Here is a 57,671-nt window from a genome sequence, read left to right as displayed (position 1 = left end):
CGGTCCATGTCCTCCTATAACATCAGGAATAAGTCCCGTCGCATTCGACATTGCTGTCATTTCTACCATTGTTTTAGTGCCGTCTTTAAATGCGCACAGCATTCTTGGACTCATCTTCCGCCTGGTAGCTTCCTCAAGCACTGTATCCGGATTACACGCATAATCAAGCTTGTTGTTTTTCCCTTTCCCCATTACTTTTACCTGCATTCCCATAGCTCTGGCAAATGAATACAGCTCCATAACTGCTCCAGGCTCATCACCAGCCGAACCGGTATAAATAACATTATTTTTTTCTCCGAGTTTTTTCAGATAGGAGCCTATTACCACATCGGTTTCTACATCCATCATTACTACATGCTTGCCGTTATTCATAGAATCTATCGCTATTTTTACACCTACTTCGGGCACCCCCGTTACGTCAATAGCACATTCCACAAGATTGGCCTGCGATATCAGCTCTGAGTTTTCAGTGGCGACAAATTTTCCCATCTCCATATATTTATTGGCATCCGCCAAGGTTTTAGCAACAGCGATCTGCTCATCGGCAATGCCGGCATAATGAAACGCATTTATGACATTATCCAGTTTTATATCGGACACTATTGCCGGTGATATGCCCTTCATAATTGCCATCTGTGTTACCATGCCGCGTCCCATCTGGCCTGCCCCGACTATACCCGTACGAATTATTTTGCCTTCTTCTTCTCTTTTTAAAAGCTTTTGATCCATATTCAACATAATTGTTCACACTCCAAGTTTATATTAATTTTTAAAACTGCGATATTAAAAAATACTTATGCTTATCCCTTTTTGTATATCTTCTTCAGTCAAAGCATCCTCGCCGTAAAGCATTATATGCCCCGGCAGAAACGGTTCATCACCTCCCGAAAAATTCAAGGTTGCATGTCCCAGCTGGTTGAATGTATTGCGTGCTTCTTCACCGACGGCTGTTATTTCGAAAGCCTTTTCGCCAATTATAAGAGTATCCCCCCTTTCAATGTCTCCGTTTAATTTTGATTTTTCATGTAAAACAGATATTTCTGCCAGTTCTTTTGGTGCATTATCATTAAAAATTATAAGGTAATTCAACTCTTTCAGAAAACCTAGTGCCTCATTTCCCCATCCGGTTATCTTACTGTTATATTTCATTTCATCATCTCCTCTCGTCGTTAATATTTATTTCTTTATTTTCGAATTATTCCTTCTTATTGTTTAATCTTTCGCACAGAGCATTTACAGCCTGGATATGTCCCAGCATTTTTTTTCTTTCTTTTTGCGCAAGCACTTCATATTCAGCTCTGAGCTCAAACACATTTCTATTCATAAGTTCCGGAATTTTTTTAAATCTGTTGAAAATAGTGATTCCGGCTAAAATCTCTCCGTCCACCACTTTTCCGCTGCTGTCGCAGACAATTATTACAATATTTCCCGAGAATCGCGCTTTCCTTCCGCCAATACCAATATTGCCCTTTTTATGGAGCCGTCTTACGGATTTCTTATATAACCGAACCTGAATATACGTACCGGCTGCTTGTATTATCATAAAAACCAGCAGGCAGACCATTAAAATAGTAATATCCATTTTAAAACTCCCTATATGCCAACAATTCCCGCGCTGATTCCGAATCTGTTATCAGTACATTTATGATCTTGCCTTTTATCGCGCCGATAAGACTGTCCAGTTTATTTTTTCCTGCAGCTATACCGACTCTGCAGCGTACTTTTTTTAAGTCGTCTATCGGCATGGCAGCTATCAAATGATTAAATGATTCAAATTGCTGAGTCGATCCATTTTTGTCATAGAATTGTGCCGCTGCATCTCCCACCATTCCCAATTCGATAAATGCATCAAATAATTCTTCTCTGATATATCCGGCTTTAACTAAAGTAGATGTTTCTTTTGACGGCACTCCAATTCCCATTACTACTATGGATATTTTTTTAAAGGCCTTAACAATGCTCTGCATGGAATATTCTTCTAAAAAACGTTTGAGCATATCCGGTTTTGAAAAAACCAGCGGAGCAAAAAATTGGAGACAATCCGCATGGAATATTTCGGCAAATTTCGTAGCAACATGATTGGAGTGAATATCATATCTGTTTTCGTCCATCCCTCCCATTATCGGCACAAAAGTACATTTTTTTTGTTCGACCGGATAATAGCCATGCAGTAAATTGCGCAGCGTGCGGCCCATTGTCACCCCGACAAAATCCTTATCTTCAATCACTCGTGAAAGGAATTTAAATGTTTCTCTGGTGATATTCTCATTTAAAGCATCTGTCAGATCCGCACTTCCGGATGCCGCGATTATTACTTCCTCAAGTCCAAATTTTTTTTCTACTTCTCTTTCCATACTGCCAAATGCCAGATTATCCGGATTCATAACTTCTATCTTGACAATCCCGTTTTCATGTCCTTTCTTTATCATTCTGGCTACGGACGGACGGGAAATCTGCAGCATATCGGAAATCTCCTGCTGGCTCAGCCCATCTTTATAATACGAACTGCAGCATTTAAAAATCAATCTTATATCATCAACAATTTTTTTCATGATATCTGTCTTAAATTTTTATTATCACATGACAGCCAGTTTCATTTATAAGAATGACTGCATATAAACAACAATACTTTCCTTTGCGATTTTTCTTTTTATTCTGATAAATATATTACACCAAAGTAATTATTTTTTCAATATTTCTTATACAGAACAAATGTAAAAGTAATATCACATGTATATATATTTTTACATTTGTTCTATATTGATAACCATTGTCAATATTTCCCTTTCATTATCTATGCAAAATTTTTTAGTCTTTTCCAAATCGTTTTTCATTTGTTTTTCCTCCTTTTCCAATCTATAATATAGATATATGGACAGTTTTGAGAATACCGTAAAAAAATTTTCACTCCGGCATGCCAATGAAATGTAGCGTCACCATAATAAATAATATGAATTCAGTAATTTGAATTTATATATTCAGTTTTTACTAATAAGTTCTGGAAAAAAAACATTTTTTACTATATACTGGTTTATAGCAATTACCGCTTAAGCAATTAAACCATTTAAAATAATTACAGGAGTTGACCATTTTGCCAGATGCAATAAAAATAAAAGGCGCCCGTGCCCATAATTTAAAAAACATCAGTGTATCCATTCCGCGGGACAAGCTTGTAGTAATAACAGGTCTGTCAGGTTCAGGTAAATCTTCTCTGGCCTTTGATACCATCTATGCTGAAGGCCAAAGGCGCTACGTTGAATCATTGTCCTCATATGCACGTCAATTTCTCGGTCAGATGGATAAACCTGACGTCGATTACATAGAAGGGCTCTCCCCTGCCATTTCAATAGACCAAAAAACAACCAGCCGTAATCCCCGCTCTACTGTCGGCACGGTCACAGAAATATATGATTACCTGCGCCTTCTATTCGCCCGAGCCGGAAAGCCCCACTGTCCTAATTGCAAAAAACCTATATCGCAGCAAACTGTAGATCAGATTCTTGACAGCATTATGAATTTACCCGAAAAGACAAAGCTTTTGATAATGGCGCAGGTAGTTCGCGGCAAAAAAGGCGAGCATCGAAAGCTGCTTGAAAACATACGTAAGCAAGGATATGTACGTGTTCGTATCGATAATGAAATTCTCGATATAAATGATGATATAAAGCTGGAAAAGAATAAAAAACACACTATAGAGGTCATTGTTGACAGATTGGCAGTGCGTGGAGGAATAGAAACCCGTCTGGCAGATTCTTTGGAAACCGCGCTTGATCTTGGCAATGATATTGTTTATGTACAGATAATAGATGGAGAACTCCTAATGTACAGTCAAAATTTTGCCTGTATAGACTGCGGTATAAGCCTGCCGGAAATAGCTCCGCGCCTTTTTTCCTTTAACAGCCCATACGGGGCTTGTCCTGAATGTGACGGTCTTGGCAGCAGACAGGAATTTGATCTTGATCTTGTCATGCCAAATAAGGCACTTTCTTTTAGCGAAGGATTATTCGCCCCTTTATCAAAGAATCCCGCCTCTTACGCAATGTGTCAGATTGCCTCTGTCCTCAAAACTTATGGCTATACACTTGATACGCCATGGTCTGCGGTAAAGGAAAAGGTTCAAAAACTCCTTCTTTATGGCAGTTCAGAAGAATCTTTTCAATTTTCTTATGAAAACATGTTTGGGGAAATAAAAGACTACAATACATCTTTTGAGGGTGTCATGCCGCTTCTGGCCCGCCGTTACAAAGAAACAAATTCCGACGTGATGCGCGAAGGATATGAAGCATATATGAGTACTACACCCTGCCCCGTATGCGGCGGCGCACGTTTAAAGCCCGAGGCTCTGGCAATAACGATAGGCGAAAAAAATATAAATGAAGTAACTGATATGACCATAGCACAGGCTGATAATTTTTTTCGCGATCTGCAGCTTGATAAACGCCAGAAGCTTATAGCTTCCCAGATTTTGAAGGAAATCCATGCCCGGCTTGGCTTTCTGCTCAATGTCGGTCTCGATTATCTCACACTTGGACGTGCGGCAGGGACCTTATCCGGCGGAGAAGCTCAGCGCATAAGACTCGCCACACAAATCGGTTCCGGACTGACAGGCGTTTTATATATACTGGATGAACCAAGCATCGGTCTTCATCAGCGGGATAATAACCGGCTTTTAGCCACACTCAAGCATCTGCGTGATCTCGGCAATACACTTATAGTTGTTGAGCATGATGAAGACACTATGTACGCGGCAGACAATATTATTGATATAGGTCCCGAAGCCGGTGCCAATGGCGGAAATGTAATTGCACAGGGTACTGCCGATGAAATAAAAAAAATACCGGCTTCAATCACCGGACAATATATGAGCCGTAAAAAATTTATTCCTGTGCCGCTTGAAAGAAGAAAAGGCAGCGGTAAATTTATTGAAATCGTCGGTGCTGCCGAAAACAATCTAAAAAACATTCGGGTAAAATTTCCGTTGGGAATGCTGACACTCGTCACGGGAGTTTCAGGATCGGGTAAGTCCACACTGGTAAATGAAATCTTGTATAAGGGACTTGCCGCCAGCTTCTATGTTAACAGAGGAAAACCCGGTAAACATAAATCAATCAAGGGTATTGAAAATATAGATAAAATAATCAATATAGATCAGTCACCGATAGGACGCACTCCCCGCTCCAATCCAGCCACCTACACAAGTGTCTTCGATACTATACGGGAAGTTTTCAGTCAAACCAATGAAGCCAAAATCCGCGGCTACAAGCCGGGAAGATTCAGCTTCAACGTCAAAGGCGGTCGGTGTGAATCATGCCATGGCGACGGTATAATAAAAATAGAGATGCATTTTCTGCCCGATATCTATGTTCCCTGCGAAGTATGCAAGGGAGCCCGCTATAATCGTGAGACACTTGAGGTCAGATATAAGGGAAAAAATATTTCTGATGTTTTGCAGCTGGTAGTTGACGATGCTGTGGAATTCTTCAAAAATATCCCTAAACTTCATCGCCAGCTGCTCATTTTACAGGACGTAGGACTTGGCTATATGCAGCTTGGACAGCCTGCCACAACTTTATCGGGCGGTGAAGCCCAGCGTGTGAAATTGGCTACAGAGCTGGCAAAAAGAAGCACAGGACGCACTCTTTATATTTTGGATGAACCAACAACAGGTCTGCATACTGCCGATATTCACAAATTAATGAATGTCCTGCAGCGATTAGTCGACAACGGTGATACCGTAGTCGTCATCGAGCATAATCTTGATGTTATAAAAACTGCGGATTATATAATTGATCTCGGCCCTGAAGGCGGAGACAGGGGCGGTACCGTTGTGGCCAAGGGAACTCCCGAGCAAATAGTGAAAGTCAGTGAATCCTATACCGGACAATTTCTTGCTCCCGTGCTGGCCGAAGGCATAAAATTGACGGCGCAGAATAAGTAATTGTCTTACTGATTTCTAATTTTTACAGCACAGACAGAACAGTTTGCGGTAAATACCGGAATAAGCTGGTGTAAAATCTTATTCCGGTTATTTTTTTACAGAAAAAAAGCATAAAATACCACCAAAGGATATTTTATGCTTAAAACATATGCGAATTAAATATACAATCTTTTAGGAAACTTTAAATGCTCCAATCGAATTTTGCAGATCATCAGCCATTTTTGCTAAATGCTGGCTTGATGAGGCAATTTCTTCCACTGATGCCGACTGTTCCTCCGTAGCCGCAGAAATAGTCTGAGTCTGCTCGGAAGTTTTCCGGCTTTCATCATTAATTCCCTGCACAGTATTCACCACATGATGGGCACTGCCTGTTATTTCCTGGACTGCTGCTGATATTTCATGTATCTGCCCCGTCATTTCCCTTACCATCAGCAAGATTGCTTCAAAGCTTTTTCCGGCAGCCGATACCACTTTAGCACCTGATTCGACTTCTTTTTTACCGTCATCCATAAACTTAACTGCGTTATCAGTCTTTAACTGCACTTCATTTATAAGCTCTGTTATCTGTTTTGCCGCATCCTGCGACTGTTCAGCCAGTTTTCTGACTTCCTCTGCAACTACCGCAAATCCTTTACCTGCCTCTCCGGCTCTGGCAGCCTCTATTGCCGCATTTAATGCCAAAAGATTTGTCTGTCCCGAGATAGCAGAAATCACATCCACTATTTTGCCTATACGTTTCGATTTTTCCTCTAATTCACTGATCACTCCGGAAGTATCATTTGTTTTCTGTTCAATGACGCTCATCTGAGCAACTGCCTGCTTTATTGCCTCTTCACCGCCATTTGCGGCTGTCGCAGTTTTTTCAGAAGATAATGAAACTACCTCTGTATTTGAGGACACCTGTTGTATTGCAGTTGAAATCTGTTCTGCCACAGCGGTTGCATTATTGGCAAGATCCAACTGCTTTTCTGCTCCGTGGGCGACTTCGGCTACTGATCCGGCGACCTGATTAGAAGCCTGTGCCGATTGCTCAGCACTTGCTGTCAGTTCTTCCGATGAGGCCGCCAGCTGCTGCGCCGTATTCATAAGATGGCTGATCAGTGTTTTTATATTTTTATTCATTTCAGCTACGGCTCTTGATACATTGCCAAATTCACTTCTATCATTCAGGTTGTCTGCTGAAACGTTTATGGAAAAATCTCCTTTGGCTATTATTTCCAAATGTTCCACAACGTCCTTCAATCTTTTTTGAATGCGCCGCGTAATAAGCCACCCCAGCCAAACTCCCAAAATAACCGCAGCCGCGACAATCGCAAAAAACAATTTGCTGGCGAAAGCAAATTGTTTTTTGCTGTCTTCATTCATTGCAGCCGCATCTTCATTCATCTTATTAGAAGAATCTGTAAGTTCCTTGCTGAATCTTTCCATCAACGGTTTTCCCTGCTGTATATACAGCGCATATGCTTCTGCATCCTTATTTTGTACAGCCAAATCTAAAACTTTATTCCGCACCGCATGATATTCCGCAAAATCTGCCCTTACCTTATCAATTCTTGATTTTTGTTCACTTGTCAAATTCAAATCGGCAACTTTATCCAAATTATCACTGAAAATTTTTGTTCTTTCATCTATGTCTTTCATAAGCAGATCACTCGTCTGTTTATTATTGTCAAGCATAAGATTAAATGTATCTGCCTGTATAGCTCTGGAGTGATTTCTATTATCAATAAGTAAATTTGTTGCCTTCATCTTTTCATTATACATCTGTTCAAGAGCATCATCAGCCTTGCCCAGAAAATAGTAGCCTGTACCGCCAACAACTACAACAGCTGCCAATAGAACTATTACCAACAATGCCAATTTTTGTACAACTTTCAAGTTATCCAACCAAGCCATTCAATGCACATCCTTCAAATTTAAATAGTCTTTGCTATTACCTGACAGACAGATAATCAGATAAACCTAATAAGAGAACTTGAAACAAATCATACTCGTACTACTGCATGAATGCAGATATGCATTTTTCAGCTTGCCACAGCGTTATTCAGCTGCATATGTACATCGCACCTAAAATCATCGACTTCACTATACAACAATTCTATTGCGAAATAAATTCTCATATTTTTCAGTTATCTGACTATCATCTTCTCTCATACACGGTCAATTATAATTCTATAGACTTACTTTGTCAATACTATAGAATTAATAGTTTTCCAGGATTATATGCTATATTATTATTAATTATTACCATAGAATTATTTTAGGGTGGCTCAAAATGAACGTAGCTAAACGAATTACCGAATTACGCAAATTAAAAGGGTACAGCACCAACAAGCTTGCCATTACATCTGATCTGTCACAGGGATTTGTCCGGCAGATCGAATTGGGAAAAAAGCAGCCGACCGTTGATTCGCTGCGAAAAATATGCAATGGGTTGGGTATCAGTCTGCACGATTTTTTTTCCGATGAAACAGTGGCAATTCCGCTTGACATTGAATCTCTCATTAATGTCGCAAAAACTTTAACACCGGAGCAAAGACGCGCTCTGCAGTCATTTCTGGAATTAATGAAAAAATGACATGTTGGACGTTATATAACATTGCAGCGGGAACAAATCACTTTACGGCATTTCTTTTTGTTTATTTAGTTTTCTGCTCATCTATTATTAATTTATTTATTGACAAATATACTAAAAGCGCGGAAAAATCCGCGCTTTTAGTATATTGTGTCTTTGCTGTAATAATTTTTAGAAATTCATTTTTTATAGCCTGTTGAAAAATCAACTTCATTCATTAATTTATCATTTTTTAAAAATTTTTCCAGATTATCACCGGCAATTTTTACTATGTTGTCCAAAGTAGCGGGTAAATGATACTGACCTGCCGTATGCGGTGTAATATGAATATTTTTGATCTGCCACATAATATGATCTCTTGGCAGCGGTTCCGGATCTGTCACATCAACGGCAGCCCCCGCCAGTTGTCCGCACATAACGGCATCACACATATCATCTGTTATTACAGAAGTGCCTCTGCCTATATTAATGAAAAAAGTTCCTTTTTTCATCAAAGAAAATTTTTCCTTGCCGAGCAGATGATATGTGGCATCCGTCCCGGGCAGGCTGTTTACCACAATATCCGCTTTTTGCAGACATTCATCCAGATCATTCATAGTAAACAACTCATCAACATATTCTGGTTTCACTGACGGCCGCCGTTTGATGCCAACAACAAAAGCACCTAACGCTTTCACTTTTTTAGCGAAACTTCTGCCTATATCACCGAGCCCCAAAACAAGCACTGATGACCCGGCGACGGAAGCTACTTCTCCCTCATCCTGCCACAAATGATTTTTTTGATTATCATGATAAACATATAATTTCTTTTGCATTGCCAGCAATACAGCCAGCATATACTCTGATATGGCCAAACCATATGCACCTGTGGCATTGGTCAGCATTACGCCCTTTCGCAGCACACCGCTGCGACAATAGTTTTGTGCTCCGGCACTGTTCAGCTGAATCCATTTGAGAGCTGCTGCATTGTTCATTCTGTCTACAGGCGGATTGCCTATAATAATATCGGCCTGTGCCAACTGTCCGTCAGTAGGCTGGCGGGCATAAATAAAACTGCATTTTTTCCCTTTGCCTTCCAGATAGTTTCTGTGTCTTTCCTTCAATGACATCATAACCAGAACATGCATGATTTTCAACTCCTATTTTTCGGCTTGCTGGGCTTTTACCTGCTGAAGCTTAGGTCCCATAATCTTTTTATATGCTTCGACGCCGGGTTGGTTAAAGGCATCTACATCAGCCAATTCACCTTCATAGGAAATTGACATTGCCAGCATATACAACAGTTCACCCAAATAATACGCATTTAATTTCGGCAGACTAAAAAGTGCATTGAATCTATTATTAGATATAAGTGCATCGGCATTGGACTGACGAGCTACTTCCAGTGCCTGTCCCATTGTAACACCGGAAATATCAGCAAGTTTCTGCACAGTCGGGAATACGTTTGGCACGGCTAGATCATTTGCCCATTTTTCTATACGAATAAACTGAACAATTTTATTAAGCTTGCCTTCCTGATGCTGCTGTGTTTGAGAGTGCATGTCTCTTGTACCAAGTGCCACTATCGGTGTTCGTCCATAGCATACCTCTTTGCCTTCCTTATTGAACTGCTTGCCCAAAGACTCAGCCAGCAGCTGTATATACCACATGGAAACCGATTCAAGATAATCACCGTAAGGCATCATCACTTCCTCATCCCGTCCATATTTTTCAGCAGCAATGAATTTTAATGCTGCATTCAACATCGCCGGATTCTGCCATATATCGTTATTTTGACAGGCCTTGTCCATATTTCTTGCGCCTTCGAGGAATGCTTCGATATCAAAACCGACAACAGCTGCCAGCACAAGCCCGACTTCGCAGAAAATAGTAAAACGGCCCCCCACTCCATCCGGAACTGCAAAACTTTCCCATTTATTTTCCATCGCCATTTTTTTCAACAAAGTCGGTTTTTCTTCATTGGGATCAGTAACAGCAACAACTTCAACTTTAACGTTTTTATTTTTCTTTAAAGCATCGTAAATAACCATGAAATTGGACATGGTATCCAATGTACCACCGGATTTCGATATACATATGAGCATAACCTTATACTTACGCGAATTTTTTTTATCATGATGCACCGACATATCGGCTGCGTATTTTATATAATCGATCAGATCCTTTGTACTGCGCGGATCAATATTGTTGCCGCTGAAAAATACCTTAGGATACCCCTTTCTTTCTTCACGTGTTTTCAAATTCCAAAAGCTGCCGCACTGTACGTCAAACAATACCTTATTGCCTAAAAAAGAACCGCCTATGCCGAGCGAAACTACAGCATCCACACGATTTCTCGCTGATTCACCGAATTTTTTAAGACGGGCCACTGATTCCGGTGAATTTAAATTTCCTTTTTCAATATACGGCAGCTGACTAAACAATACTTTTTCCGGTGTGCCGTCCTTCGATAAATGGCCGCGTATCACACCTGTCCTGCGCATGACATCCATAGCCTCATGTGCTTTCTTTAATTCCGGCAGCAATGCGGACACATCTTCTTTTGTCACGCATCCGTCCCCCAGAAGATTTTCATAGTCAAATTCAAAACCGGATTCCAATTTCAAACTCATTTTCGTAACCCCTCTCATAAATAAATTCTGATATACCCTCTGCCTAACCTAAAGCGCACGGACAAAATATTTTTTAACCGGCGGCGTTTTACTGATACACCATTTATTTTAAACGGAATATTTTCCGTCAAAAATCACTTGCGGCAACCATCACCACGATCTGCCTTCAACCCATCATTCTTCTGATATACCTTTTTCTGCCTTTAAAAGCGGTCCCATTGTCCTGAGCATATATGCCATAAATCGGTCACGCAATTCAGGCCTTTTCAAAGCATACTCCACCGTAGCTTCTAAAAATCCCTCTTTATCACCGATATCGTAGCGTCTGCCTGAAAAATTCAGGGCAAATACTTTTTGTTTGCTGCTCAATTCGCATATCGCATCCGTAAGTTGTATTTCATTACCGCTGCCGGGTGTAGTATGTTCCAAAATATCAAAGATCTGCGGAACCAGTATATATCGTCCCAAGACGGCCAAATCAGAAGGAGCCTTTTCCAATATCGGCTTTTCAACGAGATTCTTCGCCAGCCATACATTATCCTTGACACGTATTGGATCAACTATCCCATAATTGCACACCTGTGAATGCGGAACCTTTTGCACTCCCAGAATGCTTCCGCCCAGATCATCATAAGCTTTTATAAGCTGGGCAAGACATGGCACTTCAGCATCTACAAGATCATCGCCGAGCAGAACAGCGAAGGGTTCATCACCGACAAACTGCTTGGCGCACAAGACTGCATGCCCCAAACCGCGGGCTTCCTTCTGTCGTATGAAATGCAGTGATATGCTCGATATTTCCTCGATGGTCTTGAGCATTTCATATTTACCCTTGGCTTTTAATTGCAATTCCAGTTCCAGTGAACGATCAAAATGATCCTCAATAGAACGCTTGTTCCGTCCTGTTATGACTAAAATTTCTTCTATCCCGGATGCGATAGCTTCTTCGATGATAAACTGAATAGCCGGTTTATCCACTATCGGCAGCATTTCCTTCGGCTGGGCCTTCGTTGCCGGCAGGAATCGTGTACCTAATCCTGCCGCTGGAATAATAGCTTTTCTGATCTTTTTCTGCATTGATTATTACCACCAATATAATATTTTGTACCGTATATTATCCTCTTATAACCAAAAGAAGTTCCTTTGTTTTTTCTGAAAGCAGTTTCTTATCGCCGCGTGACTCCACATTCAGCCTGATGACAGGTTCGGTATTGGAAATCCTTAAGTTAAACCGCCAATTATCGTAGGCAACACTAAAACCGTCGGTCCTGTCGATTTTTCCCTTACTGCCATAGATTTTTTCAATTTTCTCCATAACTGCTCCGGCATCTTTTACCGTACTGTTTATTTCGCCGCTTATCGGGTATTTTTCCATCCGCTCGGCCAGCATTTGAGAAAGAGGCTGCTCTGCCTTTGACATCAGTTCCGCCACCAAAAGCCATGTGATCATACCGCTGTCACAGAATGTAAATTCTCGAAAATAATTATGTGCTGACATCTCACCGCCGTATACGGCATTTTCCTTACGCATCATATCCTTGATAAAGGCATGCCCGCTTTTGCACATAACAGGGATACCGCCGGCTTCTTCCACTATCTCAATAGTATTCCATATAAGCCGCGGATCATAAATTATTTTTGCTCCTGCTTCTCTCTGCAGGAAGGCTTTGGCCAAAAACCCCACTATATAATAGCCTTCTATCATCGCACCTTTTTCATCGAAAATAAAACAGCGGTCAAAGTCTCCGTCCCAGGCAACCCCCAGGTCAGCTTTATTTTCACGCACCGCCTGAGCCGTAGTTTCGCGATTTTCCAGCAGTATCGGATTCGGTACTCCATTCGGAAAGCTGCCGTCCGGTTCATTATTTACTTTTATAAATTCAAACGGCAAATATTTTTCCATCACGTCAAGTATAGGCCCTGCCGCACCGTTTCCTGCATTTACCACTACCCTCAATGGTTTGAGTGCTTTTTTGTCAGCATAACCAATAATATGTTCAACGTAATCTGCCATTATATCCTTTTTTACAATGCTGCCCTTTTGATCCGATATACTTCCTAATTCACCAGCTATGACTCTGTCCTCTATTTTCTTCAGTCCGGTATCGGAGCTTATAGGCCGAGCCCCTTCACGCACAAGCTTCATTCCATTGTAATCCTTTGGATTATGGCTTGCCGTTATCATTATGCCTCCGTCCAGTTTTAAAAAATACGTAGTAAAATAAATCATTTCCGTACCGCACTGACCTATATCCACCACGTCGCAGCCCATTTCATTCAGTCCTCGCACCAGTGCGTCTTTTATCTTCGGACCTGACAATCTGATGTCATGACCTACCGCTACTTTTTTGCTTTTCAGCGTGTCAGCAAATACTCTCCCAACACGATAAGCTAATTCCTCATTCACTTCCTCTGGATATTTCCCGCGGATATCATAAGCCTTGAAGGCTGTGCGCTTTAATTCCATAATTAATCATCCTTTCTCAAATTCCTGAACACTCATTGCAGGACAAATATTCGATATATTATATTTCGTTGCAAACACAAAAATCCCCTCTAAAAATAAGAGGCCGAAATACTTTTCCTGTCTTTTTATTAAACGTTTACCAAAAACAAAAAAACCACCAAACAGACCTTTTTTCAATTATCCCTCCTGTCCATACAGTAAATCTCAATCAAGCATGTATGCCTTGCGCAGACTGCGGCGTGTATAATAATACATAACAGCAAGCGGCAGACATGAACCGATCCATGCCAGCGGATTGGCAAGACATGCCCCTATATAGCCCCATGTATTAACCAAAGCAACAGCAGCCACGACACGCATCAATAATTCCATGACCCCGGCAATCGTTGGAACAACACTTTGCCCCAGCCCCTGCAGTGTGAACCGGTAAATAAAAAGCAACGACAAAATTATATAACTGATCCCATTTACTATCAAGTATAAATGACCGTATTCTATAACCTGTGTCTCCTCGCTGCCGACAAATTGTTCCAGCATAGCCGGTCCAAAATTGATCAAAATGAAGCCTATAAAAAGAGCGAAACCACCGGACATAAGAATACATTTATTTACGCCCTTATCTATACGGTCAAATTTTTTCGCGCCATGATTCTGCGCGGTATATGCCGCCATAGCCATACCAAAAGACATCATCGGCATCACCGCTATCATATCTATCTTTTGCGCGGCAGCATAGGCAGCTATCGCAAGCTCTCCCAAATCATTCAGAGAAATCTGCAGAATAATCGCTCCCACCGCTATGATCGAAGCCTGAAATCCCATAGGCAGCCCGATCCGCAAATGCTGCCAAATAAAGTGACAGGATAAATGCCAGTCATCTCTGCCCACTCTGAGTAAAGGCATTTTTTTCACAATATATGAAAAACAAAGCACTGCTGACATTATTTGACATATCACTGTCGCGGCTGCCGCGCCTGCTATACCCCATCCCATCACCGGTATAAATATCAGCTCCAGCAATATATTGGCGATCGTGCTGAACACAAGGAAATATAAGGGTGTTCTGCTGTCGCCTAATGCTCTGATAAAATTCATCATCATGTTGAAAACTATAGTTACCGCTATTCCTCCGTATATGATACTGATAAATGAATAGGCCATATCCAGAACTTCCGGCGGTGTCTGCATAAAAATAAGCATTGGTCTTGCCGTTATAATGCCTAAAGCTGTTAAAATAACGGCCATACCGACACTTATCGCTAAACAGGCAGCCGCACTTTTGCGCACTCCCTCCATATCGCCCGCGCCAAATCTCTGCCCCGTATAAATAGCAAGTCCATTTGTAAAACCGAGAACAAATCCAACCATCAAAAACATTAGTCCGCCCACACAGCCAACCGCGGCCAATGCACTTACACCCAAAAACCTTCCCACAATGAGCGTATCCACCAAAAGATACAGCTGCTGAAAAATATTGCCGGCAACAAGAGGTATCGCAAAAGTAAATATCAATCCCGCCGGACCGCCTTTAGTCAAATCTTTTGTCATTTAAATTCACCGATTATTCCTGATCTCAGTATTTCAGATATTTTGTCACCCAAAACCGCAAATTCTCCTGCAGCGCCATTTCCGTGTCCGCCAGAGCATCAGCTGAAGGTGCCAGTTTATTATAATGGAACACCTGATTTTTATTCTCCATGTAATCAGCTGGATAAGGTGTTATATGTACATCCTCCTGCTCAAAATTAAGTACGGCGCGTTTCATATGAAAAGCTGAAGTCACCAAAATAGGTTCATAAAGTTCATGCTCACGCAATATCTCAGCAGAAAACTGCGCGTTTTGTTTAGTATTCAGACTCTTATCCTCAACCAGTATCTTATTTTCCGCAACTCCCAAATCCATCAAAAGACGTTTTGCTATAACAGCTTCCTTTCCACTGTCTTCATATACCTGCCCGCCTGACACAAGGATGGGCACGCCCAGCCTGTGCTGCAGTCTTACCGCAGTGAGAAGGCGATTGGCGGGAATACTGCGCAGCTCTCCCGCTCCGCTTACATCAGGCGTATCCAGAGTCGCACCGCCGCCCAGCATTATAATGGCATCACCGGTCGGATAAACAGGCGGATTATATTCGTTCTCCAAAGCACTTACCATTTTCTGCGCCACCCATCCAGTCGATGTCAGGTACAGTAAAAAAGCTATCACAAAAATTTTTATTGCTGTCCTTCTTTTATATGTCTTCCAGCATCCTCTTGCCAGTAATATCAGCAATATAACAAAAATTCCCGGCGGCAGTATAAAACTGGCACCGAACTTCAGCAAATAAATCATTGGATATATTCCCCCAAAAGGATATTTCACATCAATATAGAAATATTACTTAAGTACATATTAACATATAATAATCAAATTTAGCAAAAGAGGCGTTTCAACATGTTGATAAAAAAACAGGAAATTATTCGTGCAGAAAAAAAAGCCGGCGGCAAGGGACACATTCTGATAGAAAATTTAATAACTCCTGCCGAAATGAAGGACAAATGCCAGATGTTCGCAAAAGTCACTCTGGAACCGGGCTGCTCTCTCGGCTATCACCAGCATAAAGGAAACAACGAAACTTATCATATAATAGCCGGTTCCGGTCTGTATAATGATAATGGAACGCAGATAACAGTCGAAGAAGGCGACACAACATTCTGTCCCGAAGGTGAATACCATGGCATAGAAAATACCGCCGGCAAAGATCTTGTTTTCATTGCCCTGATCATAAACGAATAAAAAAAACCCTTAATCCTTTTCACATACTTACCTATATTGATTATAATAAGGACGTATTTTTTATCACCATCTGATAAAAAATACGTCCTTGCAATGTTCTAAGGATATTCGCTCCGTAATATTCCTGTCTTTTATAATTGCTGCAGATTTCAAACAAAATATTATAAATATATTCCATTTCCATATATTTTTCCTTATCGATCATATCAGTCTCAGTGCTTTTCTCAAAATAACTTCATGTCGGAGTGCAAACTATGCAAAATAAAGCATTAAAAAATTTGAAAAAACTTCTTCCTCCTTTTCCCGGTATTCAGGGAAAAGAGGAATATATAAATGCTGCTGTGCTTGCCCTGCTTATGTCCGTAAATGATGAATACCATTTTCTATTGCAGAAAAGAAGCCCTGCCATTTCACAGGGGGGAGAAATATGCTTTCCCGGGGGCAAATTTGATCCGCGAAAGGATACTTCCCTGCGGCACACTGCCCTGCGTGAAACACACGAAGAGCTCGGCATTCCTGCTGAAAAGATCTCTATTCTCGGTCAGCTTGATACGCTTGTCGTCCCATTGGGCAAAACTATTGATACATTTGTGGGAACAACTGATTTTGCTTTTACTGATCTAACCCCCAGCTTTTCAGAGGTTGATCATGCCTTCACGATTCCCATATCCTTTTTTCAAGAACATCCGCCAAAGGTTTACAGTGTATTAGTCAAAAATCATCCGTCCTATATCAATGACAAAAATGAAACGGTAAATCTGCTCCCGGTAAAAGAATTAGGACTTCCTGCACACTACCAAAAACCATGGGGCAGCTTCCGCCAGCGTGTCTTCGTTTACGAAACAAATGAAGGCATCATCTGGGGCCTGACCGCACGAATCCTTCACGATATCTGTGTCAAGCTCTTTCCAGATAGTGTCAATTGACGGAATTAATACCAGCTTTAAAAAAAAAGTTTGCTATCTGCACATCAAAAAGGTATGCTGTATCATTTGAATGCAGCATACCTTTTGATTTTTCACGCAATGTTTATCATCCCCACAGGTAACTGGTCATAGACAGCGCGCCCAATGTGCAGCCTTCATTAAATACTGTCAGCTTGTCCTCGTTTGCAGAAGCGCCTATGGTATAAAGCAGCGGGTAAAAATGATCCGGAGAAAAAAACGCAAGTCGTGCGCTTTCGCCCGCCTGTTTATAATCCAGAACAGCCTTATACTCCTTGGCAGCGATTTTTTGTTTAATAAAGCTGTCAAAAATTTTGGCCCAGCTATGCCCTCCCGGCATTTCCCAATCCACAAGTGCCAAATTATGCACCACATTACCGCTGGCAAATATCAGTACACCATCGTCACGCAAGGAAGCCAGCTCTTTGCCTATCTGCATATGCTGCTCAGGTGAAGCATTCTTATCAACACTCAGCTGATACACCGGAATATCAGCTTTAGGATACATTCTATGCAAAACAGACCATGTTCCATGATCTATGCCCCATGTGTTATCTTCAGCAACCGCGGCAGATATTATTCCGCCGGTATGCCGCGCAAGCTCCGGCGCACCCTTCACCGGGTACCTGACTTCGTACAGTTCTTTTGGAAAACCATACATGTCATAAATAGTCTTTGGCTCAGCCGCCGTAGATATTCTGGTTCCGTCAGTATACCAATGTGCTGATATGGATAAAATAGCTTTAGGCTCAGGTATAAGCTCCGGCAAGGAATGCCACCTTAAAGAAAACTCATTATCCTCAATAGCATTCATTGGTGATCCATGTCCGACAAACAGGACCGGCATTTTTCCCATTTTTTCACACCTTTCATTGTGTCAATTACTATTTCTATTCCAATATTTCTGCAGCAGATTATCCAGCGCATATATATGACTTCCCGATAATATAAGAGCAATCGCGACAGCCATATACATCACATCCAATTCGTACCCGCCTATAAATCCTGCTTCCAGCTTTACTGTAAGTATAGCACCAATCATCAATGCAGTAACAGCCAATCCTGCTAATCTTGTCAGCAGACCAAGAATCAGAAGAATTCCACCGCCGGTTTCAACAGCAGCCGCAAAATAGGGCAGGAAACCCGGCAGCCCTGCTGATGCAAAATATTGTATGATACTGTCAAAATTTGTTATTTTTTGAATGCCATGCACTAAGAAGGTGATCCCCAAAACAATTCTTAATAAAAATAAACTTGCTTCATAATATCTGTATGTCATTTTAAAAACTCCCTTTTAATATTATTTCAATTTGTATTCTGCAAAAATATAACACCGTCAAAATTAAACATCAAATCTTTTTTAGTTCATTTTTCTGCCCCAGCTGCCTTTCTAAAATCATTTACTGCCACTCACACTCTCGCAAAAGCTTCATATTCTGCTGCATTTACATCTCCCCTTTTGTATGTTAATTATTATTTAAATGTTTGTTATAAAATATTTCTTAATAACTTTATGTAAGTATAATACAATATGTACTTACTTTTGTCAAGTAGATATGCTATTATATATCTATAAAAGGAGATGAAACATTATGATTAAGTTTTCATTGTGCCCGCGTTATGAACTTGCCTTTGAATTGTTGGGCAAAAAATGGACGGGGCTCATTATAAGATGTCTGCTTGACGGACCCAAACGTTTTTCTGATTTGACCGATATAATCCCGCATATAAGCGCCAAGGTACTTGCCGATAGAATGAAGGAACTGGAACATCAGGGTATCATTATCCGCAGTGTCTATCCTGAAATCCCCGTAAAAATTGAATACAGTCTCACAGAAAAGGGAAGGGATCTGGAAAAAGCACTTGAGCAAGTACAGCAGTGGGCCGAAAAATGGATAATTATCAAACAGAAAAAATCTGAATAATCTCATGGATAAATATCTTGCTTTTAAAGCCAAAATCGCTTTCCCAAAACCTCTGTTATTGTGATTCATTATATAACAATAGCAGAGGTTTTTTCATTCAGTGCATATTTTTGTCAGGCTTGCATGTTCGCTTTATCTAGGTAAGAATGCTGTCTGCCGCCATCTTGACACTAACTGCAAAAACCTTTAAAATATTCACTATGTGATATAGTATGTTAGACCAATATGGCAAGGATTATTCTGTGTCGTAAGTGGTAGAATAAATTGCCGGAGAAACTGTTGAATTGTGGATAAATAAAATTTTAAGTCCAGACGTGTCTCTCAAATACGCCTGCATATAGAAATTATATACCTGTGGTGTGTCTGACTTTTTTATGCTTTTGCATCTGAATTATCGGCGGATATCAGTCCGCATAAAAAAGAGGCATTACTTTATAACCATAGGATTGCGGATATTATTTTCGACAATAATATAAACATGGTACAGTGTCTTTGCCTGAAGTGGTTAACAGATCACTGTCAAGTAATATTTTAATACTTGTAAATTGCAATTGAAAGATAATGTATTTCTTTAATATTACACAGAAATACAAACAAAAAAAGAAAGGGGGATGAAAATTATAATTGAGATAATTTTAGCAGCTGTTATTGCCATTATTCTTGGTTTTGCTGCTGGTTATGTCATGCGCAAGAAAAAAGCTGAGGAAACCATCGGTTCTGCAGAAGTTGAAGCTAAACGTATTATTGACTCCGCGCAAAAAGATATTGAAACCAGAAAAAAGGAATCGATTATCGAAGCCAAAGAGGAAACACATCGTTTACGGCAGGAACTGGAACGCGAAACACGGGAAAGACGCAGTGAACTTCAAAGACAGGAACGCCGTCTAATGCAGAAAGAGGAAAATCTCGACCGTAAGATAGAAGGCTTGGAAAAGAAAGAATCTGTTCTTTCCCGTAAGGAAAACGAAATCGATAAAACGCGTGAATCAGTCAATACGATGCATGAAAGGCAATTGGCTGAACTGGAACGCATATCCGGGCTCACCTTAGAGGAAGCCAAGACTATTCTGCTGGCAGATGCCGAAACAGCCATAAAACATGACAAAGCATTAATGATAAAAGAATATGAACAGCAGGCCAAGGATACTGGCGAAAAGAAAGCTCAAAATATAATTGCCCAGGCCATTCAGCGCTGCGCCGCAGATCAGGTAACAGAAACCACGGTTTCTGTTGTAGCTCTTCCCAACGACGAAATGAAGGGCCGTATCATCGGCCGTGAGGGAAGAAATATACGCGCACTGGAAACACTTACAGGTATAGATCTCATTATCGACGACACACCGGAAGCGGTTATTCTGTCTGGCTTTGACCCTGTCAGAAGAGAGATAGCCCGCATTGCACTTGAGAAATTGATAACCGATGGTCGTATTCATCCGGCTCGCATTGAAGAAATGGTAGAAAAATCCAAGAAGGAAGTTGAACAGCGTATCAAAGAGGCCGGTGAACAAGCTTCCTTTGACAGTGGTGTGCACGGCCTTCATCCTGAACTTGTGCGCTTGCTCGGAAGATTAAAATACCGGACGAGCTACGGTCAGAATGTTCTAAACCATTCTATTGAAGTTGCGCATCTGGCAGGAGTCATGGCAGCTGAGCTTGGAGTGGATGTTCCCTTTGCCAAAAGGGCAGCCATCCTGCATGATATAGGCAAGGCTGTCGATCATGAAGTTGAAGGATCTCATGTGACCATAGGTGCTGATCTGGCGCGCAAATACCGTGAATCGGCAAATATAGTAAATGCAATAGCCGCACATCATGGCGATGAAGAGCCCCGCACTGTAGAAGCTGTTCTTGTTGCGGCTGCCGATGCAATTTCAGCAGCACGTCCGGGAGCACGCCGCGAAAGTTTGGAATCATATCTTAAGAGACTTACACGTCTGGAAGAGATCGCCGAATCATTCGAAGGCGTTGATCGTTCATTTGCTATTCAGGCAGGCCGCGAAATAAGAATTATGGTCAAACCTGATAAAATAGATGATATCACTTCTGTGGGTCTTGCTCACGACATAGTCAAAAAAGTCGAAGGAGAACTTGAATACCCTGGTCAAATCAAGGTTACCGTGATTCGTGAAACACGCGTAGTAGATTATGCAAAATAATAATTAAACTGGCAGGCATGTTCCAAATTTTTTTGTTTGGCATGCCTGTTTTTTGATTCTTTTATTGCTTGTATTATACGGCCTTGCTATAATATATATGACTTATAGTCTAAAGGTGGTGGAACAGCATGCAGAGATTGAAACAGGAAAAACCAGTTAATATGGACGGCGTGAACTTATTGGTATCGCTTCTCCTGCGGTATCCTGAAATCGGTACGATAAGTTTTGATCCGGAAACAGATACACTCAAACTTACATTTACTTTGGATAAGGTCGTCCTGTCCGATGAGTTTGAGAAATTCAAAAAACTTCTGGTAAGCAGCATTTCTGCTTATCATTATCTTGAAAAGATAGAAGACGCTGAAATTGCAATAAGTACAGAGGTTCATGAAAACACCCTGTTTTTGCATATTCTGCGTGATATGGATACTGTTTCACAAGATGAAATTAAACTTATAAGCGAGCTTATGAATGAGCATTTCGGTGACGCAGTCATCAAGGACAGCGCCAGTATCAGCGCAGAGGGCGATAATGACAGCATACAGGAAGAACTCATTGACCATATGCTCGGTAATGTAAAACTCAATCATGTTAGTGAACATATCATTGGCTTATGGGAAGAGGGCCGTGTTCTGGTGTTCAATAAATAAATCTCTTATTTTAGGTGAAGCAGGTATTTTTCCGCATGAAAATCAGAAATTGCCGGCGCGGTTCACTGCCCATCTTCCAAATAAATCGTTTTTACTTATTAAGAGGCGGATACGTTTACAATATACTTTGTGAATATATCCGCTTCTTGTATTTGTAATAGAAAAACTGCAGTGCACAATCACTGCACGAAATGGAGATATAAATGAATATATTATTAGTCGGCGATATCTGCGGCCGTACAGGACGCACTGCATTATTAAAATATCTGCCTGCCCTCAAAAAAGAAAAAAGTATTGACGTAGCCATCATAAATGGCGAAAATTCCGCTGCCGGCAGAGGTATAACGAAAAACACGCTGGACGAGCTTTACCGTGCCGGTGCCGATATTATAACTTCGGGCAATCATATATGGGACAAAAAGGAAATAGTAAACTTTATTGATCAGGAACCTTTTCTGATCCGCCCGGCCAATTATCCCGATCCTGCGCCCGGTAAGGGCTTTTGTATCTATCCGCTAAAAGCCAAAAATATAGGAGTGCTCAATCTGTCAGGAAGAGCTTTTATGCCGCCGATGGATTGTCCCTTTCAAAAAGTTGATCAAATATTAAAAAAACTGACCAGAGAATGTGACATAATCATTCTTGATTTCCATGCTGAAACTACCTCTGAAAAAATAGCTATGGGCTGGTATTTGGACGGCAGGGTAACATGTGTTGTCGGCACACATACACACGTTCAGACAGCGGATGAACAGCTGCTGCCCCAGGGGACAGCCTATATAACTGATCTGGGCATGGTCGGACCGCGGGTATCCGTACTTGGCATGGAAAAAGATGCCATAATAGAGCGTTTTAAAACCTGCCGTCCCGTGCGTTTCGAAACAGCCGAAGGTCCAGCTGTTTTCAGTGCGCTCGCCGTGAATATCGATGATAAAACCAATAAAGCTGTACATCTTGAACGTATACTGATCAATGAAGCATATGAATGATCGCTTGCCATTCATTATATGTAACAGATTTTTCTGCTATTCATACTAAAAAATAAGACCTCTGTTCTTTATACTACCAGCTGTGTTTTTTTAAATAAAGGGAATGTATTTTTTTTAGCGAATACTCTACTGTACATATGTAGTTTAGTTATATTATAGGGAGTGTGCTAATGATGGAAGTATTAAAAGTATCAGCTAAATCTAATCCCAATTCTGTTGCCGGAGCATTAGCCGGAGTTTTGCGCGAGACCAAAAGTGCCGAAATGCAGGCCATCGGCGCCGGGGCAATAAACCAGGCAGTAAAAGCCATCGCCATAGCCAGAGGCTTCGTTGCCCCCCACGGTATTGATCTGATCTGCATACCAGCTTTCACTGATATTGAAATAGATGGAGAAGAGCGCACTGCAATAAAACTTATTGTTGAACCGCGCTGAACCATTTTCCGTGCGGCTGAAAACAGCATTTTATTGATAAACAGCTGTTTTTATTATATAATATTTTTAATTGCTGCAGCACAGCTTGAAAATTGCTGTCAAAGCATACAAATTTCCAAAAATGTATTAAGGAGCAGCAAAAGATGGATGTTATCGCTTTAGTGGGCCCGAGCGGCACAGGCAAAAGCCATCGTGCACTGATAGTTGCCCATGAAAATAAGGCAGATGCTATAATAGATGACGGCATTCTGATCAAAGACGGAAAGATAATAGCCGGCCATTCGGCTAAAAGAGAGTCCAGCAAAATAATGGCAGTAAGAAGAGCTATATTTATCCTTCCCGGCCATGCGGAAGAGGTGAGGGCTGCCATCAACAGAGAAAACCCCCGCCGTATTCTCATCTTAGGCACTTCAGAAAATATGGCGCATAAAATCTGCAAAATATTGGCACTGCCTTTTATTTCTAAAATAATTAATATTGAGGACATTGCTACCAGAGCCGAAATGCAAAAAGCACATGTTTGCCGAATGAAAGAAGGCAAGCATATAATACCTGTACCGACTATTGAGCTCAAACCGCACTTTTCAGGGTTTCTCATAGACCCGATGCAGTCTTTTTTCAAAAAATCCCGTACCCGGCGCCGCAGACTGGGCGAAAAATCAATCGTCCGTCCTATCTTCAGCTATTATGGACGTCTTATAATTGACGATTCGGCAATATTGTCCATTGTTTCCCAAATTGCCGCCAATAAACAATCCGTTGACAAATTATTCGGCATTCACATCGATCATATTTTCAAGGATGCGGAAGATCAGGGAATAAGTGTCTCATTCAAAGTTATTTTGCTTTACGGCAAGCATATACCTACCTTATTAAAAGAATTACAGCGAAAAATTAAAACTACTATAGAGTATATGACAGGCATGATTGTACAGAATGTGAATATTACCGTTAAGGCTCTGCGCATTTCTGTATAAGATGCTTAAGTCAGAGAGGATTTTCGTTCAATGACTAAGGACCAAGTTTTTCAGAAAATGATAGAATATTTTCAGGGCGACCCTAAACGGATACAGCATTTTACGAAAGTTTATGCGTATGCCTCTCTGATAGGCAATGCTGAGAGACTTTCCCAAAAACAGCAGTACATTTTGGAAGTAGCCGCTCTGATGCATGATATAGGTATCAAACCGGCAGAGGAAAAATACGGTTCCTGCAACGGAACACTGCAAGAGCAGGAGGGTCCTGCCCCTGCTAAAGAGCTTCTTCAATCTCTGAATGCCGATGAGGATATAATAGAGCGTGTTGTCTATCTTATCGCTCATCACCATACTTATGATAAAATTGATGGCAAAGACTATCAGATACTGGTAGAGGCCGATTTTCTCGTCAACAGCTACGAAGATTCATTGCCGGCAAATGCCATAAAATCAGTTTATAATAAATTATTTTGCACGGAATGCGGCCGCAAAATATGCCGTGACATGTTTGTTTTTTAAAAAATTCTTATTGCACAAAGAGCTGTTCTTCATCAACTGGATTTTCAAGTCCAGCTTATGAAAAACAGCTCTTTCTTATCTGCAATCAGTTTTCTACTTGCTCAGATAATATTTTCTTTCCGCAGATCAATACCCGTTTCACTGCCGCTGACCAAAAAAGTGGCCGTTTTATAATTATCTGCCAAAAGTTCCACCAAATTTTTGTCCAACTTAAAATTTTCCGCCATTTTTTTTATTATACACAATATTTCTCCCTGCGGCAGCCCCGGTCTATAGGGCCTGTCTTCACGAAGAGCGACGAATATATCCGCCACAGCCATTATCCTTGACCCCAGTGTCAACGCCTCAGCCTGAAGATGAAATGGATAACCGGAACCATCAAGACACTCATGATGATAGGCGGCCCATTCTGCTATCTGTTCAAAACCATCGATCTGCCTCAATATCCAGTAAGTGTAATATGTATGCTGATGTATCAGGGCAAATTCAGCATCACTGAGCTTGCCGGGTTTTTCCAGCACCTCATTTGGAATGGAAAGCTTGCCTATATCATGCAGAAGTCCCGCAACCATCATATCCTTAAGTTCATTGTCGCTGAATCCCTTCTTGGCAGCCAAAAATACGGCTATTTTAGCCACACTGCAAGAATGATTGTAGGTAAATTCACTCGTCTGATCGATAATTGCCGCAAAAGTTTCCGCTATATCAATTACATCATTTTCTGTGTAGGTATTAGCCATACCATATGCTTCATTTTTTTTAAAGAAAAAGTCCGCATAGGCTCTATCGGTTATGTTGAGCCAAAAATTTTCCGTGCGGGAAACACTTAGGAAGCATTGCACTACTTCCGGTGAAAATAAGATCCCGTTCCCCTTTTTGATACATTCTGTAATATCCCTAACTTGCAATAGTATATGCTTTTTAGGGTCTATATGCACCTCCACATAATCGGCCAGGCGCAATATTCTTGATTGAAGCGGTACATCAGTTTTTCCGATAGTATCCTGCCAATTTTCATGATGATGCAGTATTATCCCGGCCAGTTCTCCAAAATAATGAGAATTTTTCAGACAGGCATAACCGTCATAGGCATGTAAAGCATAGCGCTGTCCTATTTTCTTTTCTTCATAATTTTTGCCTGAACGCAGTTTCACGCGCGTATTCCAATTCGGTGCCGCTCCTATATCATGTAAGAGGGATGCCTGCAAAAGAGTCGCACTCATTTTATAAGGAAGTTTCATTTCTTCGGCAATCGCCATTGCAATAATAGCCACACGCCAATGATGAAATGACAGATTTACTGATAAAAGTTCCAGTGCCATGGATAACGCTCTCATAAGATTCAATGAGTTACCATGATATATTTTCATAATATAGCCTCTATCCTGTCGCTCGATATTAAGGAATAACGATCAGTCAAACCGCACGGATAAACTATCTTTCCCCATGTGCCTGTTCAATATGATCAATCATTCCTCCAAAGTCCTTTTTTATGCTTTCGCATCCTGCCTCTCCAGGAGGTCATACAAAAATATTACCATGTATCATAAATAAAAGCCAGACGTATATTGTCCGGCTTTCATAATTTTTCTTTTTGAGTTATTCGGTTTTAAAAAACTCCGTGCTCAGAACAATCCCGTTATTTTCCCGCTGCCGTCTATATCCATATTTTCCGCAGCCGGCTTCTTTGGCAGCCCCGGCATGGTAAGAATATTGCCGGCAAGTGCAACAATAAACCCGGCCCCCGCACAAAGACGCATTTCTCTGACAGTTATCCTAAAACCTTTAGGTCTTCCCAATTTCGTCATATCATCACTGAGGGAATACTGAGTTTTTGCCATACATACAGGAAGATGCGCAAAATTCAGCTTTTCCATTTGAGCAATCATTTTATCTGCAGCTGCCGTATAATCTACACCATCTGCCCCATATATTTTTTCTGCTACAGCATTTATTTTTTCCCTTATCGACATTTCGACAGTATAGGGAAATTGCAGTGAAGATTCTCTATCAGCTGCCCGCATGACCTTCCCCGCTAAATCAACCGCTCCCTTGCTGCCGTCGGTAAATACTGTAGATAAGGAAAATTCCGCGCCGAGTTTCTTACAACTATTTTCCAAAAAAGCAATTTCTTCTCCCGTATCGGTGGGAAATCTATTTATAGCCACCACAGCAGGCAGACCGAACATCTTGATATTTTCAATATGTTTGCATAAATTTTCCATGCCGGCCTCAAGAGCCTTCAGATCAGGTTTTGCAAGCTCCTGCTTGGGCAGCCCGCCATGCATCTTCAATGCTCTGACAGTGGCGACTATCACCACAGCATCCGGCTTCAAACCTGCCGCACGGCATTTTATATCAATAAATTTTTCTGCTCCCAGATCAGCACCAAAACCTGCTTCCGTTACTACATAATCAGCCAGTTTCAGTGCATACTTTGTCGCCAGTACACTGTTGCAGCCGTGCGCTATATTGGCAAACGGCCCGCCATGAATAAATGCCGGTGTTTTTTCCAGAGACTGGACAAGATTTGGCTTGATGGCATCTTTCAGGAGCAATGCCAGCGCACCGGTGACCTTAAGATCATCCGCACGGACAGGCTCGCCTGCATGATTATATGCAACGACGATGCTGCCTATACGTTTTTTCACATCCTGCAGATCATCAGCCAGACATAAAATAGCCATCAATTCAGAGGCTACCGTAATATCAAAACCGGTTTCTCTCGGCACACCATGAGCCTTGCCGCCCAAACCACAAATAATATTTCTCAGGGCTCGGTCGTTCAGATCGACCACGCGCCGCCAGGTTATGGTCCTTACGTCTATATCCAGCGCATTTCCCTGCTGAAGATGATTATCAAGAACAGCCGCCAAAAGATTATGCGCTGAGGTCAGTGCATGAAAATCGCCCGTAAAATGCAGATTGATATCTTCCATAGGAACTACCTGCGCATAACCGCCTCCCGCAGCACCGCCTTTTATTCCAAAGCACGGTCCAAGCGAAGGCTCCCGCAGTGCCATCGCTGTTTTTTTCCCTAAAGAATGCAGTGCATCGCCAAGTCCTATACTGGTGGTTGTCTTTCCTTCTCCCGCCGGAGTCGGATTGATGGCTGTCACCAATATAAGTTTGCCGTTCTTCTTATTTTTTATTTTTTTCCATGTATTTATAGAGATTTTCGCCTTGTATTTCCCGTACAGCTCAAGATCATCTTCATCCAGATCAAGCTGAGCGGCAATATTCTTTATATTGTCCATTTTTGTTTCCTGAGCAATTTCTACATCAGTTTTCACCAGCTGTCTACCTCCCGTTTATTACTGCTGCCTTTACCGTCATTCAAGGCAAAAGCTGCATTTTTGCTGCTTCTACAGTGTTATGCATGAGCATAGCTATAGTTAAAAGCCCCACGCCGCCCGGAACAGGCGTTATAAAACCGGCCTTTTCCTTCACATTATCGAAATCGACATCGCCCGTTATTTTTTTCGGCGCAATGCGGTTTATTCCGACATCAATAACTACCGCGCCTGATTTTACCATATCCGCAGTGACAAAATTCGGCCGGCCCACAGCTGCTACCAATATATCAGCCTCAGCAGCTATTTTTGCCAAATCAGCCGTATGTGAATGGCAAACCGTAACTGTTGCGTTCCTTGCCAAAAGCAGATTTGCCATCGGTTTGCCGACAATATTGCTTCTGCCGATAATCACTGCCTTTTTCCCTTCTATGGGAATATCAGCCAATTCCATCATTTTGATACAGCCAAGCGGTGTACACGGAACCATGCATTTCTCACCGATGGATAAACGTCCGGCATTTATCGGATGAAAACCGTCCACATCCTTTACAGGAGAAATCTTATAAAGAAATTCATTTTCATATTTTTGCAAACCTTTTGGCAAGGGCAGCTGCAATAAAATACCATGAATACCTTTGTCATTGTTCAACTTTTCTATATTATCTATAAGCTCCTGCCGTCCTGTATTTTCGGCAAGCGCTACTATCTGCGAATTTATCCCCATCTCTTCGCACGTTTTGTGCTTATTTCTCACATAAACTTGTGATGCCGGATTACCTCCGACTATTATTACAGCCAAGCCGGGAGCTATACCCGTTTTTTCGGACAGTTCAATTATCTTCGCTCTGGCTTCGCTCTTAAGTTTTTCGGCATATAACTTGCCCCATAAAATAGTGGCGGACATTGATTACCTCCATAAGCTGATTAAATTTATCAATAATGTAATATTGTCTGGCTTTTTCCGGTATAATTATAATCTTTCATATGTCTTAACCCGCCAGTATGCTGATTGCCGTAAAAATAAAAATGACAATAGAAACTATACCATTGCGCATAAAATAGACCTGTGTAAGACGGCTGTAATCAGCAGAAGAAACTATCGAATGCTGATAAAAAAGTGTCAGAACCGCCATTATAATGCCTATATAATAGATAAAGGAGAGCTTATACAGCACACCGACCAGAATGAAACAGCCTACACTGGCGGCATGTACAAAAGAAATTATAGAAAACACTCTGCGGGCAGTGAACCTCGTTGCCAATGAATACAGTCCATGCGCTTTATCAAAAGCTTCGTCCTGACTGCCATAGATGGCATCAAATCCGCCTATCCAAAGACAAACACCCAGCCCGAGGAAAATAACGGGCAGCGACAAGGTATTTGTTATAGCTATGTAGCTGCCGATAGGAGCCATTACCAGCGCCCCGCCCAGCACAAAGTGGCACAGGAACGTAAATCTTTTCGTATAAGGATATAACAGCAAAACTATGACAGCAGGCGGTGCCAGATATATGCATATCGGAGCCAGCTGCAGTGCGGCAAACAAAAAAACCGCCATGCTTGCAAATAAAAGCAGCACAGCCTCCCGCGGTTTCACCTCACCTGTAACCATAGGTCTTTTTGCCAGGCGCGGCTGCAGACGATCATATTTCAAATCAATCATATTATCAAGAACCATGGCGCAGCTTCTGGCCCCTACCATCGCAAGCGTTATAAAAATAAAATCATGCAGCGACGGCAGACCGCCGGCTGCCAGAAAAGCCCCCATATAAGCAAACGGCAGCGCAAAGATAGTATGATGAAGCGCGATATTATTAATATGGGCGGATATTTTACTCAAGACCAAGATCCTTCCATTTTTGATCTACCGCATTTTTGACTTCGTCCGACATTGTTATTTCATCCGGCCACTCACGCGTATGTCCTTCCTCAGGCCATGTCTTCGTAGCATCGATACCTATTTTTGTCCCCCACTTCGGCATAGGCGAAGAATGATCGAGCACGTCCAACGGTCCTTCCACCATCACGATATCCTGTTTGGCGTCAATATTATTATACACGCGCCACCAGACTTCCTTGGCGTCCTGCACATTGACATGTTCATCTACAACGATGATCATTTTTGTGAACATCGCCTGCCCCATACCCCAGATAGCCTGCATTACCTTTTTTGCCTGCTGCGGATAAGTTTTTTTGATGGATATCATCATGCAATTGTGAAACACACCTTCCAGAGGGCAATTGATATCAACTATTTCAGGCATCATCTGCTGCATAAGAGGCAGGAATATACGTTCTGTAGCTTTGGCTATATAACAATCCTCCATAGGCGGCTTGCCCACTATAGTGGCGGCATAAACAGGATCTTTGCGGTGAGTGATGCACGTTATATGAAATACGGGATAATCATCTGCCAGCGAATAATAACCGGTATGATCACCGAAAGGCCCTTCACGGCGAAACTCATCGATATTGACATAACCTTCCAGAACAATTTCGCTTGAAGCGGGAACTTCAACGTCAACAGTTTCACATTTTACCATTTCCACGGATTTTTTGCGCAGAAAACCGGCGAAAACCATTTCATCCACATCACGCGGCAAAGGTGCTGTGGCCGCATAGGTGAGTACCGGATCAGTGCCTATGGCCACTGCCGCTTCCAATTTATTATGTCCCAAGCGCTTATATTCACGAAAATTTTCGGCCCCGTTCTTGTGAATATGCCAGTGCATCCCCGTGGTATTGCCGTCGTACTTCTGCAGGCGATACATGCCCACATTTCTTTTACCCGTTACGGGATTTTTCGTAAAAACAAGCGGCAGCGTTATGAAAGGTCCGCCGTCCTGCGGCCAGCAGGTCAGTATAGGAAACTTGTCAAGTGAAGGACTGTCCTTGATGATAATTTCCTTGCAGGGAGCCTTCTTTACATATTTGGGGAAATTTATCGCTCTCCTCGCCATAGGAATAATATGTATAAGATCCATCTTCCTCTGCAGCGATATATAGGGCAGCTTCAATATTTCACGAAGCTCATCGGGAACCTCCTCAAGTTTTTCGACGCCGAGAGCTATAGCCATGCGTTCCATGGAGCCAAAAGCATTTATAAGTACAGGTATATCATACCCCTTTACATTTTCAAAAAGCAAAGCGACATTTTTACTGCCCTCCATCTTGCATACACGATCTGTTATCTCTGTTATTTCCAGATAACAATCAACAGGAGTCTGTATTCTTTTTAACAAATTCCGTTTTTCAAGTTCGGCGATGAATTCTCGTAAATCAGCAAAAGCCATTATATAACCTCTCTTCACAATATGCATAAAGAATAACCAAATGCTTCGATTATTTTCTCAGAACAAACCGTACTATCAAGTAGCTTGAAAAATATAAAATGATCATCGGCAGCGCTATGGTGCACTGCGTAAAAATATCCGGAGTCGGAGAAATGACCGCGGCGATTACGAATGCCAGGAAAACAACAAGCCGCCATTTTCGCACAAGAAATTTTGAAGTGACAAAACCTATCTTAGCCAGAATTACAATAACAAGCGGCAACTCAAAAACCGCACCAAAGGGGAGCACGAAGGAAATAACAAAATCGAAATATTTACCGACAGAAAAAAGGGGCATCAGACTGTCCGTGCCGAAGCCGATGAAAAATTTCACAGCAGCCGGCAGGACCAGAAAAAAGGAAAAAACCAGACCGCCGAAAAAAAGAAAAAAAGATGAAGGTACCACGATCAGCAGTACCTTACGCTCTCTTATTGTCAGTGCCGGCAGAACAAAACACCATATCTGATAGAGCACTATCGGCAGAACCAGCAGAAATCCAGAAAAAACAGCCACCTTTATATACGTGAAAAAAGCCTCCGTAGGCTGCATATAATAAAGCTTTCCGGCTGGAAGGACCAGATAATGCATAATATCCTCAATGAAATAATAACATATGCCGCTGCCTATGCATACAGCAATAAGGCTCCTGATGATCCGCTTGCGCAGCTCTTCAAGGTGCTCTATCAAAGACATATTGCCCGCCGGTTTTTCTTCATCTGCCTGTACGGGCAGAGACTGATCGACGGCAGATAATTCAGCAGGAGTTTTTTCTTGCATAATATCGCTCACTTTTTCTGCTCTTCTTTTACATCTATTATTTTCTGTTCTTCATTGCCGTTTATCTCTTTACCGCCCGCAGCCTTCTGATCTTCCTCTGACGCGTTTTTAAATTCCCGCAGACTTTTTCCTATAGCCTTACCAAGCTCCGGCAGCTTTCCGGGTCCAAAAAAAACGAGCCCGATAACAAGGATCAGCAACAGTTCCGGTACACCTATATCAAACATCTTTCTCCTCCTGTATTCATCAATATTTTACGATAAAAGAACCGCCTCAGCAGCACACTTTGATTTTGCAGACAGCTTTCTATATCAAAAAGCGTCTTCAACCAGCAAAGACGCTTTTTAGTTATTTATCCGCTATTTTTGTTTCCTCTGTTTTTACCTCAGCAGCCTGTACGTTTTGCGCGGCAGCTGCTGCCGGTTCAGCCTTAGCAGCAGGAGGAGTCTGCTGAACTGTGGTAGTATCGCTTATCCCCGCAGTAGCCTTCTTCAGCTCATTGATGCTTTTGCCGACCGCACGACCTACCTCCGGCAGTTTGCCGGGACCAAATAAAACCAAACCGATAATCAAGATCACGATAAGTTCCGGAACACCAATACCAAACATCTTCATCGCTCCTTTTGACAAATAATGATACGAACCATATTCCCCGACGAAAGACCCAGTCCGGTACCCATGCAGGAAACAGCACAGGCAGCCACATCAGTAAAATTATAAATATAATTTATAACTTATACAATAATTATAAATTCAGTTGTATTATATCACAGTTAATTTTAAAAATCACGCTTACCGACAAAATCCGCCACATCAATAAAAGATTTCTTTATTGACGGCGGCAGCCCGTCCGGCAGCGCCTGTCTGGCCCTGTCAAGATAATCATAAACTTTTTCCCGCGCATAATCAAGCCCGCTGCTGTTTTTTGTTATTTCCACAGCTCTTTTCACCATTTCTGCATCAAGCTCCTTATCAGTTATTATACTGACCAATTCTTCACGGTCGGGACCGGTATGTACAGCCCTGATAACAGGCAGCGTTATGATTCCCTGCAAAATATCATTGCCCGCAGGCTTTCCTATTTTTTTATCACTTGAAGTAAGATCAAGGATATCGTCTGTGATCTGAAAAGCCATCCCCAGACACAGTCCGTATGTATGCAGTTTATCCGTATCATCTTTGGACAGACCTGCAACCACTCCGCCGATTTCACAGCTCGCCGCTATAAAATCGGCTGTTTTCTTTGAAATAGCCTCATAATATTCCTCTTCCGAACGCAGTTTATAATGCTTTTCGTTCTGATGTATTTCTCCTTCACTGAGCCCGCAGATAACATCTGCCAGCCGCAGCAGCACACGTTTGTCATAATCCTTATTGGCTATCAGACCAAAAGCTCTGGCAAAAAGAAAGTCACCGCTCAATATAGAAATATTATTTCCCCATTTTGCGTTGGCGGTAATTGCGCCCCGTCTTGTTGACGCATTGTCAAGAACATCGTCATGCACAAGAGAAGCCATATGAATAAGTTCAATAGTAATAGCCAGCGGAAGAACATAATTTATATCATACTGGCTGCGGCTGTGCGCCGCCAAAAAATAAAGTGCGGGCCTAAGTCTTTTGCCCCCGGCTTTAACAAGGTGTCTGCCTATTTCGGTTATCAAAGCGGCATCTGAATATACCTGGCAGGAAAGACCCTTTTCAAGAGCATTCAAATCGTTTTTTATCACATAAAGCATTTTGTTTATCAGCAAATAAATCACCTACAAGTAAATTCATAACTAATTAAGTTTACTACAAAATACGCTCTTTAGTAAACCGCATATATGAAAAAAAGCTGTAAAAAATCCTATCTTCGTTTGCCAAGAGAGATATTTTGCTTGTCAATAGAGATATTTCATGCTATTTTAGTACTTGTTTAAGAAAGCAATGATTAATGAACACGCTGATTTTTTTCTGCCGACATAAAAATACTCACAGTTCTCATTTTACTTCGACGCAGGCAGATGCAAAAATTTTGCCGTGAATGATACAAAAGCAGTTGCTCTTTTGCAGAAGGAGTTTTCTGCATACGAAAAAGGCGGATTATTATGATGAAAATTTGTTCCTGTCAATTTGAAGTGGAGGCCGGACAACCGGCTAAAAATCTGGAAAAAATACTATCCTTTATAAAGGAAGCAAAAAAAAATAATGCCGATATAATAATTTTTCCGGAAATGGCAGTTCCCGGCTATTTTATAGGAGATACATGGGATTCCTCTTCTTTTTTGCGTGACTGCGAATATTGCGGTCAAAAAATTATTGCTGCTGCTGACGGAATTGCCATCATCTTCGGCAATGTAGCCGTGGACTGGCATAAAAGGAACCGTGACGGCCGCCAGCGCAAATACAATGCCCTCTTCGTCGCGCAGAACAAACAGCTTTTATCTGCGGAAAATTCCGTTTATCCTTTTGCGATAAAAACCCTCCACCCCAATTACAGAGAATTCGACGATTCCCGCTATTTTTACAGCACGGCTATGCTGGCAACAGAACTGAAAAAAGATGTGCGTGAACTCATCAAACCATTCACCTTGTTTATAAAAGGAAAGCCTCTTGTCATCGGCTGTATTTTATGCGAAGACGGATGGAACGACGATTATCCCATCTCACCGATAGATATACTTTGTGCCGATAAAAAAACCGACATTATTTTCAATATATCGGCGTCACCCTACACTTTAGGCAAAAATCATAAACGTCACCGCGTATTTTCCCGTCACGCTCAAATGAACAATGTACCTCTCGTCTACGTCAACAAGGTGGGCATTCAAAATAACGGCAAAACAATATATACTTTCGACGGATCAAGCACAGTTTATGCCGCTGACGGTTCTATAGCCGATTACGCCATGCCCTACCAGGAAACAGCCCGTTACATTGAATTTCCGTTAAAGAAAGAGGTCGCCCAGAATCTCGCCAGTGATATAGAAAAAGATGATATTGCCTGCATATATAAAGCTCTGACTTATGGCATCGGCAAATTTCTGCAGAAAATACATATGAAAAAAGTTGTTATCGGCATTTCCGGCGGCATTGATTCAGCTGTCGCAGCGGCTCTGTACAGCAGGATCATCAGCCCTGAAAACATCCTGCTCGTCAATATGCCCAGTGTCTATAATTCCTCCACCACCAAAGATCTCGCCCGCGAACTTGCAGAAAATCTTGGCTGCGCCTATGCCGTCGTACCTATTCAGGAATCAGTCGATTATACGATCAGACAATTCACCGAAACAAAAATACATCATGCTTCATCTGATATACCGGAGCAGCTAAAAATCACTTCCTTCACTGCCGAAAATATTCAGGCGCGCGACCGTTCAGCCAGGGTGCTCGCAGGTCTTGCCGCGGCCATAGGCGCAGGCTTCACCTGCAATGCCAACAAGGCTGAGACTTCCGTTGGCTATTCTACATTATACGGTGACCAGTCCGGCTTTCTGGCGGCTCTGGCCGATTTATGGAAATACCAGATTTACGGACTGGCACTTTATCTCAACAAGGAAATTTACAAAAAGGACGTCATACCCCAGGCCGTAATCGATATTGTTCCCAGCGCCGAGCTATCAGCCGATCAAAACGTCGACGAAGGCAGGGGAGACCCCATCAAATATCCTTATCATGATTATCTGTTCCGTTCATTTGTTGAACGCTGGGATAAAGCGACCCCCGAAGATATACTCTTATGGTATGAAAATGGTTCACTGGAAGAAAAGCTGGGCTGCAGACCCGGACTGGTAAAAGAATATTTTACCGATCCGACTGATTTTATCAATGACCTGGAGCACTGGTGGAATTTATTTTCCGGCATGGCCGTCGCAAAGAGGATTCAGGCTCCCCCCATAATGGCAGTCAGCCGCAGAGCATATGGCTTTGACCAGCGTGAAGCCCAAAATACGCCTTATTATACCAGACGTTACAGAGAAGTCAGACAACATTTTATCGGCAAATAATTTTGGCATTGGAACATGTTTTCTGGTATACTATATAGTTAAGAAAATAAGTTTGCAAGGATGAATTATGAGAATAATAACCGGCAGCGCGCGCGGTGCCCGACTCAGAACTCCTCAGGGAAACAGCACACGGCCTACAGCAGACAGGATCAAGGAATCTTTATTCAACATCCTGGGCGCGAAAATACAGGGCGCTGTTGTTTTGGATGCTTTTGCGGGCAGCGGTGCCCTGGGACTTGAATCGCTCAGCCGAGGCGCTGAAAGTGCGGTTTTCATTGATAAAAATACGGATAGTATAAATGTTATCCGGGCAAATGCCCTGCACACTCATCTTGAAAACAAAGCGGATATACGCCGCGGTGATGCTTTCACATTGCTCAAAAGCCTTGGCAGGGAAGCGATCCTTTTTGATGTGATTTTTTGCGATCCTCCTTATCATCTGGGTCTTTGCCAAAAGCTTCTGAACGCAGTTGACAGCTCTATATTGAAAAACGGCGGCCTTTTTATTGCCGAAACCGGTGCCGATGAAACACCGGACACAGATCATACTGATTTTGTGTTGCTGCGCAGCCGTGCATACGGTGCGACAACAAAAATAAATATTTACCAATATATGACGGCAGAGGCTATGCCGGAGGGGGAGATATTTTGACAATCGCTTTATGTCCCGGCAGCTTCGATCCTGTGACTAACGGACATATAAACATTTTTGAACGTGCGTCCGGAATCTTTGATCAGGTCATTGTCGCCGTATTCAACAATATTAAAAAACAATCTTTTTTATCCATACAGGAACGTTTGGAACTTTTGCGCGTTTCGACCGCTCATATAGAAAATATAACTATTGACGCTTTTGACGGTCTTTTAGCCGACTATGCCACCGCTAAAAATGCCGGTATTGTGGTCCGGGGGCTGCGCGACCAAAACGACTTTTTTTATGAAACGTCACAAATGCTGATGCTCAAGCGAATGGCTCCGCAAGTTGAATCTGTTTATCTGATGAGCGAACATCGGTACTCATATGTGAGCTCCTCAGCTATACGTGAGCTTGTAGCTTTTCACGGCGATATCCGGGGACTTGTTCCTGACTGCGTGGCCGATGCTGTAAAAGCAAAATTTATTTAATCAGCATCCCCTTGATTTATAAATGGAGACTTAATTCAGACGGTGCCTTGACGCCGCTTGAACAGTAGTCAAAATTATCCAGGGACTCAGCCGCTCTTTACTCACTGCTTGAAGAAGCGGGAGTATTAGCGCGGGTTAGTCATCGGATAAAACTATTAGTGGAGGTACGATTTTTAAATGGCTATTAACGAACTACTTGACGAATTGGAAAACTTGGTAGTCGATGCCCGCCGTCTTGTTTTCACCAACAAGTGCATTATTGAAGAAGACGACCTGATGCGTCTTATCGACGGACTGCGCAAGGAATTACCGCAGACTATAAAAAGTGCGGAAGATGTTATAAATACAAAACAGACTATTCTTGATGACGCAAGAAGTGAGGCAGCAAGGCTTGTTGAGCAGGCAAAGGAATATGGCACAAAGATGACTGCCGAAAGTGAAATTGTCGGTCAGGCACGTATGCAGGCCAAGGAAATAATGGATAAAACTCTTGACCACTCCAATGATTTGAAAAACGATTCCATAAATTATGCCAATCAGGTATTTGATCATCTCATTGGCAGTCTTGATGATATTTTGCAGGTAGTGCATCAGGCTAAGGGCGGTCTTAATGAAGGAACCCCTGCCGCTGCTCCGTCTTCTGCAACAGCGGCAAAGCAGGACAAAAAATGACATTCGCTATTACATTTTTCTGCTGCGATACTCTGCTGGCATGACTTTTAGCTTAGACAATAAATATATGTTTATAATATACCATAGTTTCCGATTTTATTTTTTTAGTCGGCTGCTATGGTATACTTTTCTGCCGCGATAATAGTTTTGTATATGCCGGCAGCCAGAATGCGGCTACTCGATTTATTTAGACAGATATATTTGAGAGATAGGAAGAGAATATAAAAATGATTAAACTTTCACCGGCTGTTTTACAGGCCGTCAATAAACCAGCCCGTTATACAGGCGGCGAAGTAAATGCCGTTCACAAAGACCGCAGTAAAATTGCCTGCAGTTTTGCCCTGTCCATGCCTGATGTTTATGAAGTGGGTATGTCCAACCTCGGTCTTAAAATTCTTTATGAAATATTGAATAAGCGTGATGATATCGCTGCGGAAAGAGTATATACCCCCTGGCCTGATATGGAAGCAAAGATGAGAGAAAACAACATTCCTCTTTATGCGCTCGAATCCTTTACCGAACTGGCAAAGTTTGATTTTGTCGGTTTTTCGCTTCAATACGAACTCATTTACACCAATATACTCAACATGCTTGATCTGGCAGGCATACCGCTGTTATCTGAAAAACGCACGAACGACATGCCTTTTATCATCGGCGGCGGTCCTTGTGTATATAACGTAGAACCGATCGCCGATTTTTTTGATTTTTTTATTATCGGCGAGGGTGAAGAAATAATCATTGAGGTAGCTGACGCTTATATAAAATGGTGCTCGCAGACAACGACACATGACAGAAAAGAATTTTTACAATGTGCCGCCGCTATCAACGGTATATATGTGCCGTCATTTTACCGCGAAGAATATGATGAGAATGGACTTTTCAAAGATCTGACGCCCATTTATGATAATATCCCCGCAACGATAAATAAACGTGTAGTCAAGGATATGGATACTATTCCCTCAATAGAAAAACCGATAGTGCCTTATATAAATATCGTACATGACAGACTTATGCTGGAACTGTTTCGCGGCTGCAGCCGCGGCTGCCGTTTCTGCCAGGCCGGCATTGCCTACCGCCCCGTACGCGAACGCAGGAAAGAAACCTTACGCCTCTTGGCAAAAAAGATGATCGACAGCACCGGTTATGATGAAATGTCTCTTACCTCTTTGAGTTCTGCCGACTACTCATGTCTTCCTGCGCTTATAGACGAACTGGGGACAGACCATGCCGATGAAAAAATGAGTTTTTCCCTTCCTTCACTGCGTATAGACAGCTTTTCCATTGATATTGCCCGCAAGCTTCAGACTGCACGAAAGAGCGGTCTTACCTTCGCCCCTGAAGCCGGCACGCAGCGGCTGCGCGATGTCATAAATAAAGGAGTAACCGAAGCGGATCTGCTGAAAGCTTGTTCCGCCGCTTTCAGTCATGGCTGGAAAACCGTGAAACTCTATTTTATGATCGGACTGCCCACAGAAACGGATGAAGACATAAAGGGTATTGCTTCACTTGCTGAAAAAGTGGTCGCACTTTATAAGGAGATAAAAGGCAGACGTGATATCAAAGTAACCGTCAGTGTATCCTGTTTTGTTCCTAAACCGTTCACTCCGTTCCAATGGTTTGGTCAAAACTCAAAGGCAGAGTTTGAACGCAAGCAGCAGCTGCTTAAGACACATATCAAGGACCGTGCCATCCAATTCAACTATCACGATTCTTCAACCAGCATTTTGGAAGGCATTATTTCCCGCGGCGACAGACGTCTGTCAAAAGTTATTTACAGAGCCTATAAAAAGGGCGCCAAATTTGACGGCTGGAGCGAAATGTTCAACTTTTCCATATGGCAGGAAGCATTTGCCGATGAGGGTATAGATACTGCTGTTTACAATCTGCGCACCCGCGATTTCAATGAAAAACTGCCATGGGAACATACCACCCCCGGCGTAAGCAAACAATTTCTTTTAAATGAATGGAAAAAAGCACTGAGTCAGGAACTTACCTCTGACTGCCGCCGCTCTTCCTGTACAGGCTGCGGTATCTGCCAGGCACTCGATGCCGGAGTAATAGATTGGGAGGAAGGCAAATGAACATATTTCGCATTGAAATAACAAAAGAAGATCCTCTTCGCTACATTTCCCATCTGGATTACGCAAATTTATTGCAGCGCGCTATCCGCAGAGCCGGGCTGCCGGCCGCATATTCAGAAGGCTTCAACCCGCATATGAAAGTCTCCTTCGCTTCGGCTCTGGCTGTCGGCGTCACAGCCGACGGAGAATACGCCGATATAGAGCTCACCAAAAACATATGCCAGCCCGATTTTTTTGACCGATTGAAAAATGTCCTGCCCGATGGCATGCAGCTGATCAGCGCAAAGCAAATAGGCGACGGCAGGCACCAATCCATGAACGCACTGGCTGATGCGGCATTCTATGAAATAAAACTTCCTGATATCGCAGACAGCAGTGAACTGCAGATTGCTGTGGATAAGTTCAACACGGCTCCGTCCATCATCTTTATGCGGGAAAAACTGGGTAAGGGCGCAAAAAAAGGACATATCGTAAAAAAAGAAATAAATATAAAAGATTTTCTATTGTCAGAATTGAATTGTGACAACGAAGAAAACACTATAACCGTAACAATAAAAGTATCTCCTCTCGGCAGCATAAAACCGGCGGAAATGATCAGGGCATTGCAGGAAAACTATCTGCCCTCTCTTGACAGCAATTCTGCACTTATCAACAGAAAGACCTTGTCCGCAAACGGCAAAAGTCTTATGGAGTTTTGCCAGACGATATCCTAAAACGGTAAAAATATCCCCCCGCAGATTCTGCGGGGGGATATTTACTAAAAGCTTAAGCGCAATTACATCATATTTCCATTATAATCGGCAATATCATCGGTCTGCGTCTGGTCTGTTCATAAAGAAAGCGTCCGAGTGTCTCACGGACATTTGCCTTCAATGCCGACCATTCCGTAACTTTATTTTCAAGGCATTTATTTATGCCGGCAGCGACCCTGTCCTTAGATTCATTCATCAACTCTTCTGATTCGCGTACATATACAAAACCACGCGAAACAATATCGGGGCCTGATACGACACAGGAATTTCCTTTATCCATAGTTAAAACGACAATGATGATGCCGTCCTGGGAAAGCTGTCTGCGGTCACGCAGCACTATATTGCCGACATCGCCGATCCCCAGTCCGTCAATCAATACCTTGCCGGCCTGTACTCTGCCGTTAATAGCACCCTTATCACGCGTAAATTCAAGAATATTGCCATTTTCCGCAATAAATATATGGTCACGGTCCATCCCAACCTCTTCAGCCAGCTGCGCATGCTTCACCAGATGACGGTACTCGCCGTGTACAGGAATAAAAAACTTAGGACGAACAAGATTATGCATGAGCTTTAATTCTTCACGGCTGGCATGTCCTGATACATGGATTCCCTGATCCCTGCCATAAATAACATTGGCACCAAGCTTAAGGAGATTGTCGATTGTGCGGCCGACAAGCTTCTCATTGCCCGGAATAGGCGTAGCCGAAAGAACGATCGTATCGCCGGGTACTATTCCGACTTTTCTGTGATCAGACATAGACATGCGTGTAAGCGCCGACATGGGTTCCCCCTGACTGCCGGTGGTAATTATCGCTACCTGATCGGCAGGATAATTATTGATTTCGTCTATGTCAATGATAAGCCCTTCCGGTGCGTTCAAATAACCGAGCTTCAAAGAAATCGTAACGACATTTATCATACTGCGTCCCAAAATGGCCACATGGCGGCGGTATGTCACCGCCGTATCCAGCACCTGCTGAATCCGGTGGACATTAGAAGAGAACGTAGCAATGATAATACGTCCGCGGGCAGTTCGAAAAGTTTTGTCAAACGCCAGCCCGACCGTTTTTTCACTCGGTGTGTGTCCCTCACGTTCGGCATTGGTGCTGTCCGCCATCATGACAAGCACACCGCGATTGCCTAAATCCGAAAAAGCACGGAAATCCGTCATTTTACCATCAACAGGCGTATAGTCGAACTTAAAATCTCCTGTATGAACGATCATCCCGAGCGGCGTGCGTATTGATAAACCGGTCGCATCCGCAATACTGTGATTGACGCGGATAAAGCCGACGCTGAAACAGCCGGCATTGATGATATCACCGGGATTAACCGGATGAAGGTTGCTGGAATCAACATTATTTTCCTTCAAACGGCCTTCCAAAATTCCCAGCGTAAGCCTCGTTCCATAAATAGGCACGCTTAACTGCCGAAGAATGTATGGCAGCGCACCAATATGATCTTCATGTCCGTGAGTCAGAACGATTGCCTTTATGCAATTCTTATTTTCGAGCAGATATGAAATATCGGGAATTACAAGATCTATCCCCGGCATATCCTCATCCGGAAACATAAGTCCTGCATCAATGAGAATTATCTCATCACCATAACGGACCACCGTCATGTTCTTTCCAATCTCTCCCAGTCCCCCTAGGGGAATGATCTGCAATTTCTGCAGTTCCTTTGCCAAAAAATAGCACCTCCAAAAAATATATATATAAATTTTAATTATCTGTGATACGTTTTAAAATATGAAAAACAATGTCCGCACAATAATTATCTACTACATTATATAACTAATCACATAACCTGTAAAGCAGAAGACCAAAGTCATGTCAGCCACCAGGCACACCCATGCATTATCCATCAAATAAATTCCAGAGAGAATTTTTTCCCCGGTGTTATGTATTTCAGCATAAAAAGCTCCTCAGGGATTATTTTGCCGACAACATTTACCTTTTCATCAGCCGGCTGAGGATTTTTTATCAGCTGTACTTCACCTTTATAGCGAAGATAATTATTATTATCCAGTGTCACTGTACCGAAGGAACGCCCCGACGTATTTTCCGCTTCAACAGAAACATCACGAAAAACATCGCGTCCCTCTTGTGCACGTACTGCGTCGCGTGCCTCATCCAACCGGGCAGTGAACACCCCCTGCAGCAAATTTTTTATCTGAGTATTCTGCACTTCTGCCTTGACCTTCAAAATGACTGTATCTTTTTGCAGGAATGCCACGGTCTTTATTTCCTGCTCCGACGGACGTCCGTCCCCTATAAATACTGAATCGGCTCCCAGTGCGCAAAGATGACGCGCGGCAAGCTCCAAAGACAGCCTGCGATGTTCTTCCATAGTGGGAAGCCCCTTTCTCAAGGGCAGCCGGGGACCTGCAAAACTCGGCACAAAGGCGCCGACCTTAATACCCTTTTTTTGAAAAAGCTTTGTCTGCTCCTTAAAAAAACCTTCCGACAATCCCGTTCCCGGCCGCGGATAAAAATTGTGCAGCGCATCCATTCTCGAAAAATCAGCACCTTTTTGCTCAAGCTCACTCAAAAAATCCGCCGTAACGGCAGAAGCATTCAGCTGCAGTCCGATACCGCATGTATTGCGGCTCAGCTCGCTGACAACATCACTGTCATACCCGTAATCAAGCCGAAGCCGCCTTATCCCCCTTATGCGGAAAAGCGATAAATTAAGCTTCTTCGCTCCGAGCAGAGCAAGGGCCGCAGGAGAAACATCACTTATGACCTCCATCTCGTTCTGTGCCGCAGCCTTCATAAGCTGATTGAATTGATTCTGAAATTCATTGAAATTTGTCTCTGGTACATGAAAAGAAGTGAATATTCTTTTTACTTTATTTTCGGCTGCAACATTCAAAAGCCGCAGATTTTCTTCAAAAGTATTCTCCAGTCCGGGGTAAAGTGAAATACCGTTATCCATATAATTTCCTTTCTCATTGGCTCTGAATTAATTTAGCAGATCTGCCTTATCCAAAAATATCTCTTTAAAATGCTTGCAATGGAGTTCACTCCAGGTGGTATTATAGATTCAATTAAAGTTTGCGGGAAACAACTGATAAATATACCATCGGTGACATTCTTCATAATCCGGTATATTTGAGTAAAGGAGCTTATAAATATGAAACGCCGTGATTTTTTAAAATGGCTCAGTGCCGGTTTTGTCTTGACGGGAGCTGGATTATACACATTTGTGCCAGGCACAAGACAAACACTGACAAGTTTGTTCCGCAGAGTAAAAGCAGCAGTTTTATACCGTCTTGCCGACAAAGCTGAAGTATTCAACCTGCGGCAGATCATTACCGCCGACAGTACGGCGGCACGCACTATTATGTGGCAGTCAGAAGCTGATGAAAAGGATGCTGTGCTTGAATACAGGCTGAAAAATACATCCGATACACATGATATCAAAACAGAGAATAAAGAATTTACAGACGATAGAACGACTACTTATATCCATACAGCCTCGATCACAGATCTGCAGCCCGGAAAAATATATGAATACCGTGTCGGTTATAATGAAAAACGCAGTGACTGGCATGATTTTTCCACGGCAGGAGCAGACAGCTTCAAAGCCATGATTTTCCCCGATTCGCAGTCAAGTGATTACACCGTCTGGGGTGACACTGCGCAAGCTGCCTGGAAATCGAATCCGGACGCGCAATTTTTTATCAACATGGGTGATCTGGTCGATAACGGAGAAGACCACAATCAATGGAATGCCTGGTTCGATGCTGTCGGTGATATCATACAGACTATCCCCGCGGCGCCTATCATGGGAAATCACGAGACATACAATCTGGAATGGAAGGTGCGGATGCCCGCGGCATATTTGCAGCTGTTTTCTCTGCCCGGAGTCGCCTCACCCCAATATCAAAACCAATATTATTCCTTTGACTACGGAAATGTTCATTTCACCGTGCTTAATACTCAGATAGCAGAGCTGGCCCAATTCCAGCCCGATTTACTGGAAGATGAACTTGCCTGGCTGAAAAGTGATATGGCTGATACAAAACAAAAATGGAAAGTGATCCTCATGCATAAGGATGTTCTCCAATATGGCTTCCAAAAACGGCCTGAACCAAGGCAGGAAGGCTTTTCTGACGAAGGAAAGGTATTCATGCCCCTCTTTGATCAATATAATGTTGATGTCGTTCTTACCGGCCATTTGCATACCTATCGCAATCGCGGACACATCCGGAATTTTCGCCGTGATGGGTCAGGACCGTTATACATCATCACAGGCGTTGCCGGAGATGTCCGCTATCCGGATCTCTGGAAGCGCCACGCACTGGATCAAACAATAGCTCCGCAGCCGGAAACCGATAATTACATGATCATGACTGCCGATCAAAATACATTGACTTTCTCATCATTTTTACCGACCGGAGAAAAAATTGATACGGCTGCCGTGACAAAATACCTGCCGTTCAGGCAGGATCGTCAAAACCCGCCAAATATGTAGCTGCAAAACCGACTCCATAAGCAGTGAGAAGACCTGCCAGATATCCGGCAATATTATCCGTCGCTGCAAAAAGCGGCAGTCCTGATATACCGAGCGCAGACGCCCCGACATGATATGCCGCCTGTACGCTCCCGCCGAACGCGCCTCCTATGCACGCCGTGAAAAACGGTCTTCCCAAAGGCATCGTTACTCCGTAAATGAGCGGTTCACCCACTCCCATGATACCGACAGGAAGAGCTGCCAGTATCGTTTTTTTCAAACGCTGATTTTTTGTCTTTACGTAGACGGCACAAGCCGCCCCTACCTGTCCCGCTCCGGCCATAGCCAGTATAGGCAGCAGCACCGTGACTCCGTATTGGGACAGCAGCTGCGCGTGAATCGGTGTCAGTCCCTGATGCAGTCCGGTTATCACAAGCGGCAGAAATATTCCGCCCAATATAAAACCGGTAAACATCCCGCCCGAATCTATGGCACCTGTTACCGCCGTACCGACAGCATCGGCAGCCATTCCGCCGATCGGCTGCAAAATGAGCAGTGCCGGAAGAGCAGAAAGCAATATTACAAGAAGCGGCGTAAGAAACAAATCAAACATCTGCGGTATCAGACCATGCAGTCTTTTCTCCAGCCACGATGAAAATGCCACGACCAGCAAAACCGCTATTATGCCGCCGCGCCCGGGAGAAAGCTCCTCGCCGAACACAGTTATGCCTGCGAGCATGGGATGTGTAATGATCACTGCCATAGTTCCGCCGAGCATCGGTGACGCACCAAATTCTCTGGCGGCATTAACGCCGACAAAAATATTCATTCCCCAGAATACACTCGTTCCGGCCACCTGCAATACCTTCAGCAGCGGTTGTGCTGATAAAGCTGGATCGACCTTTAAAATAATATTAAGCAGTCCCGTTATAAGTCCGCAGGCTATAAATGCCGGTATCAACGGCAGAAAAATATTTGCTATAGTCCTTAAAAGAAGCTTGAAGGGTGTCGCATTCTTGGCCTTTACCGCCGCATGCACCTTTTCCGCTTCACCGAAGGCATCATTATTTTGTGCTTCAGACCGTTCAGCCGATTTTTCAAGCAATTTCTGCATGAGCACCGCCGCTTTCTCTGCCTTGCCCGGTCCCAGTATTATCTGCAGCTCACTGCCATTTACTGCCGTTCCCAGTACATTATCGAATGCCTTTATTTTTTCAAGGGGCAGCCCGTCAGTCGAACCGAGCAGGATTCTCAGCCGTGTCATACAATTATAAGCCTTTATTATTTTATAAGAAAACAGCAGCTCATATATCTGCTGCACTATCTGCTCCAAAAAAGCCCCTCCCTGCTTATTCATATACTGTGTTATTCTGCTGCTTTACAGACGAAATCCTGCGCACAGAACCGCCGTTGCTCCGGAGCAGCTCTTCAGCTGCCGCAAGCTCTACATGCAGCAGCTGCATCACGATAGCAGGTTTAGCTCTGCCGCCCGCCGCCGCTAAAAGAAGATCCGCTCTCTCGGCATCCACCTCAGCCGCTTCCATGACAATGCGGCGCGCTCTTTCTCTAAGCTTTGCATTTGAAGCGCGCACATCCACCATCAAATTCTGATAAACCTTGCCCAGCTTTATCATCACAGCGGTGGAAAGCATATTCAAAATAAGCTTCTGCGCCGTTCCTGCCTTCATTCGCGTGCTCCCCGTAATTACCTCCGGCCCTGTCACGGCCTCGACAGCAATTTCTGCATAGCTGCTCAGCAGGGAATCGGCGCTGCAAGTCACACTGACCGTCAGCGCACCCTGTTTTTTCGCATATCGCAAAGCCCCTGCCGCATATGGAGTCCGCCCGCTGGCAGCAAGCGCGACTACCGCGTCTTTGGCAGTAAGGCCTCTTTCTGCCAGATCGGCAGCAGCGGCTTCTTCACTGTCTTCGGCACCTTCCTGCGAAACGAACATGGCCTGCCTTCCGCCCGCTATGATTCCCTGCACCATGTCCGCCGGCACACCGTAAGTCGGCGGACATTCAGCTGCGTCCAGGACTCCCAGCCTGCCCGAAGTGCCCGCACCGGCATAAAACATTCTTCCTCCATGTTGCAGTCTTGCCGCGACTGCATCGACAGCTTTTGCAATCTGCGGCAGAACCTTTTCCACAGCCGACGGCACACTCTTGTCCTCCTCATTGATGGCGCGGCAGACATCCAACGTCTCCATATTATCTATATCAAAAGTGCGTACGTTTCTTTTTTCCGTCGTTATTTTTCTTAGATCAATCATTTTTATCCGCCCATTTTTCTTTATTAAAAATATTGTCTGCACTATTATAACATTATATGTTTTGCCTGTGTTTACAGATAATTGATTTTTTGATCTTATATGCTATAATTGTGATAAATTTAGAAATTTCAGGAATGAGGGATATTTTTGCTAGGTCGATATCTGAAAAATGTACGTGAGACAGCGCCTCTTATTCATAACATCACCAATTATGTCACAGTCAACGACTGCGCCAATATTTTACTGGCATGCGGAGCTTCACCGGTCATGGCGGATGACCAGGCGGAAGCCGAAGCCATAACTGCCATCTGCGGCGGTCTGACTATCAATATAGGTACACTTAACAGCAGGACTATTGTCTCTATGCTGCTTGCCGGCAAAAAAGCTGCCCAGCTCGGTCATCCTATAGTCCTTGATCCTGTTGGTGCGGGTGCTTCCCCGCTGCGTACGCATACAGCCGACGAGCTTATCAGTCAGCTGCCTCTTGCCGCTGTACGCGGCAACATATCAGAAATAAAGGCACTCAGCGGCAGCAGCAGCCTGACCCACGGTGTAGATGCCAATGCCTCCGACAAAGTGACCGATGATAATCTGTGGCAGCACTTCACTTTTGCCAGAAAACTGGCGAAGGCCTGGAATACTGTCATCGCTATCAGCGGTGAAACCGATATCGTCGCCGATGAAAACAAAGCTTTTGCCATTAAAAACGGCAGCGCACTGATGAGCAAAATAACAGGCAGCGGCTGTATGCTTTCCGCACTCACAACCGCATATGTCACCGCCGCGAAAAAAACAGAAACAAGCATGCTGGAAGCTGTGGCCGCGGCTTTCTGCACAATGGGCATAGCAGGAGAAAATGCTGCTGACCGCATGGGCAGCCTTGACGGCAGCGCATCCTTCCGCAATTACCTGTTAGACGCCGTCTTCAATATGACAGAAGAAGAACTTGATACAAAAGCAAAATATGAACTTGTCTCATACACAGACGATTGACTACTGGAGGAAAATATAATGATCTTTGGCAATATTGCCGGAAAAGGAAAAATAAATCTGTCCGAGGCCGCTGAAATCTGTTTTAAATATTATGAAGAAAATGATCTTGCGGCCAGAAAACCCGGCTCCTATCCCATCGATGGCAAAAATATTTTTGTCAACATAGCCGAATATGAAACCGAAACGGAAGAAGAACGTTTTTGGGAAGCACACCGCAAGTATATAGACATACATGTACTTATGAAAGGACAGGAACGTATTGATACCGCTTTTATCGAAAACATGCGGGAGAAACCATATGATGCCGACAAGGACATGCTTATTCTCGAAGGCCAGGCACAAGCCATGATAAGTATGCTAAATGCCGGCGATTTCCTTATCTGCTCCCCACAGGACGCACATAGGACGGCGGTTCACGCTGATCTGAAAAACAAAGTCAAAAAATGCATCTTCAAAATAAAAACAGACTATTGAGCTTTTCTCTGCCTGCTGCTGAAAATCCACCGTTATATGAAATATTCTCAATAAGCCAGATTTTAAGACTTAAGCTTTTGAGACCGATTCATATAATGGTGGATTAATTTTTTTAAACGAAATAAAATTTTTCGTATTTTCAAATTATAAGAGCATTTTTGTAACAAAATATTTTATGCATTATGCTGAGTTCAGCGCAAAATACGAGAAGCCGGCTTCTCACCACAAGGTGAGAAAAATGCATAAAACAGACAAAAAGAACTTTGAAAACCTCTTCCAAAGCTATCAGGGACTTTTACGCAAAGCATCCTCACAGCACTATCTTCGTTCACTGAAAGATGAAGCCTATGCACAGGCCTCCTTAAGTTTCTGCGAAGCTGTATACAAATTTGACGAAAAAGCCGGTGTACCCTTCGCAGGCTATGTCAAAGCAAAGATACACGGTGATCTTTACACTCTTTTTAAAAGGCACCGCCGCAACTGGCTCAGAGAGATATCAGCCGACGGCAGTACCGCGGAAATTCTTTCGCCCCGCCTGTCTGCTCCTTCTCCTGAAAACAGTACCGCCGAAAAAATTTTCATAGCGCAGATGCTGCAAAAGCTCCCGCTGCGCCAGCGTCAGATAATAGAATACACTATTCTCCAAAAATACACGCAGAAGGAAACAGCAGCTATGCTGCGTATCTCTCAGCAGGCTGTCGCGGCAAATCAAAAACAGGCACTTGCCGGTCTGAAGAAAATGTTTTCAGAAGAATTTGCCAAGATATTTTTGACGTGATATACTGCCTTATATAGAGTTGGGTTCACTTGATGTATTAACATGAAAAATTTTTTGTTAAAAATGAATAAAAGGTGTGATTAGGATGAATTTAAAGAAAATATTCCCCGTTGCTTTTTCCTGCCTGCTGGCCATCGGTACACTCGGCATCGGCGGCACGACACAGGCTTCTTCGGCTCAACCTCTTCCCGGTATAAAAGCTCTGAGCAGTGCGGCAGAAACTACACCCGCTTACAGTAAAGCAACAACAGGTGCTGTTGCCGGCGGTATTGCCGGTGCTATTATGGGGCACAACACTAAAAAAGGACATACCCAGCATATTATTACTGACGCGGCTATCGGCGCTGTTGTTGGCGGTGCCATCGGCCATAATACCTGACAGGATCTTTTGAATGCATCAAGTGAGTTTTTTTAAACCCGCTCAGTCCTGCACAAAATCGTGCAGGATTTTTTTATTTCTGACGCAAAAAAACAGCCGGTCTCCTCATAAGAGACCGGCTGTCTGTCAATAAAACCCTTTTTTTACAACTCGGTGCTTTCGACGGTTCTTACATATATACCGTCTATTTTTGCCGCGGCAACATTATCCTTCATGACAACACTATTTGTTATCATCCCGTTCATCACCGTTTCCACCTGAGCCTTTGTCACATCATCTTTCGGATCTGTCAGATTATAGGTAAGCTTTTTGCCGTCGGCAAGAGCAAATACCATCTGCAGATTTTTTGTTACAGCCATATTTTCACCTCCTCATTTATCAGCCCGCATTTTCATTCTTCTCCGAGCGTACACACATCCTGACGCATGACCATACCAACAGCATGTGACTGCAACGCACCGATAGCTGTACCGGCTGCCAGCAGATTGTCATCACTTGCGGCCGGATTGATCGAGGCAAAGCTGCGCTGTGCGTATTTTGCCTGTCCGCTCTCGGTCACACCGTTTTGCACTTTTACTATAAGACTTGTGCTTTGATCTTTTTTTATCGCTGCCATTCTTTTCCCCCTCCTTTCACTCTTATACATGCCTCAACTCGCAAAAAATACAAGTAATTTTTTTATTTTTTCCCGCCCAGCTGACCAAGCTTTCTTTTAAATTTTTCCGGTACAGGCAGCCCTGCCCTGGCAGCGTTTTCTAAAATTGACAGCCCTTCATTGCTGATGAAGAAAAAAATCACCATCTCCCGCACAACCTCCCTGCCGACCGCATAATCAACAAAATGTGCCGCTGCGACCATAAGCAGCATCAGTATTTTTTTGACTATTCCTTTAAAACCTCTGCAGCTGCTCAAACCGCAGCCCGGTGCTATGCATGCTGCAATGATTCCGCTCAGGTAATCCAGCACCATCATTATCAGCAATGCTTCCATAGCTTTGTCGGCCTGCCCTGTCATATAGGAAAAAACCATGCCTGCGGCAGACACTGCTGCATTTATCGCCACAGCTGTCCTTTCCGGTAAAAATGTTTTAAAGAAATCGGTCAGCCAAAGAGTTCTGTTTGCATCCTCCATTTTTTTCACCTCCTCAATATATATATGCTTCCAGAGTAAAAAAATACCATAACTGCTGGTAAATTTTCCTGTTTACGGCATGTATTAATGGAGACTTAATTCAGACGGCATTTTGATGCCGCCTGAATAGTAGTCGAAATTATCCAGGGACTTAGCCGCTCTTTACTCTCCGCTTGCAGAAGCTGGAATATTAGAGCGGGTTAGTCATCGGATTAATATGAAAATATAATTGAGGAGGATTGTAATCATGAAGGTATTTATTAATCCCGGCCATATGCCGGGCATCGACAGCGGTGCCATAAATCGATCGCTGCTCCTGCGGGAATGCGACATTGCATTATCCTTTGGTGAATTACTTGCAAAAAAACTGCGCAGCGCCGGCTGCTCCGTCCGTCTGCTGCAAAGCTGCAATTTATGCGGTGAAGAACCGCCCGCGCCGAACATCTGCGCCGCGGCCAATAACTGGCCGGCCGATATATTTATTTCTCTGCATTGCAACAGCTTCAACACTGCCGTCCGCGGTGCGGAAACACTCTGCTGCGCCGAAAGCAGTTCCGCCGGAACTTTAGCGTGGCTTATTCAAAAACAGCTTGCCGATACACTGCAAAAATTCGATGCATCTTTTCCAGACAGAGGTATCAAAGAACGTCCCGATCTTGCCGTACTGCGCTGTACAGAGATGCCTGCCGTACTTGTAGAAACGGCATTTATCGATAATGATAAAGATGCCGTACTGCTGATCGACCGGCAGGATACCATTACATCAGCTATCGCACGCGGTATTACAGATTATTGGTGTCTGCTTTAAATTACTGCAAAAACAACAAACCGCGGCAGAATAAAATTATTCTGCCGCGGTTTGCCGTACATATATTCTCAATTTATAAAATATTACTCAGATCCGTTTACTTTTTATCATTGCCGCCCCAGCCATGATGACCGGCCATCATATCTTGTCTGAAGCTGTCCCAGTTTACCCCAAGACTATCGGCGACATCCTTCCAGCTGTTATTAATTTTTTTCATGCCCAGAACATCATTGATCGGCTTGGAAGAGGCTTTTGCCAGCTGTGCAGCCATCATGATATCCCTTCCGTGATAGCCCTGCTGCTGCAGCGCCTGCACGGTCCCCTTATCCGTGCCTGTCTGCTGTGAAACAGTGTCCGCAAACAAATCTTCATGAACCTGCCTTAATTGATCCTCGGTAACTCCTGCTTTCTTCATAACATATTGCCAGGTGGTGTCATCTGTCTTGTAGCTCAGCACTTTATCCAGCGATTTCCCGCTTGCCTTAGCTATAAAGGCTGCCTGTACAACATCACCGCGCCTGTAGCCTTTTTCCTTGTAACTGTCAAGATCGCTTTTGCTTATATTCAGTTCCTTTTCCATTTCCGGTGACAGCCAATGCTGACCCGGTCCGCCCTGATGTCCGCCCCAGCCTTCCATCATAGGCGGTCTGCCGCCGTCACCGCTGCCCCCGCAATTAGAATTATAGCTTGCCGCCTCCGTCAATGCCGGAAAAGCAGCCCCAAAAGTCATAAGAGTCCCTATAGCCAATGCACCCATTTTTTTCTTTGAAAAATTAATCATTATTATCATCCTTCCTCCATAAAATCAATCGTTCGTTTTAACAATTTTTATAATACAAAAGAAGTTTGACAAAAGTAAGTCAAAAATATAACTTATTCATGACAGTGCTTATTATTTTCAAATCAGGCCTTGAGAAGGCATATCCTCAATGTGTATTTGCCATTTCATCAATTCCAAGATGCGCTGTTCCGTTCACCAGTTCGACCTGCCAGCTGCCCTCACGGTAGTAAAGAATATTGACAGAAGTATTTTCCTGCTGTAAGGACCAAAGATGCCGCAGCGGTATACGCAGTGATGCTGCAAGCAACACATTTATAAATGCGCCATGTGTGACCGCCACTATATTTTTTCCCGCATTGGCATCGGCGATCTCACTTATTCTTGCAACAGCCCTCTTCTGCACCTGAGAGAAAGTTTCTCCATCAGGTATTTTCAGCATATCCGGGCGTGACAAAAAAAACCGCATCTCCTCGGGCCATTTCGCCAATATCTCATCATAGAGCAGTCCTTCCCACTTACCAAAATTGATTTCGCGCAGCTGCCGATCGGTCCTCACCTCACAGCTGAACTGCTTTCCTATATATGCAGCCGTATCACTGGCACGCGTCAGATCACTGGAGTATATGAGATCCACCTGCCGTTCGGGAAAATTCTCGGCCAACAGACGGGCCTGCTTTCCTCCTTTTGCCGACAGACCGATATCCGTCCAGCCATAAAACCGTTTTTGCGCATTCCATTCTGTTTGTCCATGACGGACAAGTATTATTTTTGTCACCGTTATTTTCCCCTGTATATAAGCCACAGCACCCCTCTTATTTTGCCTGTGTGATCACTTTTTCCGCTGCAACCGCCAAAGTCATCTGCTTTTTCATCGCCATTTGGACAAGGCGTCTGTGCGCTTCCTGTGCAGAAATGCCGAAACGATCCTGTATTATTGATCTGGCTCTGCCTATCGTTTTCTGATCTTGCAATATTTGTCTTGTCTGCTTTAGTTCAGATATCGTTTTCACAAATTCCTGCCAGCGGGCGTAGGCAATCTGTACAGTTGCCAAAAGATTCTGCTCAGAAATCGGTTTGATTATATAACCGTAAACATGCACATTTTCGGCTCTCTGCAAAAACCCGGCCTGACTGTTTGCCGTAACGATAACCACGGGTATCCCCATGGAGTGCATGGCACTTGCAGCTTCCAGACCATCTATGCCCGGCATGGCTATATCCATCACTGCAAGCTGCGGCTGAAACTGTCTGGCAAGATCAACCGCCGTTTTTCCGTCACCGCAGCTGCCGCAGATCACATGTCCGCTGTCCTCAAGTGCTTCTTCTATATCCGTGCGAATCATTACTTCATCCTCAGCCACCAAAATGGACAACGATTTCATCCGTATTCTCCCCCTCAGCACTGCTTAATCCCCACAGCGGAAAAGAAATATCCGCAACTACGCATTCATCCTTATTATATAAAGAAAATGATCCCTTCAACTGCTCACAAACAAAAAGCCTTACCAGATAAAGCCCCAGACTTTCTCTTCTGCCCGCTGGCACAGCCGGAACAGCCGTAAGCAGTTTGCCGCTGTTCCGGACCTTTATATGTGCCAGATCACCATTTTTGCCCAAACATATATTTATCTGGGCAGCTTTCTCCTGTCCGCAGAAACCATGCTTTACCGCATTTGATATAAGTTCATTAAGCACCAAAGCCACCGGCACGGCCTGTCTGGCATGTATAAAAACCTCCGGTCCGTCGACAGTGCCGCGCATTGTATTTTGCGGCAAAGTGCTGCTCTCAATAATTTTCTCCATAATATATGCCGCGAGCTCTCGCAGATTCACCAGATCCCGCGATTGATAGGTAAATACTTCATACACCTTGGCTATGGCTAATATCCTGTTGATACAGCTCAGAAATTCCTCTCTGACCCCTTTTTCCTTCGTGCGCCGTATCTGCATATGCAGCAGCGAAATAACATTTTGCAGCGTATTTTTTACCCGGTGATTTATCTCAGCTATCATTATGCTTTGCATATCAAGCTGTTTTTCCTTGCGGCGGAGCTCCGTAATATCCTGTATGGATACTACACAGCCGCTCAGATCACTGTGCGCCACCAAAGGATGCGCCCGCAGCAGAAAACTCGCGGCCGCGTATTGAAAATTCTGCGGTGTCTTGAGCGCAGTCACCATATCCTGCAGAGAGGCATATTTTAAAAACTCCCGCAGATTTTCTCCCATCACTTCTTTTTTCTGCCAGAGATTTTCCCCCAGAGTCATAGCCTGCTTATTCGCATACGTTATCTGCCCCAGCGGATCAAGTACAAAAATACCGCTGCCGAGCCATTCATCCCAGCCGCAGCCTGTTGTCGTGAGCGACATCAGCGTCTGACTCAAATGATCGGCGGTCTGAGTCAAAAACAACACTTGCTTTTGCTGGCGCAGCTCACGCGAAATATCTTTTTCCATGATGAGCACACCTATATTTTTCCCAGTCCTGTTTTTTATCGGCGTTACGGTCTGGGAAATAGGCACACCCTCCTGGCTCACGCCTCTTGTGTCAACTACACGCGCATCCGCAAAAAGAGCCTGATAAACAGCCGGCTCATGTCCGGCAGTAGCTATCTCCCCCACTACGCTCTTGCGATAAAGAGATTTTTTCTTATTTTCACATGCCCACGCCAGAACAATGCTGTCGTTTCCCGAAGATAAAGGCGCATCTATAAAAAGATCCGTATCCACCAGAGCAGCCCACAGGGGAAGCTGTCCCTCCACCTGTTCCAGCTGTTCTATGTCTTTATCTGTCAAGCCGGTAAATTGCAGGCAAAGCCCGCGCAGCCTGCTGTTCATATAATCACCTGTCCAAAAATATAGAGCCTGAGCAAAATACACTTATTGCTCAGGCCCCATTGCCGAATTGAAATATAAATTATATGATAAACGATTTCCCGAAAAAATACAAGCCTCAGCATTTTTGTTTCATATTATGCAAAAATCCTGTTCACCTGTTTCTGCACGCAGAATGAAGCCCTGCCGCCCGATGCAGCCTGAGCCAGAGCATGTCATCCAGTTCATGCGTGAGCATAGAATGCAGCAGCATCGCATCCTTTAAATGCTTCCGCACAGTACCGAGTCCCCAAAGTACAGGAAAACTCATACCGTTTTCCATGACAATACAGACCTGTCCGTTCTTCTGCTCCAGATGATTTATATAGATAAAATTAAAATAACTGACAGTAGCATCGCCGTTTATCTTGGCCGCTCTGGTGCGCAGAGGAATAAGCACCAGCTCCCAGCTGAAGCCCAGCGGCAGCCACAGCTGCTGATAGGTAAATCCCCGTGCCCAGGTTCGCAGCAGATGCACATCCTTGCAGCGCCTTGAACCTATCTTTGTTAAAATAGTATTTGGCTTGAAAGAATATGTGAATTCCCGCCCTGCAGCATCAATAACAACCGTCCTGTCGCCATAAGAAGTATAGCGCGGTAAAATGGCTGCGATATCCCTATCCCGGATAATTTCCATATTATTACCAACTTTCTCTAAATTTAGCTGATAATATCAAAATAGTATCCAGTTGCCGCATATCCACAATAGTACAGAAAAATCCAATATTATCATGCTATAGCTCATATTATAGCATGATAATATTTTTCAGTAAACAAAATAATCTGACTTTTACAAAACCCGGCATCTTTCCTCTGCCTGGTCTCTTTATTTCATGTATTATTCACACACAAGCTGCAGCAGATATTTTCCGTATTCACTCTTACACAAGGGCTGTGCGAGCCTGAGCACCTGTTCCGCGCTGATATACCCCATGCGATAGGCGATCTCTTCCGGGCAGGCTATTTTTAAACCCTGACGCACCTGAACAGTCTGCACAAAATTGGCCGCCTGTAAAAGTGAATCATGCGTGCCAGTATCAAGCCATGCATAACCGCGCCTCATTTTTTCCACACGCAGCTTTCTGTCAGTCAAATATATTTTATTGACATCCGTTATTTCCAGCTCACCGCGTTTTGAAGGCTTGATTTGTTTCGCTATATCGACGATCCGATTATCGTAAAAATAAAGCCCCGTAACGGCATAATTGGATCTTGGTTGTGCGGGCTTTTCCTCCAGACTGACGGCATTTCCCTCCGCGTCAAATTCGACCACTCCATAACGTTCCGGATCGCTCACATAGTAAGCAAAAACTGTTGCCCCATCCTCATATGCGATCGCTCTCTGCAGCAGCGCAGCAAAATCCGCTCCATAAAATATATTATCGCCGAGTACCAGCACACAGCCGTCACTGCCGATAAAATCCTCACCGATGATAAATGCCTGCGCCAATCCGTCAGGACTGGGCTGCACAGCAAAAGAAATGTTTATCCCCCATTGACTGCCGTCACCGAGCACAATCCGGAAAAGCTCATTATCATGCGGCGTGGTGATAATAAGAATATCCTTTATCCCCGCCAGCATCAGCGTACTCAATGGATAGTAAATCATCAGCTTGTCGTATATGGGCATCAGCTGCTTGCTGATCGCTCCTGTCAGCGGATAAAGTCTCGTTCCCGAGCCGCCCGCTAAAATTATTCCTTTTTTCAAAAACATTACCCCCTGAAAAAGCA

57 protein-coding genes and 1 pseudogene (1 of these 58 only partly in view) are annotated in these 57,671 nt (G+C 43.3%); 22 read left to right on the top strand and 36 right to left on the bottom strand.

Features of this window, described 5'->3' with window-relative positions:
• The 4 genes in view from I6758_RS03370 to I6758_RS03355 are tightly spaced (at most 46 nt apart) and all read right to left on the bottom strand, a layout consistent with a single transcriptional unit that may run on beyond the window.
• Positions 1–738, bottom strand: the 5' portion of a protein-coding gene (locus tag I6758_RS03370) for an NAD(P)H-dependent oxidoreductase (RefSeq protein WP_196603776.1). Its footprint begins 570 nt before the window's first position; 738 of the gene's 1,308 nt are visible here — the first part of the coding sequence; the start codon lies at positions 736–738; the stop codon falls past the left edge of the window.
• A gap of 45 nt (positions 739–783) precedes the next feature.
• Entirely contained in the window at positions 784–1,149 is a 366-nt protein-coding gene (locus tag I6758_RS03365; protein WP_196603775.1) for a PTS glucitol/sorbitol transporter subunit IIA, read from the bottom strand.
• A gap of 46 nt (positions 1,150–1,195) precedes the next feature.
• Positions 1,196–1,582, bottom strand: a complete 387-nt coding sequence (locus tag I6758_RS03360; protein ID WP_196603774.1) for a transcriptional regulator GutM — start codon at positions 1,580–1,582, stop codon at positions 1,196–1,198.
• Between the two features lies 1 nt (position 1,583).
• Positions 1,584–2,462, bottom strand: a complete 879-nt coding sequence (locus I6758_RS03355) for a sugar-binding transcriptional regulator (RefSeq protein WP_231038474.1) — start codon at positions 2,460–2,462, stop codon at positions 1,584–1,586.
• A 629-nt stretch (positions 2,463–3,091) separates the two neighbouring features.
• Between I6758_RS03355 and uvrA the strand changes: the two genes are divergently transcribed.
• Positions 3,092–5,938 carry an excinuclease ABC subunit UvrA gene (gene uvrA, locus I6758_RS03350; protein ID WP_196603772.1) on the top strand — a complete coding sequence of 949 codons (2,847 nt, stop codon included), beginning with the start codon at positions 3,092–3,094 and terminating at the stop codon, positions 5,936–5,938.
• A gap of 171 nt (positions 5,939–6,109) precedes the next feature.
• On the opposite strand, the gene I6758_RS03345 is transcribed toward uvrA, so the two are convergent.
• Positions 6,110–7,834: a methyl-accepting chemotaxis protein gene (locus I6758_RS03345; protein WP_196603771.1), complete on the bottom strand. Its 1,725-nt coding sequence runs from the start codon at positions 7,832–7,834 to the stop codon at positions 6,110–6,112.
• Positions 7,835–8,213: 379 nt separating this feature from the next.
• On the opposite strand from I6758_RS03345, the gene I6758_RS03340 reads away from it, so the two are divergent.
• Entirely contained in the window at positions 8,214–8,516 is a 303-nt protein-coding gene (locus I6758_RS03340; RefSeq protein ID WP_196603770.1) for a helix-turn-helix domain-containing protein, read from the top strand.
• 176 nt (positions 8,517–8,692) lie between these two features.
• Here the strand turns inward: I6758_RS03340 and I6758_RS03335 are convergent, their stop codons facing one another.
• From I6758_RS03335 to I6758_RS03305, 7 genes are all read right to left on the bottom strand, one after another.
• Positions 8,693–9,640 (bottom strand): D-2-hydroxyacid dehydrogenase, encoded by a 948-nt coding sequence (locus tag I6758_RS03335; RefSeq protein ID WP_196603769.1) that lies wholly within the window; start codon positions 9,638–9,640, stop codon positions 8,693–8,695.
• A 12-nt stretch (positions 9,641–9,652) separates the two neighbouring features.
• A complete protein-coding gene (locus tag I6758_RS03330) occupies positions 9,653–11,125 on the bottom strand; it encodes a glucose-6-phosphate isomerase (RefSeq protein ID WP_196603768.1) in 1,473 nt (490 codons plus the stop codon).
• A 174-nt stretch (positions 11,126–11,299) separates the two neighbouring features.
• A complete protein-coding gene (gene galU / locus I6758_RS03325) occupies positions 11,300–12,202 on the bottom strand; it encodes a UTP--glucose-1-phosphate uridylyltransferase GalU (RefSeq protein ID WP_196603767.1) in 903 nt (300 codons plus the stop codon).
• A gap of 37 nt (positions 12,203–12,239) precedes the next feature.
• On the bottom strand, positions 12,240–13,592 hold the full coding sequence (locus tag I6758_RS03320) for a phosphohexomutase domain-containing protein (protein ID WP_196603766.1): 1,353 nt from the start codon (positions 13,590–13,592) through the stop codon (positions 12,240–12,242).
• A gap of 6 nt (positions 13,593–13,598) precedes the next feature.
• A complete protein-coding gene (locus I6758_RS03315) occupies positions 13,599–13,769 on the bottom strand; it encodes a hypothetical protein (protein ID WP_196603765.1) in 171 nt (56 codons plus the stop codon).
• Between the two features lie 27 nt (positions 13,770–13,796).
• Positions 13,797–15,140, bottom strand: coding sequence for an MATE family efflux transporter (locus I6758_RS03310; RefSeq protein ID WP_196603764.1), 1,344 nt, complete (start codon positions 15,138–15,140; stop codon positions 13,797–13,799).
• A 25-nt stretch (positions 15,141–15,165) separates the two neighbouring features.
• The gene (locus I6758_RS03305; protein WP_196603763.1) at positions 15,166–15,924 is read right to left on the bottom strand and encodes a YdcF family protein; all 759 of its coding nucleotides are present in this window, start codon (positions 15,922–15,924) and stop codon (positions 15,166–15,168) included.
• 102 nt (positions 15,925–16,026) lie between these two features.
• Between I6758_RS03305 and I6758_RS03300 the strand changes: the two genes are divergently transcribed.
• Positions 16,027–16,368: a cupin domain-containing protein gene (locus I6758_RS03300; RefSeq protein ID WP_196603762.1), complete on the top strand. Its 342-nt coding sequence runs from the start codon at positions 16,027–16,029 to the stop codon at positions 16,366–16,368.
• A 254-nt stretch (positions 16,369–16,622) separates the two neighbouring features.
• Positions 16,623–17,294 (top strand): NUDIX hydrolase, encoded by a 672-nt coding sequence (locus tag I6758_RS03295; RefSeq protein WP_196603761.1) that lies wholly within the window; start codon positions 16,623–16,625, stop codon positions 17,292–17,294.
• Positions 17,295–17,400: 106 nt separating this feature from the next.
• Here the strand turns inward: I6758_RS03295 and ygiD are convergent, their stop codons facing one another.
• Positions 17,401–18,168 (bottom strand): 4,5-DOPA-extradiol-dioxygenase, encoded by a 768-nt coding sequence (gene ygiD / locus I6758_RS03290; RefSeq protein ID WP_196603760.1) that lies wholly within the window; start codon positions 18,166–18,168, stop codon positions 17,401–17,403.
• A gap of 21 nt (positions 18,169–18,189) precedes the next feature.
• A complete protein-coding gene (locus I6758_RS03285) occupies positions 18,190–18,591 on the bottom strand; it encodes a DoxX family protein (RefSeq protein WP_196603759.1) in 402 nt (133 codons plus the stop codon).
• Positions 18,592–18,904: 313 nt separating this feature from the next.
• On the opposite strand from I6758_RS03285, the gene I6758_RS03280 reads away from it, so the two are divergent.
• From I6758_RS03280 to I6758_RS03250, 7 genes are all read left to right on the top strand, one after another.
• The gene (locus I6758_RS03280) at positions 18,905–19,237 is read left to right on the top strand and encodes a winged helix-turn-helix transcriptional regulator (RefSeq protein ID WP_231038473.1); all 333 of its coding nucleotides are present in this window, start codon (positions 18,905–18,907) and stop codon (positions 19,235–19,237) included.
• A gap of 611 nt (positions 19,238–19,848) precedes the next feature.
• The gene (rny, locus tag I6758_RS03275; protein WP_196603758.1) at positions 19,849–21,393 is read left to right on the top strand and encodes a ribonuclease Y; all 1,545 of its coding nucleotides are present in this window, start codon (positions 19,849–19,851) and stop codon (positions 21,391–21,393) included.
• Between the two features lie 128 nt (positions 21,394–21,521).
• Entirely contained in the window at positions 21,522–22,043 is a 522-nt protein-coding gene (locus I6758_RS03270) for a hypothetical protein (RefSeq protein WP_196603757.1), read from the top strand.
• Positions 22,044–22,246: 203 nt separating this feature from the next.
• The gene (locus tag I6758_RS03265; RefSeq protein WP_196603756.1) at positions 22,247–23,032 is read left to right on the top strand and encodes a TIGR00282 family metallophosphoesterase; all 786 of its coding nucleotides are present in this window, start codon (positions 22,247–22,249) and stop codon (positions 23,030–23,032) included.
• A gap of 173 nt (positions 23,033–23,205) precedes the next feature.
• Positions 23,206–23,466 carry a stage V sporulation protein S gene (locus I6758_RS03260; RefSeq protein ID WP_132551342.1) on the top strand — a complete coding sequence of 87 codons (261 nt, stop codon included), beginning with the start codon at positions 23,206–23,208 and terminating at the stop codon, positions 23,464–23,466.
• A gap of 143 nt (positions 23,467–23,609) precedes the next feature.
• Positions 23,610–24,443 (top strand): Asp23/Gls24 family envelope stress response protein, encoded by an 834-nt coding sequence (locus I6758_RS03255; protein ID WP_196603755.1) that lies wholly within the window; start codon positions 23,610–23,612, stop codon positions 24,441–24,443.
• Between the two features lie 30 nt (positions 24,444–24,473).
• Positions 24,474–24,962 (top strand): HD domain-containing protein, encoded by a 489-nt coding sequence (locus tag I6758_RS03250; protein ID WP_196603754.1) that lies wholly within the window; start codon positions 24,474–24,476, stop codon positions 24,960–24,962.
• Positions 24,963–25,063: 101 nt separating this feature from the next.
• On the opposite strand, the gene I6758_RS03245 is transcribed toward I6758_RS03250, so the two are convergent.
• The 9 genes from I6758_RS03245 to I6758_RS03205 form a co-directional block, all read right to left on the bottom strand.
• Positions 25,064–26,332, bottom strand: coding sequence for an HD-GYP domain-containing protein (locus I6758_RS03245; RefSeq protein WP_196603753.1), 1,269 nt, complete (start codon positions 26,330–26,332; stop codon positions 25,064–25,066).
• 255 nt (positions 26,333–26,587) lie between these two features.
• The gene (locus tag I6758_RS03240) at positions 26,588–28,255 is read right to left on the bottom strand and encodes a formate--tetrahydrofolate ligase (protein WP_196603752.1); all 1,668 of its coding nucleotides are present in this window, start codon (positions 28,253–28,255) and stop codon (positions 26,588–26,590) included.
• Positions 28,256–28,298: 43 nt separating this feature from the next.
• Positions 28,299–29,162: a bifunctional methylenetetrahydrofolate dehydrogenase/methenyltetrahydrofolate cyclohydrolase FolD gene (gene folD, locus I6758_RS03235; protein WP_196603751.1), complete on the bottom strand. Its 864-nt coding sequence runs from the start codon at positions 29,160–29,162 to the stop codon at positions 28,299–28,301.
• An 85-nt stretch (positions 29,163–29,247) separates the two neighbouring features.
• Entirely contained in the window at positions 29,248–30,099 is an 852-nt protein-coding gene (locus I6758_RS03230; protein ID WP_196603750.1) for a 4-hydroxybenzoate octaprenyltransferase, read from the bottom strand.
• Positions 30,092–31,552 (bottom strand): menaquinone biosynthesis decarboxylase, encoded by a 1,461-nt coding sequence (locus I6758_RS03225; RefSeq protein ID WP_196603749.1) that lies wholly within the window; start codon positions 31,550–31,552, stop codon positions 30,092–30,094. The genes I6758_RS03230 and I6758_RS03225 overlap by 8 nt, the downstream gene beginning before the upstream one ends.
• A 49-nt stretch (positions 31,553–31,601) precedes the next feature.
• Positions 31,602–32,369 (bottom strand): twin-arginine translocase subunit TatC, encoded by a 768-nt coding sequence (gene tatC / locus I6758_RS03220; protein WP_196603824.1) that lies wholly within the window; start codon positions 32,367–32,369, stop codon positions 31,602–31,604.
• A gap of 8 nt (positions 32,370–32,377) precedes the next feature.
• Positions 32,378–32,596: a twin-arginine translocase TatA/TatE family subunit gene (gene tatA, locus I6758_RS03215; RefSeq protein ID WP_196603748.1), complete on the bottom strand. Its 219-nt coding sequence runs from the start codon at positions 32,594–32,596 to the stop codon at positions 32,378–32,380.
• Between the two features lie 121 nt (positions 32,597–32,717).
• Positions 32,718–32,978, bottom strand: coding sequence for a twin-arginine translocase TatA/TatE family subunit (gene tatA / locus I6758_RS03210; RefSeq protein ID WP_196603747.1), 261 nt, complete (start codon positions 32,976–32,978; stop codon positions 32,718–32,720).
• A gap of 170 nt (positions 32,979–33,148) precedes the next feature.
• On the bottom strand, positions 33,149–34,105 hold the full coding sequence (locus I6758_RS03205) for a polyprenyl synthetase family protein (RefSeq protein WP_196603823.1): 957 nt from the start codon (positions 34,103–34,105) through the stop codon (positions 33,149–33,151).
• 351 nt (positions 34,106–34,456) lie between these two features.
• On the opposite strand from I6758_RS03205, the gene nadE reads away from it, so the two are divergent.
• The 5 genes and pseudogenes from nadE to I6758_RS03180 all read left to right on the top strand — a co-directional run bounded on the left by nadE (position 34,457) and on the right by I6758_RS03180 (position 40,946).
• Positions 34,457–36,355: an NAD(+) synthase gene (gene nadE, locus I6758_RS03200; RefSeq protein WP_196603746.1), complete on the top strand. Its 1,899-nt coding sequence runs from the start codon at positions 34,457–34,459 to the stop codon at positions 36,353–36,355.
• Between the two features lie 67 nt (positions 36,356–36,422).
• Positions 36,423–37,007 (top strand): 16S rRNA (guanine(966)-N(2))-methyltransferase RsmD, encoded by a 585-nt coding sequence (gene rsmD, locus I6758_RS03195; protein ID WP_196603745.1) that lies wholly within the window; start codon positions 36,423–36,425, stop codon positions 37,005–37,007.
• Entirely contained in the window at positions 37,004–37,480 is a 477-nt protein-coding gene (coaD, locus tag I6758_RS03190; RefSeq protein ID WP_196603744.1) for a pantetheine-phosphate adenylyltransferase, read from the top strand. Before rsmD ends, coaD begins: the two co-directional genes overlap by 4 nt.
• 177 nt (positions 37,481–37,657) lie before the next feature.
• Positions 37,658–38,152 (top strand): ATP synthase subunit B family protein, encoded by a 495-nt coding sequence (locus tag I6758_RS03185; RefSeq protein ID WP_196603743.1) that lies wholly within the window; start codon positions 37,658–37,660, stop codon positions 38,150–38,152.
• Positions 38,153–38,379: 227 nt separating this feature from the next.
• Positions 38,380–40,946: pseudogene (locus tag I6758_RS03180) on the top strand (TIGR03960 family B12-binding radical SAM protein).
• A gap of 67 nt (positions 40,947–41,013) precedes the next feature.
• Here the strand turns inward: I6758_RS03180 and I6758_RS03175 are convergent.
• Positions 41,014–42,678 carry a ribonuclease J gene (locus I6758_RS03175; protein WP_196603742.1) on the bottom strand — a complete coding sequence of 555 codons (1,665 nt, stop codon included), beginning with the start codon at positions 42,676–42,678 and terminating at the stop codon, positions 41,014–41,016.
• A 176-nt stretch (positions 42,679–42,854) separates the two neighbouring features.
• Positions 42,855–43,928: a DUF871 domain-containing protein gene (locus tag I6758_RS03170; RefSeq protein WP_196603741.1), complete on the bottom strand. Its 1,074-nt coding sequence runs from the start codon at positions 43,926–43,928 to the stop codon at positions 42,855–42,857.
• A 198-nt stretch (positions 43,929–44,126) separates the two neighbouring features.
• Between I6758_RS03170 and I6758_RS03165 the strand changes: the two genes are divergently transcribed.
• A complete protein-coding gene (locus I6758_RS03165; RefSeq protein WP_196603740.1) occupies positions 44,127–45,470 on the top strand; it encodes a purple acid phosphatase family protein in 1,344 nt (447 codons plus the stop codon).
• Here I6758_RS03165 and I6758_RS03160 read toward each other — a convergent pair.
• A complete protein-coding gene (locus I6758_RS03160) occupies positions 45,436–46,782 on the bottom strand; it encodes a PTS transporter subunit EIIC (RefSeq protein ID WP_231038472.1) in 1,347 nt (448 codons plus the stop codon). The two genes, I6758_RS03165 and I6758_RS03160, sit on opposite strands and share 35 nt — an antisense overlap.
• 16 nt (positions 46,783–46,798) lie before the next feature.
• Complete coding sequence (gene murQ / locus I6758_RS03155) at positions 46,799–47,722, bottom strand: N-acetylmuramic acid 6-phosphate etherase (RefSeq protein WP_196603738.1); 924 nt, start codon at positions 47,720–47,722, stop codon at positions 46,799–46,801.
• A gap of 147 nt (positions 47,723–47,869) precedes the next feature.
• On the opposite strand from murQ, the gene thiM reads away from it, so the two are divergent.
• The 4 genes from thiM (at position 47,870) to I6758_RS03135 (ending at position 50,346) form a co-directional block, all read left to right on the top strand.
• Positions 47,870–48,715 (top strand): hydroxyethylthiazole kinase, encoded by an 846-nt coding sequence (gene thiM / locus I6758_RS03150; RefSeq protein WP_196603737.1) that lies wholly within the window; start codon positions 47,870–47,872, stop codon positions 48,713–48,715.
• Positions 48,716–48,733: 18 nt separating this feature from the next.
• On the top strand, positions 48,734–49,189 hold the full coding sequence (locus I6758_RS03145) for a YhcH/YjgK/YiaL family protein (RefSeq protein ID WP_196603736.1): 456 nt from the start codon (positions 48,734–48,736) through the stop codon (positions 49,187–49,189).
• A gap of 238 nt (positions 49,190–49,427) precedes the next feature.
• Entirely contained in the window at positions 49,428–49,967 is a 540-nt protein-coding gene (locus I6758_RS03140; protein ID WP_196603735.1) for a sigma-70 family RNA polymerase sigma factor, read from the top strand.
• Between the two features lie 85 nt (positions 49,968–50,052).
• On the top strand, positions 50,053–50,346 hold the full coding sequence (locus tag I6758_RS03135) for a hypothetical protein (RefSeq protein ID WP_196603734.1): 294 nt from the start codon (positions 50,053–50,055) through the stop codon (positions 50,344–50,346).
• 143 nt (positions 50,347–50,489) lie between these two features.
• On the opposite strand, the gene I6758_RS03130 is transcribed toward I6758_RS03135, so the two are convergent.
• The 3 genes from I6758_RS03130 to I6758_RS03120 all read right to left on the bottom strand — a co-directional run bounded on the left by I6758_RS03130 (position 50,490) and on the right by I6758_RS03120 (position 51,477).
• Positions 50,490–50,705 carry a DUF2922 domain-containing protein gene (locus I6758_RS03130; protein WP_196603733.1) on the bottom strand — a complete coding sequence of 72 codons (216 nt, stop codon included), beginning with the start codon at positions 50,703–50,705 and terminating at the stop codon, positions 50,490–50,492.
• A gap of 32 nt (positions 50,706–50,737) precedes the next feature.
• The gene (locus I6758_RS03125; RefSeq protein ID WP_196603732.1) at positions 50,738–50,962 is read right to left on the bottom strand and encodes a DUF1659 domain-containing protein; all 225 of its coding nucleotides are present in this window, start codon (positions 50,960–50,962) and stop codon (positions 50,738–50,740) included.
• Between the two features lie 62 nt (positions 50,963–51,024).
• A complete protein-coding gene (locus I6758_RS03120; RefSeq protein WP_196603731.1) occupies positions 51,025–51,477 on the bottom strand; it encodes a phage holin family protein in 453 nt (150 codons plus the stop codon).
• A gap of 247 nt (positions 51,478–51,724) precedes the next feature.
• Here I6758_RS03120 and I6758_RS03115 point away from each other — a divergent pair, with 247 nt between their 5' ends.
• Positions 51,725–52,285 carry an N-acetylmuramoyl-L-alanine amidase family protein gene (locus I6758_RS03115; protein ID WP_196603730.1) on the top strand — a complete coding sequence of 187 codons (561 nt, stop codon included), beginning with the start codon at positions 51,725–51,727 and terminating at the stop codon, positions 52,283–52,285.
• Between the two features lie 97 nt (positions 52,286–52,382).
• Here I6758_RS03115 and I6758_RS03110 read toward each other — a convergent pair whose 3' ends face one another.
• From I6758_RS03110 to rfbA, 6 genes are all read right to left on the bottom strand, one after another.
• On the bottom strand, positions 52,383–53,066 hold the full coding sequence (locus I6758_RS03110) for a hypothetical protein (protein ID WP_196603729.1): 684 nt from the start codon (positions 53,064–53,066) through the stop codon (positions 52,383–52,385).
• A 145-nt stretch (positions 53,067–53,211) separates the two neighbouring features.
• Positions 53,212–53,868 (bottom strand): alpha-ribazole phosphatase, encoded by a 657-nt coding sequence (gene cobC, locus I6758_RS03105; RefSeq protein ID WP_330998012.1) that lies wholly within the window; start codon positions 53,866–53,868, stop codon positions 53,212–53,214.
• Positions 53,869–53,878: 10 nt separating this feature from the next.
• The gene (locus I6758_RS03100) at positions 53,879–54,448 is read right to left on the bottom strand and encodes an ANTAR domain-containing response regulator (RefSeq protein ID WP_196603728.1); all 570 of its coding nucleotides are present in this window, start codon (positions 54,446–54,448) and stop codon (positions 53,879–53,881) included.
• Positions 54,420–55,904: a PAS domain-containing sensor histidine kinase gene (locus I6758_RS03095; RefSeq protein WP_196603727.1), complete on the bottom strand. Its 1,485-nt coding sequence runs from the start codon at positions 55,902–55,904 to the stop codon at positions 54,420–54,422. Before I6758_RS03095 ends, I6758_RS03100 begins: the two co-directional genes overlap by 29 nt.
• Before the next feature lie 151 nt (positions 55,905–56,055).
• Entirely contained in the window at positions 56,056–56,577 is a 522-nt protein-coding gene (locus tag I6758_RS03090) for a hypothetical protein (RefSeq protein ID WP_196603726.1), read from the bottom strand.
• 201 nt (positions 56,578–56,778) lie between these two features.
• Positions 56,779–57,654, bottom strand: a complete 876-nt coding sequence (rfbA, locus tag I6758_RS03085) for a glucose-1-phosphate thymidylyltransferase RfbA (protein ID WP_196603725.1) — start codon at positions 57,652–57,654, stop codon at positions 56,779–56,781.
• Between the last annotated feature and the right edge of the window lie 17 nt (positions 57,655–57,671).

The sequence above is a fragment of the Pectinatus haikarae genome, assembly GCF_015732185.1.
Lineage (GTDB): Bacteria > Bacillota > Negativicutes > Selenomonadales > Selenomonadaceae > Pectinatus > Pectinatus haikarae.
Note: the sequence above shows the minus strand (reverse complement) of the source record. Positions and strands in the feature narration are given on the sequence as shown.

Coding starts and splice junctions, on each gene's coding strand:
- rny (WP_196603758.1), top strand. CDS start 19,849: ATGAAAATTATAATTGAGATAATTTTAGCAGCTGTTATTGCCATTATT.
- galU (WP_196603767.1), bottom strand. CDS start 12,202: ATGCAGAAAAAGATCAGAAAAGCTATTATTCCAGCGGCAGGATTAGGT.
- I6758_RS03255 (WP_196603755.1), top strand. CDS start 23,610: ATGGATGTTATCGCTTTAGTGGGCCCGAGCGGCACAGGCAAAAGCCAT.
- I6758_RS03365 (WP_196603775.1), bottom strand. CDS start 1,149: ATGAAATATAACAGTAAGATAACCGGATGGGGAAATGAGGCACTAGGT.
- I6758_RS03135 (WP_196603734.1), top strand. CDS start 50,053: ATGAATTTAAAGAAAATATTCCCCGTTGCTTTTTCCTGCCTGCTGGCC.
- rfbA (WP_196603725.1), bottom strand. CDS start 57,654: ATGTTTTTGAAAAAAGGAATAATTTTAGCGGGCGGCTCGGGAACGAGA.
- I6758_RS03355 (WP_231038474.1), bottom strand. CDS start 2,462: ATGCTGCAGATTTCCCGTCCGTCCGTAGCCAGAATGATAAAGAAAGGA.
- tatA (WP_196603748.1), bottom strand. CDS start 32,596: ATGTTTGATATAGGTGTACCGGAACTGTTGCTGATCCTTGTTATCGGG.
- I6758_RS03125 (WP_196603732.1), bottom strand. CDS start 50,962: ATGGCAGCGATAAAAAAAGATCAAAGCACAAGTCTTATAGTAAAAGTG.
- folD (WP_196603751.1), bottom strand. CDS start 29,162: ATGTCCGCCACTATTTTATGGGGCAAGTTATATGCCGAAAAACTTAAG.
- I6758_RS03115 (WP_196603730.1), top strand. CDS start 51,725: ATGAAGGTATTTATTAATCCCGGCCATATGCCGGGCATCGACAGCGGT.
- I6758_RS03140 (WP_196603735.1), top strand. CDS start 49,428: ATGCATAAAACAGACAAAAAGAACTTTGAAAACCTCTTCCAAAGCTAT.
- I6758_RS03185 (WP_196603743.1), top strand. CDS start 37,658: ATGGCTATTAACGAACTACTTGACGAATTGGAAAACTTGGTAGTCGAT.
- I6758_RS03345 (WP_196603771.1), bottom strand. CDS start 7,834: ATGGCTTGGTTGGATAACTTGAAAGTTGTACAAAAATTGGCATTGTTG.
- I6758_RS03090 (WP_196603726.1), bottom strand. CDS start 56,577: ATGGAAATTATCCGGGATAGGGATATCGCAGCCATTTTACCGCGCTAT.
- I6758_RS03360 (WP_196603774.1), bottom strand. CDS start 1,582: ATGGATATTACTATTTTAATGGTCTGCCTGCTGGTTTTTATGATAATA.
- I6758_RS03165 (WP_196603740.1), top strand. CDS start 44,127: ATGAAACGCCGTGATTTTTTAAAATGGCTCAGTGCCGGTTTTGTCTTG.
- I6758_RS03170 (WP_196603741.1), bottom strand. CDS start 43,928: ATGGATAACGGTATTTCACTTTACCCCGGACTGGAGAATACTTTTGAA.
- nadE (WP_196603746.1), top strand. CDS start 34,457: ATGATGAAAATTTGTTCCTGTCAATTTGAAGTGGAGGCCGGACAACCG.
- I6758_RS03305 (WP_196603763.1), bottom strand. CDS start 15,924: ATGATTTATTTGCTGAAGTTCGGTGCCAGTTTTATACTGCCGCCGGGA.
- I6758_RS03335 (WP_196603769.1), bottom strand. CDS start 9,640: ATGCATGTTCTGGTTATGATGTCATTGAAGGAAAGACACAGAAACTAT.
- I6758_RS03340 (WP_196603770.1), top strand. CDS start 8,214: ATGAACGTAGCTAAACGAATTACCGAATTACGCAAATTAAAAGGGTAC.
- I6758_RS03280 (WP_231038473.1), top strand. CDS start 18,905: ATGATTAAGTTTTCATTGTGCCCGCGTTATGAACTTGCCTTTGAATTG.
- I6758_RS03330 (WP_196603768.1), bottom strand. CDS start 11,125: ATGAGTTTGAAATTGGAATCCGGTTTTGAATTTGACTATGAAAATCTT.
- I6758_RS03320 (WP_196603766.1), bottom strand. CDS start 13,592: ATGGAATTAAAGCGCACAGCCTTCAAGGCTTATGATATCCGCGGGAAA.
- I6758_RS03120 (WP_196603731.1), bottom strand. CDS start 51,477: ATGGAGGATGCAAACAGAACTCTTTGGCTGACCGATTTCTTTAAAACA.
- I6758_RS03300 (WP_196603762.1), top strand. CDS start 16,027: ATGTTGATAAAAAAACAGGAAATTATTCGTGCAGAAAAAAAAGCCGGC.
- I6758_RS03205 (WP_196603823.1), bottom strand. CDS start 34,105: ATGCTTTATGTGATAAAAAACGATTTGAATGCTCTTGAAAAGGGTCTT.
- tatA (WP_196603747.1), bottom strand. CDS start 32,978: ATGTTTGGTATTGGTGTTCCGGAACTTATCGTGATCTTGATTATCGGT.
- I6758_RS03285 (WP_196603759.1), bottom strand. CDS start 18,591: ATGACATACAGATATTATGAAGCAAGTTTATTTTTATTAAGAATTGTT.
- I6758_RS03250 (WP_196603754.1), top strand. CDS start 24,474: ATGACTAAGGACCAAGTTTTTCAGAAAATGATAGAATATTTTCAGGGC.
- I6758_RS03095 (WP_196603727.1), bottom strand. CDS start 55,904: ATGAACAGCAGGCTGCGCGGGCTTTGCCTGCAATTTACCGGCTTGACA.
- I6758_RS03130 (WP_196603733.1), bottom strand. CDS start 50,705: ATGGCTGTAACAAAAAATCTGCAGATGGTATTTGCTCTTGCCGACGGC.
- I6758_RS03270 (WP_196603757.1), top strand. CDS start 21,522: ATGCAGAGATTGAAACAGGAAAAACCAGTTAATATGGACGGCGTGAAC.
- I6758_RS03145 (WP_196603736.1), top strand. CDS start 48,734: ATGATCTTTGGCAATATTGCCGGAAAAGGAAAAATAAATCTGTCCGAG.
- I6758_RS03245 (WP_196603753.1), bottom strand. CDS start 26,332: ATGAAAATATATCATGGTAACTCATTGAATCTTATGAGAGCGTTATCC.
- I6758_RS03295 (WP_196603761.1), top strand. CDS start 16,623: ATGCAAAATAAAGCATTAAAAAATTTGAAAAAACTTCTTCCTCCTTTT.
- I6758_RS03265 (WP_196603756.1), top strand. CDS start 22,247: ATGAATATATTATTAGTCGGCGATATCTGCGGCCGTACAGGACGCACT.
- rsmD (WP_196603745.1), top strand. CDS start 36,423: ATGAGAATAATAACCGGCAGCGCGCGCGGTGCCCGACTCAGAACTCCT.
- tatC (WP_196603824.1), bottom strand. CDS start 32,369: ATGCAAGAAAAAACTCCTGCTGAATTATCTGCCGTCGATCAGTCTCTG.
- I6758_RS03100 (WP_196603728.1), bottom strand. CDS start 54,448: ATGAAATCGTTGTCCATTTTGGTGGCTGAGGATGAAGTAATGATTCGC.
- I6758_RS03110 (WP_196603729.1), bottom strand. CDS start 53,066: ATGATTAATTTTTCAAAGAAAAAAATGGGTGCATTGGCTATAGGGACT.
- I6758_RS03225 (WP_196603749.1), bottom strand. CDS start 31,552: ATGGCTTTTGCTGATTTACGAGAATTCATCGCCGAACTTGAAAAACGG.
- murQ (WP_196603738.1), bottom strand. CDS start 47,722: ATGATTGATCTAAGAAAAATAACGACGGAAAAAAGAAACGTACGCACT.
- ygiD (WP_196603760.1), bottom strand. CDS start 18,168: ATGGGAAAAATGCCGGTCCTGTTTGTCGGACATGGATCACCAATGAAT.
- I6758_RS03310 (WP_196603764.1), bottom strand. CDS start 15,140: ATGACAAAAGATTTGACTAAAGGCGGTCCGGCGGGATTGATATTTACT.
- I6758_RS03260 (WP_132551342.1), top strand. CDS start 23,206: ATGGAAGTATTAAAAGTATCAGCTAAATCTAATCCCAATTCTGTTGCC.